The following is a 56,581-nucleotide window of genomic DNA, read 5'->3' as shown; positions in this document are numbered from 1 at the left end:
CACTTATTGCTGTCCATAAGCGCTGTTACACAGCACTCACCTTAACCTGACAAGGCGGCCGTCACCGGAGGGAGACGTCTTAATGCTAAGCAGGCTTGCGGTTTCGACGTGATTTGGGTGGAAATCGCCGCGATGAACGGTGTGGGCCTGAAATAGAAGGTCAGCAAATAGAAGCGCGTAAACCCTTCCACCGCGGCACGTTGCCAGGTGGACCGGCGCGCTCTGGTGGCCGCTATTGCCTTCGCCTTCCACAGCATCCCCCGAGACTTTCGCTCGATCATACAGACGATACCGTCGTGCGTAGCTCCGCAAAGCAACACTCTTGCCCGGGATTAAACGAGAATAATCGCCGAGTTGCACCCGGGATGGCGCCCGCATCAGCCTAATAGCCGCCCTCTCATGCAGGACCTCCTCGCAGATCGAGGCACGCGCAACAACATTCCCCGACACGCCTCACTAAGGCAACCAGCCTATGCGTGGTTGCGCCCCATAGGATCGTTTCCTGATACAAATGTGGTTTGGCCGCGCCACATGTATAACGGAGCGACGGATCTAATTTAATTCGTCACCGACCGTGTGCTCGTCGCCCGCTGCGCACATCCCCCTGGACTCTCCAAGATGATCTGCGGGAAACAGCAGAGTACTTTACCGCCGCTCGACTTTACACCGACGCGGCGAGATCCGTTATGACCCGGCACTCACCTGCCCAAACAGAATTGCCGCTTCAGACGGCCCGAGCCCGACGATGCCCACGAAAGCTGCGGAAGGCATCGGAATAACCTGACGTGTCGGCCTCCAGAGATGCAAGCAATAGCGACTATTGTTCACATACTGCGAACGAGGAGGATGCAGCTGCATCACGCATTCCTCCTGATCCCAAAACAGATCTTTGACGAGGCACATTTCGTCCCAATTTGGAGAACGCCGTGGCGTCGACACTGAGACATGCTCCCATCCCGGACGGACGAAGCCGATGATCTTGAGTTGACAGCCACAAGGCCCCTGCACGTAGAAGAGACCGGAAGGACCAGATCCCGGTGCGGTGGCGAATCGGCCATCGCTTACGCGCCCCGCCTCGAGTCTTTCCGCAATTTGTTTCCTCACGCGTTCTCCTTGTTTCGACCGACAGAGTTGACTCCGGCACCACACGTGTCGTCCGACACTTCCATCGTGCGGCTGCTACTCGGCATGGCCCGTCCCAGATACTCCTGATCACCCGCACCAACTTACCTGGATGAAGAACATCGGTTCTGTCCGGAATCGTCCACCGAAGATTTCTGTTGTGGTTGGTCTTTCGACCGTAATTATCATTTGTATTTTCACGTCATGCGTGACTTGCTGCGAACTTGCCTGACTCACACGATCCGCGCAGACAATCTACGCCCGGTTTGGCTACGCAAGCTGCCAGCAGGAGCTTCCGCTCGCCTCTTCGCCTTAGCAAGTAACGTTATGGCGTTGAGCTAACAGTGTTGGTGCAAGATGCCACAATTCGACTGAAACGCTTCATAGCCAAAATGGCGGCGGAAGCCAATTCGCGTGGCATGATCCGGGGATCCGCTAGTTTGTCACCCAAAGACACGTGGCCGGCTTCAGCAGATGATGCAAGGCGAGGCCGATGCTTCGACAGTTCGTCGAGCGAGAGGCTTGCAATTTCGCTCTTGCGACGATCTGACGGTGGGCTTCATCTCATTCCTTCTCATGTCCAGGGTTAGCCGGCTTGTCGCCTGAGACACCGTCAATGCGTCATCTATGTGGCCGACCAACCTTACTCACAATTGATTCACGGCCAGAGGCTCGGACGCGCGGACCGCACTTTTGAACAGCCTCGCTCATCGGCGTTACCGTATGAGGGCGTTTCGCAGTTCAACCCGAGAGCCGTCCCACGGAGAGGCTTCCGCGCCGCGATCGCGACGCATTGACCTTCGATGCAACGATCGCTCCGGCGGCGATCAGAACTGCCCGTCAACCCCATTTCTCTGCTGCCCCTCCGCGAGGCGGGCCAACTTATCATATTCCTCAGCGACCTTGAGGAGCCTGCATCTGGATGTGTCGTCCTCGAGCGACTCCGCTTTTACTCGCGTCGCTTCCGCACGCCCTCGCCAATGTTTGGCGTCGGAGAATGGCTTCTTCTGCTTCATGCAAAAGACGATGCAATATTTAGATCAAGAAAATGCGACACATGACCTACGTAAGATCCCGTAGGCTCGCTTTCGCAAACGCACCTCATTCGCCTTCATCTACCGTCCGCTCTGTCGATGTCTGAGATGCGACCAAGCCACTCGCAATAGGCCCAAGCGAGTCGAGTAATCTTCACTACGGTCTTCTCAGTTGAGAACGCCCACTTGAAAACATCGCGCCAACGCAAAATGATAATGGAGATTGGATTCGCGTCAGGTCCCCGTGCCAAATGGCCGACTCTCAACATAAGGGCTTGAATCGGACGTAGCGTCAGATTGTAAGGTCTTCATGCCGCTGGCGAGCGCGCCTAGCCGTACAACAGCTTCCGGGCGACAAAATTGGGAATGTGTGATTTGGAGCTCAGATTTGAGAACGCCCGCGGCGGCCCCAAACGCCTCAGTTGAGGCGGCCTCGGCGACTCGCTGCAAGATCTCGGGAACCGGCAGAACTGGTTTCTAAGATCGAACAGCATCGCCGCGTGGCGATTGCCCGATTTGAGATATTGCTCACGGCGGAGGTCGCCGTCCGGAGATCAGCGCCTTGCTGCTCAGAGTGGAATGAAAGTTGGAGAACGGCTTTAGCAAGTGGCCGGATGAGCCGGCGCTTCGTGAAGCCGCGGTCAAGATCGCGACTGAGAGCCCTTTGCCGGATGCGCTCGACGATCGTCTCTCAGCGTTCATGTGCCGATGCTCGCCGTGATCCGTCCGACGTCGGTTCCAGAAGCGCACCGAGGCGGCGCGATCGAAGGCATTGTCGCCAGAGATGCGTCAACTGGTCGCTCACGCCGGAACCCCTTCGGGTGCCTGGGCGGCCTCCGGGCTGGTCTCGATCGTGGTTTTCGTTTCGCGGACAGGCGACACGGCCTTCGGAGTATCAATGCTTCTGCAGCAACGGCTACCAAGTAGTCGTTCAAGTGATGACCACGTAGCGCGCGAGCTCTGACCTCAAGGGAACTCTCGATCTATGCTCTGCCCGAAATGTCATACAGAAAGCTGGTGCGAGGTCGCAATGCACGATCCCTGGACTGGCCGACCAGTGATCACCTGCAATGCTTGTGGTGAGCATGCCGAGTACGATTGCCTCCAGCGCAAAACGGCGCACGAGATCATCGCTGCTACGTTGGCCTGTAACGTGAGCGGAGAGGAGCAGCCCGACCCGCGGGCGGCGGCTGATAGGATTTTGGATGCGCTAGAGAATGCCGGCCTAACAATCGCTCGCGCCTCAAGATGAGTGGCGGGAACGCCGATCGGCGCCCCCTACGAAGGCCTTGGCGGCCCATCAGAGAGGATGGCCAACTACGCTGCTCGTTCCATGAGACGTCTGATTGCCTCCAGAACCGTCGTCTTTCGCTTCGGCCGATCTGAAGTTGCAGATCCCAATAGCAACTCTCTGGTACCAACCACGATTGTAGCAAACACGCCAATCTGGACCCAAGCCGCGATACTCAACGGGACCAGGGCTGAGCACCGCTTGGTGGCCTTTCCAAACGTATGACGGCCAGGCAGATCTTCCCACAGGTATCGAACCCTCAATGATCGATGACCTGACGTGCCTTTCGAGGTCGATAGCTCAAACTTGTCGAGAACGGCGAAGTCACTGTTGGTGCCCAGAATTCGGCTCACACGAGAATAGCGCGCTCCCGTTTAATCTTGGTTCCTATTCCGCCCGGCCGCCGCGGCTCCACAAAGTCCCGGGAACAGTGAGAGCGGAAGCTCGGCTGGATAGGCCGAAGCCAATTCGCACACACGCGAGAGAGAGCCTTCTCGCCATGGACGATTGATTCCGGCGGCGAGGCAGCTCCTATCCCATGGACGTTCCAAGAACTTCAGGGACTCGCTGGTCACTCGTCGTCTAGCGATGAGCAGCCTCACAGCTCGGCGTCGCTATGCGCGCACAACTCAGCGGACCTGAGCTGCGCGATTCCGCAGACCACGAATATCGAAAGCCAGCTGATCTGGTAAAGCGCCTGCCTCGCTTCGCGGCTGGCTGCCGGCGAACAAATACGAGTTTGACATATTCACGCGATTAGCCCCAGGGGGATTGAACCGCACGTAGCGTCAGATTGTAGAGTGCGCCGCTAGGTAGCATCAATCTTCGGCCGCTTCAGAATTCCTGTGGGCTAAAGCGGAGCGCGATCGCGTGCGATGAGAGGTCTTCTGCCAAAGCGGCTCGAGGATCGCGCTGAGTGCGAAGGACGCTATTTCTGTTCTGTCAACGAAACTGGCCGAGCCGTATGAAGACACCATCGCTCACATGTAAGAAGGACCAATCCACCATTGGAGGCTTCGAAAGACTTTTGCGGGCACCGAGTGCCCAACGAGCCGCCGGGAGATTGTGCGCTGTCCCGGAGCGGTAATGTGAGAAGACCCGATAAATCCAACAGGGTCTTGCTCGTCGATCACTGTGAGGGCCAATGCCGGGCCATTGTCGGCTTCAAGAATGGCGATCCTGGAACGGCGTATATGTGCGGCGAACCCGTTGTGAGGGGACCGCGCCAAAAGCTGTCATCATGGTGCGCTTATCACCATGCCCGAATGCACGTCATGCCATGGTCGGACGGACGCGGCGTCCTTGAAAGAAAGCAGACTAGATGACCAAGAGGAGCGCGCGCAGCTGCTGGCCTTCGGCAGCGCCTATTGCGGCAGCAAGAGAGCTGCCGGTACTCCGCGAGCTGGATCTGCTCCACATGCAGGCCCGACAATTGCCCCAAGGCCGAGCGCCGCTCTAGGCAATGAGACCTGACGAACGAGTGTTGAGAGCTCATGTGAGCGCCTCGGAAAGGAAATGATGTGCAAGTCTAGACCCGCGAGCGACCGAAGATTTCGGCCTTGATTGAGCGCAACGCGGCGTTCGAACTCAATAAGCGGGCGATCCACTTCGAGGGTGTGCCTCTAAGCTTACGCTGCTTTTGTCGCATTCGAGCAGGCGGCGCGTGGTTAAATGGCCCAGCTCGACGTCCTTCGCGCGCAGCTCATCCCAACTCTTTCTCGGAGGGGCTGCAAATCAAGTGCGATAATTGAGATAGAACGCGATTGATCCGTCACTCCGGGTGGTTTCCCCGAAAGCGGGCTCAAGAACCGGGACCTTGCCGCCGTATCGATAACAGAAGGGGCGCTCGGGATCAGCTAACCGTTTCAATGACACCGGCTGCGCTCAAGCCGGCTTGTTCACGCACATCCGGTCTTCGCCTGTCCATAGTACCGCCGTCGTCCGCGCGCTACACGCACCATTATTGTCCACTCCGAGACGCACTCGCGCGCAATGAACCGCCAGATTGTTTCCGCAACTGTATTCGTCGTAGGGGGGCAGAGCACACGGCTAGTCGCGATAATCTCCCTTGAGGTTTGGTAAAGCAGGTGCACCTGCCTCATTCATGCATTTGCTATGAACTCAAACAGCACAGAGCCAATATGCGCGCCTTCACTTTTGCTTGCCCGATTGCCAACATGATTGTTCAGAAATGGATCGATAATGATAAGGGCTGCGCGACAGAGAGCGAATTTCTAGGCTTTGTTGGCCCGGTTTGCTCGCAGTTGCACTGGATGAACAGCAAGACTGGTAAGCTCTCAGGTAAGGACAAGAAATGAGGGAAACTCCCTGGCTTGACGCGCGAGCTGAGCACCGAGCGACTGTGGGAGCTTCACGGCCAAACGGTCTGCTTACCCCTTAGCTGCGCCGCAATGGTCGCACCTAAACGATAGAGAAGCGCCTGACGAAGGCCAGACGAGATCTGCCGGACTACAAACTTTCGTATAGTCCTTCAAAACCCTTTCGCCGTGGAAGGTTTACCTCAGTACAGTTGAGCAATCGGCGCAATGCCTGTAGAGGGTCCACACTTCGGCAGATCGAGAGCGTGACGCTTCCGCATTGGAAGAGCCAGACGCGATTGACGTCGTCGATCGGGGAACGACATTAACCTGCGCAGAGAGATGACTTGTTAAACCACGAGAGCAAACGGCGGGTCGCTCTGATCACCGGCGTGACCGGCCAGGACGGCGCCTATCTCGCCGAATACCTGCTGTCGCTCGGCTATGTCGTGCACGGCATCAAGCGGCGTTCGTCCTCGTTCAACACCGCGCGGGTCGATCATCTCTACCAGGACCCTCATGTCGGCAACGTGCCGTTCCTGATGCACTACGGCGACATGACGGACTCGAGCAATCTGATCCGCCTGGTGCAGCAGATCCGGCCGACCGAGATCTACAATCTCGCCGCCCAGAGCCACGTCGCCGTCAGCTTCGAGAGCCCGGAATACACGGCCAATGCCGACGGCATCGGCGTACTCCGCCTGCTGGAAGCAATCCGCATCCTCGGCATGGAGAAGGAGACGCGGTTCTACCAGGCTTCGACCTCCGAGCTCTACGGCCTCGTCCAGGAGATCCCGCAGAAGGAGACCACGCCGTTCTATCCGCGCTCGCCCTACGGCGTGGCAAAACTCTACGGCTACTGGATCACGGTGAACTACCGCGAAGCCTATGGCATGTTTGCGAGCAACGGCATCCTGTTCAATCACGAGAGCCCGATCCGCGGTGAGACGTTTGTGACCCGCAAGATCACGCGCGCAGTCGCCCGTATCGAGGTCGGGCTGGAGGAGACGCTCTATCTCGGCAATCTCGAAGCCAAGCGCGACTGGGGCCATGCGCGCGACTATGTCGAGGGCATGCACAAGATCCTGCAGGCCGACAATCCCGACGATTTCGTGCTCGCCACCGGCGAGATGCACTCGGTGCGCGAGATGGTCGAGCTATCGTTCGCCCAGCTCGGCCGCCGCATTGCATGGCGCGGGGCAGGCGTCGAGGAGACCGGCGTGGACGAGACGAGCGGCAAGACGGTGGTGAAGATCGATCCGACCTATTTCCGCCCCACCGAGGTCGATCTCCTCGTCGGCGACGCCAGCAAGGCGCGCGAGGTGCTCGGCTGGACGCCGAAGCGGAGCTTTGCAGAGCTCGTCGCGGAGATGATGGCGAGCGACCTGGCGGACGCCAAACGGGATGGGGCCGGTGGCAAACGCACGGTTTGAGCTGAAGGGCAAAAGCGTCTACGTCGCGGGTCATCGCGGCATGGTCGGCAGTGCGGTTGTGCGCCGGCTCGCACGGGAGGACGTGAATCTCGTGACGGTGGACCGGCGCGAGGTCGATCTCTGCAATCAAGCGGCCGTGTTCGACTGGTTTGCGCGCGTGCGGCCACAGGTGATTTTCCTAGCCGCTGCCAAGGTCGGCGGCATCGTCGCCAACGCCACGCTGCGCGCCGAATTCATCTATGACAACATCGCGATTGCGGCGAACGTGATCCATGCCGCGCATCTGAGTGGCGCCGAGAAGCTGATGTTTCTCGGCTCCTCCTGCATCTATCCGAAGCTGGCTCCGCAGCCCTTGCGCGAGGACTCGGTGATGTCCGGTCCGCTGGAGCCCACCAACGAGCCCTATGCGATCGCCAAGATTGCCGGCATCAAGATGATCGAGGCCTATCGCGCGCAGTATGGATCCGACTTCATCAGCGTGATGCCGACCAATCTCTACGGCCCTGGCGACAATTATCATCCCGAGTATAGCCACGTGGTCGCCGCCCTGATCCGCCGCTTCCACGAGGCCAAGGTTTCTGGCGCGAAGAATGTCGTGGTCTGGGGCACCGGCACGCCGCGGCGCGAGTTCCTTTATGTCGACGACATGGCGGATGCCTGCGTGCACCTGATGAAGACCTATTCGAGTGCCGAGCTGATCAACATCGGCACCGGTGAGGACATCACTATCACCGAATTCGCGCGTGTCGTTGCCGAAATCGTCGGCTACCAGGGCGAAATCAGTTTCGATACCTCGCGTCCCGACGGCACACCGCGCAAGCTGCTCGATGTCGGCCGTCTCGACAAACTCGGCTGGCGCGCGAGAACATGGCTTGCAGATGGAATGCGGCAGACCTACGAGACCTTCTTGTCGCTATCGGCTACATCGGGACAAACGGAGTAATCATGCGCTGCTAGCCGCTGACGGGGCTCATTGTCCGTCCAGAAAGTTGCTTTAGGATACTCCCGGAGAATTCGACAGGGCTCCACGCTTTGCTTGGAGCTCGCGCGCCTGCTGGTGACGCAGGCCCGATGGAGGGCAGGCACGGCTAGCTTGGCCGATACTAGCGAGTGAATTGGTCAGGCGCGCCTTCCGGCCCGCTCTGTGTTGAACTTGAGGTAAACTGATTAGCATGTGCGGAATTGTTGGCATCTTGGGGCGCGGTCCGGTCGCGGATCGACTCATCGATTCACTAAAACGGCTGGAGTATCGCGGCTACGACTCAGCAGGCATCGGAACGCTCAAAGGAAATCATATCGAACTTCGACGCGCCGAGGGGAAGCTGCGGAACCTTGAGACGCGCGTTCGCTGCCATCCACCCTCAGGCCATGTCGGGATCGGGCACACGCGCTGGGCTACTCACGGCAAGCCGACCGAGCACAATGCTCATCCGCATGCAACGGACAATGTTGCGGTCGTCCATAACGGCATAATCGAGAATTTCCGCGAGCTGCGCGCGGAGCTGAAACAGCATGGCGCTTGTTTCGCCTCTGAAACAGACACGGAGGTGGTGGCACATCTCATCGACTCTTATCTGAAGAATGGCTGCTCGCCGCAGGAGGCAGTAAAAGCGTCGCTGCCACGGCTAGTGGGCCCGTTTGCGCTTGCAATCCTGTTCAAGGGTCGACACGACCTCATGATCGGTGCGCGCAAGGGCTCACCACTCGCGATCGGGCATGGCGAAGGCGAAATGTATCTCGGATCGGATGCTATCGCGCTCGCGCCCCTTACCGACTCGATCACCTACCTTGAGGATGGCGATTGGGCTGTGCTCAACCGCAACTTCAGCGTGGTCTACGACGCACAAGGCACAGTCGTCCGCCGGGATGTGGTGAACTCTGGCGCGTCGTCGGCTCTCGTCGATAAAGCGAACTACCGGCACTTCATGGCGAAGGAAATCCACGAACAGCCAGAGGTGATCGGGCATACGCTTGCCCATTACGTCGATAGTGCCACCGAGAGCGTGGTACTGCCGCAGGAGCTTCCGTTCGATTTCAATGAGATCGGACATATCTCGGTCACGGCTTGCGGTACGGCCGGCTACGCCGGCCACATCGCCAAATACTGGTTCGAGCGGCTGGCTCGTATTCCGGTCGAGCTCGATGTCGCCTCCGAATTTCGCTATCGTGAGGCGCCGATGCGCAAGGGAGATCTTGCTATCTTCATCTCGCAGTCCGGCGAGACGGCCGATACGCTGGCTGCGCTCCGCTATGCCAAATCGCAAGGTCTGCATACCCTCTCGATCGTGAACGTACTGAGTTCGACCATTGCGCGCGAAAGCGGGACAGTATTGCAGATACTCGCGGGGCCCGAAATTGGCGTTGCCTCGACCAAGGCGTTCACATGCCAGCTGGTCGTCCTGGCGGCGCTTGCGGTCGCTGCGGGTGAGGCGCGCGGTGAATTGTCGGAGAGCGCCAGCATCGATCTTGTACGCGAGCTGATCGAACTTCCTCGGCTAATTAGCGCGGCGCTTGCCAGCGAGCCACAGATCGAGAAGCTCGCACGCGACATCAGCAAATCGCGTGACGTGCTATATCTTGGTCGCGGCACGTCGTTTCCACTGGCCCTGGAAGGGGCACTCAAGCTTAAGGAGATTTCCTATATTCACGCCGAGGGCTATGCGGCCGGAGAGCTCAAGCACGGCCCGATCGCCTTGGTCGACGAGAGTGTTCCCGTAATCGTCATCGCTCCTTCCGACCGGGTGTTCGAAAAGACCCTCTCGAACATGCAGGAGGTCGCCGCACGCGGTGGCAAGATTATCTTGATAACGGACGTCAGGGGAGCCGCAGAGGTGTCCATGGATTCGCTCGCGACCATTGTGCTGCCGGAGATGGGTGCGACATTTACCTCGATAGTCTATGCGATTCCGGTGCAGCTCCTGGCCTACCACACGGCCATCCTCATGGGCACGGACGTCGACCAACCCCGAAACCTCGCGAAATCGGTAACCGTCGAATAAGGCAAGGTGATGCGACCTGGTCCCATCTCGTCCTTCCCCCCTTTTACTGCATATCGGTGCGCTCGATGAGAACTTCGGCTAGGCCACAGACAACAAGCCTGTCACCGAAACCGCTCCGAGGCTTCAGTAGCTTGAGAGTCACTCCTGCTGCACGAGCGGAATAACGAGCGAAATTGTGAGAGTTTGGCGGCAATTGCCGAAAATATGCCGGAAACGTCAGGCGCTTACGGCTTGGTCGATAGTGCCCTGATGGCCGATTCGCGGCCATGAAACTGCACGCGGCTGCCGTGAGATTTTCTCCGGAAGCGGCCATTTCAAAATCGAGAGGAAACTCGCATGTCACCAGCGCCCATTGCGCACGCCTCAAATGCCAAATCGCGCATTGGCGCCATATTACGTGCCACGAGCGGCAACTTCCTCGAGCAGTTCGACTTCTTCTTGTTCGGGTTCTACGCCAGTGCGATCGGAAACGCGTTCTTTCCATCAGGAAGCGAAACCGCTTCACTGCTTAACACCTTCGGTGTGTTCTGGTTGGGTGCCTTGATGCGACCTGTTGGTGCGATCGTGCTTGGAGCCTATATTGATCAGATTGGCCGTCGGCAAGGCCTGATCATCACGCTTTCGATCATGGCCATTGGCACCATCATCATCGCCTTTTGTCCGGGCTATGCGACGATCGGCATTGCCGCACCTGCGATCGTGCTGTTCGGACGGCTGTTGCAGGGCTTTTCTGCCGGCGTTGAGGTTGGTGGTGTTTCCGTTTACCTCTCCGAGATTGCCACTCCGGGCAACCGCGGCTTTTACACATCTTTCCAGTCCTCGAGCCAGCAGGTTGCGATCTTTGTCGCGGCTCTTATCGGATATTTTTTGAGCGAAGCACTTCCGGCCGAAATGGTTGCCGCTTGGGGCTGGCGGATCCCCTTCTTCCTTGGCTGCTTGATCGTACCGCTTATCTTCTTCCTGCGCCGGACGCTTGAGGAAACTCCGGAGTTTCTGGTCATGAAGAACCACCCAACGGCCCGCGAGGTCTTTGCCTCCACAGTTGCGAACTGGCGCATCGTCATTCTCGGCATGATGATCGCGATGCTGACGACCACGACATTCTATTTCGTGACGGTGTACACGCCTACGTTCGGCAGGCACGTATTGCAGTTGTCCTCGCAGAACACGCTCTTGGTGACGCTTTTGGTCGCGGTGACGAACTTCATCTGGAACCCAATTGGCGGCGCGATTTCCGACAGAATCGGCCGGAAACCGGTCCTGCTGACCATTGCCGGCGTTGCCTTGGTGACTGCATATCCAGCGTTGTCTTGGCTTGTAACGGACCCAAGCTTTGGCAAGATGCTGATCGTTGAGATGATGTTCTCGTTCTACTTTGGCACCTATAGCGGCGCCATGTTGGGCGCTCTGGTCGAAATCGTGCCGAAGCACATTCGCACAACTTGCTTTTCTTTGGCGTTCGCACTCGCCGCGGCTCTGTTTGGCACGTTTACGCCGCTTGCATCGACCTGGCTGATCGACCGGACAGATGACAAGGCGTCGCCCGGTTTCTGGTTGATGTTTGCGGCTTTGCTCGGCATTATCGCCGCGCTCACGATTTATCCAGGAAACACCAAGAGAGTTGCGAAAGCCGTTGCGACCCGAGCGGCCTAACCCGGCGGCAAGCGCGCAATTTACCACGCGTTAGCACGCGCGCCCGCGGGACGTTGGGGGCCCAAGGCTGAACTGAAGTTGGTGCGCGACTATCCCTGCGGTGATTTTCACGATGGTGCGCGGCCGTTCTGCCGATCACCGTTCTTCCTATGTGATCTGGGGCAGTATAGGGACGAGCTGGCGGTGATGTTGACCGGGAAAGGCTGAGCTTATCAGCCAACCTCGGTTCCGTCCTGTGGTCGGACGGTGCGCTGCCCGCACTTGCAGTCGCGTGAAACACGGCGGATTTCGCGCGAGGACTGGGATCCCTCGCGCGAGCTCCACGCTCTGATATTCTGTGCGGCCGCCACAAAACTCGAACGCGCACATCGTCGGGCTGCGTGAATTCCCCAGCGGACTGGTCGTCTCGCAGGTACGCGACAAACGTTAGCGTAGCGGGCCGTCTTGTGTCCTGGTCCGATACCGACCTCTCGGCGCTCGGATACGCAGGTTGAAGGCTCACCTTCTTGTCGCATCTGGCGGGGAGTGGTCGAGAAGTTTGGTCGTGCCTGTACAACGAGCGATGGGCCAATGCGTAACCAGACCCAGGCTGTTGCTCGCTGCGCTCGATCAGCCGTGACTTCACGCACCGCGTGCTTGCGCAGATGAGGCGAGCTGTGCGAGCTCCGTTTCGAGCATAGGGTTGCGCTTGAACATAGCGTCGATCAATGCTTGCGCCGGCTGCTCGGCCGCCTCCACCCACGTCGCTTTCTCCGCTCGCGCGGAGGGCGCGAAAACACGTTTGACGACGGTCGGCGAACCCCTCAGACCGCAATTGGTCATGTCATCCACGCCGGCGCTTTGGGCGCTCCATTTCACGATTGCGGTACGGGCGGCACGCAAAGCATCTGTCATTGCGCCGCGACGAATTTGATTTGTTGCCTCTAACATGCTGACGAGACACGGCAGCTTCGAACGCAACACCTGGACGCCTCCTTCGCAGCGTCGTTCGGCCTCGATGGTGCGTAGCTTGAAGTCTAACGCTTTGATTGTGGAAACATAAGTAAGCTGCTGGACTCCGAGCCGCCTTGCAATGCCAGGTCCCACCTGCGCCGTATCGCCGTCGATCGTCTGCTTGCCAGTGAATATGACGTCCGGTGGGCCATATTCTCTCTCGATGTTGCGAATCGCGCAGGCCAACGCGTAACTCGTCGCCAGCGTATCGGAGCCCGCGAAGCTACGGTCGGTGAGCAAGACAGCGCGATCGGCACCAAATGTTAGTGCCTTTCGGAGAGATTCTTCGGCCGACGGTGGCCCCATTGTCAGGACGGTGATTTCGCCGCCGAATTTATCTCTTAGCTCGAGCGCAGCTTCCAGTGCAAAGAGATCATATGGGTTGATGATTGTAGGCACACCCTGGCGCATAATCGTATTCGTAACAGGGTGCACGCGGATTTGCGCGGAGTCGGGGACCTGTTTGATGCAGACGATGCTGTGCATGTACTTCTCCTAAATGCCGAGCCGACTGCCGATGCAGCAAATGTCATACCACCCCGGGCATTCCGGCAACTAGAACGCAATGCGATGAATGACGCCTGACGTCGAGCTGGTTGTCGCAACTGCGACAGTTTGCGCACGGGCGTCATCTCAAGCTGATCTGAGTCACGGGCAGCAACGGAACCGCAGTGATCACGCGCCGGTTCGACGCCAATCCATTTTCAGGACGAGCACGCCGCGAACAGAAGATGACGAGGCTGGCCGATGCGAAGACGCCCTACGCTTCGCCGGCGAGGGAATCCCAACCGAAGGCATGAGGCTAGTATCCTCGTCATGCATCCGAGCTGGCGACCGCCCTTTCCACGCTTTCCTATCTCAGTCGGCCGAGCGAGAGAGAGGAGCGAGCCCGACGCTTTGTTCAGAAGCGTTTGATCTCGATGCCGTGTCTTCGCAAGGCATAGCCAATCTGGCGCGGGGTCAGTCCAAGCAGGCGCGCCGCCTTCGCCTGTACCCACCCGGATCTTTCCATGGCTGCGATCACGCGCTCGCGATCGGTGACTTTCGCGGCCCCCACGACGGGGCGCCCAGGCGGCCCTAGCGGTGTCAGCTCGCTGCTCACCGGCTGAACGGGTGTCGCGGCTTCCGTTGCCGGCGTGCTCAGCCTCGCGCGCGGTGCGATTGTCGGGCGCGGCTGTCGCGCCATTTCCGCCGGTCCACACTTCCATAGCAAGGCCGACAGGCATTGCCCGTGGCAGCACGCAAAGTCATCTCTTACGATCGACGATCCTAGCGCTAGCGTCGCGGTCCGCTGCACGCAGTTTTCGAGCTCACGGACGTTGCCGGGAAATCCGCAATTCATGAGGACCTCAATCGCACTTGAATCGAATACCAGGGCACGGCCGTTCTCATTGTTGAAGTTCTTCAAAAAACGAGCGGCGAGAAGCGGAATATCAGTGCGTCTTTCGCGCAGCGGCGGCAATAGCAGAGGAACCACGCTGATGCGGTAATAGAGATCGGCACGAAACTCGTTCCTGGCCACCGCCTCTTCAAGATTCTTGTTCGTGGCCGCAATCACGCGGACGTCGACTTTGATCGTCTGATTGCCGCCCACCCGCTCGAATTCCTGCTCCTGAAGCACGCGCAGGAGCTTCGCCTGGAACGAGCCCGAGATCTCTCCAATCTCATCCAGAAACAACGTTCCCTTGTCGGCGATCTCGAAGCGCCCCTTGCGCGCGTTGAATGCGCCCGTAAACGCCCCCTTCTCGTGTCCGAACAATTCGGATTCCAGCACCGTCTCTGTGAGGGCTGCGCAATTCAGCTTGATAAAGGGGCGTTTGGCGCGCGCTGAACACTCGTGAATAGCCTTCGCGACCAGCTCTTTGCCGGTACCCGATTCGCCACGCAACAAAACCGTGCTATTCGATTTTGAGATCACCTCGATCTTGTCAAGTAGCGCGCGCAGCGCCGGGCTGTCGCCGATAATTCCCTCGACTTGGACCTTCTTACGGTCCCGCCCTTGAGGCTTGAGCTCGGAGAGTTGCTTCTGCAGCCGGAACTCCTCGTCCATAAGGCGCCCGCGATCGCGCACAAACGAGCAATGCAGCTTGGTCGTCTGGCCCAGCAGGCTGGCGACCATCGTCAGAAGGCCGAGGTCGTCCTCGAGCTGCGCACGCGTCCCATTGTCCGCGATGCGGTCGATGCTCAGCGTACCCACAACTTTGCCGTCAACGTCTATGGGAACGCCGATGAACGCAACACGCGTCTGACCGCCGGCATTTAGTATATCGACCTCCAAAGAACTGAAGGCCGAATGCAGCGCTACATTCTCCACGATGAGCGGCTGCCCCGACGCGACGATTTGATCGATTGCTCCTTGCGGCAAGCGCACCCGGCAGCGCGCATCGCGGTCTTCGCTCCTGCCGTCCTCTACGATGATCTCCGGCCCGCCGTCATGCTCGAACAGACATACGATGCCGCGCCGCATCCGCACGAGCGATCCTAGGCGCTCGATGACGGTCGCCAGCTTAGCCTCGAGCCGACATAGGCCAGTGAGCGTGTGCGCTATTTCAACAATCGTGCTTAGCGATTTCTCTTGCGACCGCACAATACAAGCGGAAGCGTCCGCGTCGGAGGTTGAGTTTGGCTTGTCGCGCAGGGAAATGCTGTCTAGCATGACGACTTCTCCGTTCCTTTCTCTATCCTCCCCATCGGACTTGTTGGATTCGTGTTGCATGCCGATCTGACATCTAGTTCTCAGGGCGGGACGAGAGATTACCCCTCTTCATGGCACGTCGGCAGCACTTAGAGTGACTAGGTTTGCCGCTTTTTTCTTTCCAACTCGCTGCGCGGATTCACCCCAACCAACATGACTTCCAGCGATGAAGCTCAGAACAGCCGGGGCTCCTTAGGGGCGGATTGTACTATAAGTGTTGCCCGCCATTGATCGGCACTTCGGCGCCGGTGACATAACTTGCCGCATCGGAACATAGGAAGAAAATGACCTTGGCGACCTCTTCGGGTGTACCCACTCGGCGGAGTGGGATCTTTGGCACAAGATGCGCTTCCGTGTCAGGCGACAAAATGTCCGTCTTGATTTCGCCGGGCGCGATCGCATTGACGCGAATGCCATGTGCGGCGTAATCGTGCGCCATTTCGCGCGTGAGACAAGCGAGCGCAGCTTTCGAAGTCGCATATGCCGAGCCTGCAAATGGATGCACCCGCGAGCCGGCGATCGAGGTCACGTTGACGATCGAGCCTGACGCCCTTTTTAATTCGTCGAACAGGCCTTGAGCGAGTAGGATCGGTGCCACCAGATTGAGGTGGAACACGCTCATCCAGGTGTCGACTGAGGTCGCCAGCGATGTCAGCCTGGTACCGTTTGCAGCTTTTGGTGAGTTTCCGGCATTGTTTACCAGTCCGTGCAACGGTGCGCCAGCTAGGCGCTCCTTGATCTCGGCAATCACGCGCGGCAGCATCCGATGATCGCCCAGGTCGACTTCGATAAAGCTGTCGCCCTCTGAGTCTGATGGACGACGCGCCGCGTCCAATGGTTGGCGCGCGCAAGAAATGATGCGCCAACCGGCTTTCGAAAACAATTTTCCGGTGGCGCGACCGATACCGCGCGATGCCCCGGTCAATACCAGCGTCTTTCGCTCACGCAGCGGGCGGCCCGCTCGATCGGCGTGAATTGGACCGCTAGGGTCCGTTTCCGACGATTGAGGTACGACCGCTTTGTCATCTGGTAGATCTAGATTCACACGCGGCTCCCTTCCGCTCCCATCGGCTGTGCACCTGGTGCAGGATCCGGGCCAAAGCGACGCAGGTCATAAGGGGCGCACTTTTGCGACAAATGGCAGGTTCTGAACATCTGGCCTGTTTGCTTTTCGACAACAGCAACGCCGCGTCAAGCGCCCGGGCGCGTTGACCGCGTCGCACTCCAGGCGTGGTCTGTGGCTCATTCGAGCTGGCGGAGATAGTTTAGCTGCCTTGTGCGGAGATCAGGATCGATGGCCAGTTCGTTCAAATTCCTCGGTTGGACGCGCCGCCGCAGATGCGGCTCTGGTTCGATATCTATGGGCTGGGGCTCGTGCCGTTGATCAGCTGCGGTCGAAAGTATTTCGCAACCAGCGCATGAACAAGGCCGTCGTCCAGAAGACGAGCTGACCGCGAAAGGATTAACGCAGAAACGGCGATACGTCTACGCTGACGCGCGTCCTTGCTGCTGGGACATTCTGACGTGACCGTCTGCTACGTCAGATTTCCTCAGCGGCCCGGACCACCATCGCCATCCGATTCACCGCCTGGCCAGCGATGGCGGTTAGGGCCCGGTGATGACAGGACGATCATCTTTTCCGCGCCAGTCGACTTACACGTGGCTGGCCGACGCACTGCGGGACAAGGCCCCGAGGCTCGCCGGCATTGGCCGACGCTTCGCCAGACGTTCGCCGTACCAGCCGCATTGCATCCCGGATAGTGCGCGGGTCAGCGCGCTCGCCTGCGGACAGAACTCGCCATCAACCGCTTCTGCGACACGTTGCGAAACCCGATGCTGTGGAAGCCAGCAGTATCAGGCCGACGATCTAGGCGACGATTGCTCAGGTTCAGATTCGCGGCACCTCATGAAGCCGCGAAATGCTCGTATGGATTATCGACCAGGGTCAACTGCTCCGGATTGCTCAGATCGAATTCAATAATGCGTGGCACGAGCAGACGGGCATAGCGCGTAAAGGCGCTGGTGGGGGGAAAGCGGATCACGGTGGCGCATCGCGCAAGAAGATACATGTCGATGAGCGCGGAAGCTCCACCTTCAATTCCCATTTCCGCACTATGCAACGGCCCTGCCAGATCGGCCTGGAACCGTTTTGGTACGGCGAAGATATCGGGAAACAGACCCGATATGTGATCGAGCACCTGTGCGCTATCCGTGCACAGGAAGATCTTAACAGGCTTTGGATATGGCAAAGCCATGGCTTTACGGATTGCCATGCAGACCTGACGAAGAGCGAGCTCCGAATCGGCCCAGTACGGAGCATGCCCCATGATATCTTCGCCATTGCCGTGCCGAACATGAACGCCGATGATACTATGGCCGCTAAAGTGTTGCTCATACAAGTCCTCGATCCGCGCTCGAATCTCAGACCTGAGTTTGATGTTTCGGAAGATCAGTCGTTCGGCTTCCTCACCACAACGCCACATCAGGCAAGCGTCACAGACAATGGTGTTGGCCTCGTTATCGTCTCCTGCTTGGAACAGCTCAGTCAGTTCGTCACGTTCTCGGAAGATCTGCTCGTCCGGACGATTGATACAGTCGATCGATGGCCTATTCCACCACGGCGGGAAGAACGGGCCGGGAAACGAGAGCTGGTTGAGCCTGTCATCGCAAATCACCGGCACGCCAGCGATCTCCTCAACCGGCTCGAAGAACACCGGAAAGGCGTTGCTGAACGGTTGGCCGACATAACAGGAACCGCGCCAGTCAATAACGAGCGTTCGCCCGGTCCGCTGCGCATACGACCAGGCTGATGCCAACGACCAGAGGCAATCACCAAAGCCGGTGCGCCTCCGAGAAACAACAAAGCGTTCCTTCGTCACGTTATCAAACCCTTCTCGTTGCGCGAGTGTGGCGCACCAACTCATCTGCGATGCCGATCCACGCCGGGCGCTGGTCACCTGGACGCAAGTCACCCAACCCGCAAACTCATTCTGCACGGCACTGCGATTGGCAGGTCATGCTAGAGGTGTCACATTACGCACCTTTTACGACGGCCCAGTCTGTGACGGATGCAGCCGAATACGACGCTGATCCCACAGCCCGCGCAGTTCGTTCAGGAGAGCTTCGCGCCTGGTCCTGTCAGAGGTGACCCTGGCGAGAAGATCGGCCAGAACAGCTTCCTTCTCGATTTGCATCAGCATGTCGAATAGGTCATGCGAGACGCGTACGCTGTCATGGCTGGAGTGACCCATGCGGATCTCGCAGATTGTCTCCTGGCGGTCTCGGCCCGCATGAGCGCGAACCCGGTAAAGAGATACATGGGGCGGCAGTGATACAGCGAGCGCGGTCCAATTTTCGAGCGTTGTTGCCCGCTTTTTGATGAGGAATGACCCGACCACAAGGCCATCCAGCTCGGTCGACAAAAACGCCGTAATCGCATCGGCAACGGAATCTACGATCGGTTCGGCATTATTGTTGAACGACGTATTAAGCAGAATCGGGACACCCGTTCGAGCTTTGAACGCATTGATAAGTTCCCAATAGTCGGCATTGCTCGTGCGGGACACCGTTTGCAGCCGAGCCGTACCATCGATATGCGTGATCGCGCCCAGCAATGCACGCATGGATTCGCGCACGCGCACGACGAAATTCATGAAGGGATATTCTGCGCGACCATCTGGCAACTCAAAGAACGCGTCCGCATCCTCCTCGAGAACCGATGGCGCAAACGGTCGATAACTCTCGCGCTTCTTGACCATCGCATTGATCCGGTCCTTGTTTGCCGCGGGCCTCGGGTCCGCAAGAATGCTGCGGTTGCCGAGCGCACGAGGTCCGAACTCGGACCGGCCCTGTACCCACCCGATCACGGCGCCATCAGCGATCCACTCGGCTGCTCTGGCTGCGACATCAGCGGTCCGTTCAATCTCGAGGTGTCCGGCCCATCCCTTCAGTTCCTGTTCAATGCTGTCGTCGCTGCCGACATCGGGCCCCCAATAAACCGCCTGTAGTCGCTCGCGGGGCGGAGCCTGCCCGGCCTCGTTCGATACCATCAGCGCCGCACCCAATGCGCATCCGGCATCATGCGAGGCCGGCTGGACAAAAATGTCTTCGAACAGGCCTGAGTACAGCAGTTTTCCGTTTAGCGTGCAGTTGTGGGCCACCCCGCCAGCCAGGCACAACCGTTTCATTCCGGTCTGCTCACGATAATGCCGAAGAATGTGAAAGACGATCCGCTCCAGCGCCTCCTGCAACGAAGCGCTCACATCTCGGTGCTGTTGCGTGAACGGCATTCCCTTTCGCCGGACCTCGATATTGCGCAGCAATGCCGGGCCGATACGGTCAAGGTGAACGCGGTAGGCACCGTTGGGGGAGAGCTCATAAAATTGGGAGAAAAGCTCGCGATAGCGAGCGGGATCTCCATAAGGAGCCAATCCCATGACCTTATATTCGTCGAACAGGCCGTAGCCGAGGTATCGGATCGTTTCCAGATAGAACAGTCCGAGAGAGTTGGTCTCTGGAAACGTCATGAGCTCGGTCATTTCGGTGCCCGACCCCACCGCCAACAGACCCGAGAGGAAGTCGCCACAGCCGTCGATCGCGAGAACCAGACTCTCTTCAAAGCCGGACATTGCCAAAGCGCTTACGGCATGGGCCTGATGATGGCCTACGAATGACACCCGCGAAGGGTCAACTTGGGTACCGAACTCTGCCGCGAGAAGGTGCCGCAACAGGAGATTCGCATCCAGCGGAATTGAGATCTCAGGCTGTGAGATAAACAACCGTTCGAGCATCGAATTGCAGTAGGCTTCAGTCGCGTAGAACGCAATACGATCGACGTCGCGAAGCTCCACGCCTGCGGCTGCTAGACAGTATTCTATCGCACTACTCGGAAGCTTGTTTGAATGTTTGATTCGGTTGAGACGCTCCTCTTCGACGGCAGCGATCACGCGACCATCCTTGACGAGCACCGCGGCGCCGTCGTGCAGAAACGTGTTCGGTAGTTGCAGGGGGTTTTCATAGACCCTGTCAAGCCCGCCACTCAATCCTAGACACAGCATGTTGTTCTCCGTTCATTCTGAGAGGTCTGTTGACCTATTTCGTATCGCTCGCTTGGCGAGTAGGCCGCACGTCGCCGCGGGGCCGCAGTCATCGCCAACGAAACGAGGCTCATATAAGCGTCGGCCGCGACTCGAACATTCGTTACGTCCGGTATCTGATCTCGCACGCGCGACGCTTCGCTTTAGGTCTTATTCCTCTTACCGCATCAGGCGTTGCCGAAGCAGCGCGGCCGAGACGATGAAGGGCAACGCTGCGCAGATGCAAAGTGCGCCCACATGCAAACCGACGCTGTCGACCGGCCGACCGAGCATTGCTGGACGAATGAGATCGACCGAATGTGTCAGGGGCAACAAGGCCGCTATGCGTTGAAATGAACCCGGTAACTGGCTGATTGGGAAGATCGCGCCACTCAGATACATCATGGGGGTGAGGATAAGTGATTGGTAGAAGATGAAATAGTCGTGGCTCGGTGCAAGAGCTGAAACGACCATTGCGAGGCTCGCGAAAGCAACGCCAGTGAGGGCGATGGCTGGTAACGCATAGGGAATGGACGACCACTCTGCATACCCCAGCGCGACGGCAACAATCGTGATCGCCGTCCCGGCGAGCAAGGCCTTGCTCGCTGCCCACGCCACTTCACCTAGAACAATGTCGCCGAGCGTAAGAGGCGTACAGAGCACCGCCTCCCACGTGCAACCTGTCTGCATGCGAGCGTAAGCCCCATAGATGGTTTCAAAGGTTGAGGAGACCATTGCGCTTGTGGCGACCATCCCAGCTGCCAGAAACGAGATGTATGAAGTCCCCTCAACGCCACCTACGATCATTCCAAGGCCAAAACCAAGACCGAACAGAGAGCTCATCGGCTCGGCCAGATTCCCAAGAATCGATGCCAGAGCGACTTTCCGCCAGACCAGAAAGTTGCGGCGCCATACCGCAATCCAGTTCCATGGATTAGCAGGAAGCGCGGGCGCAAAACGTTGCCACATCGTTCAGTCCTTCATCTCTCGCCCGGTTAGCCGCAAGAAGACATCCTCCAGATTTGGAGGACGCTGCAGAAGGCGGAGATCCGTACGGCTGGCAAGTCGGCGACGCACCTGCTCGGGATCCGTGACATAGCAGAACAGTGTCTCCCCGCTCACCTCGGCGTGCTGCACTGTGGTTCTGACCAGCGGCAGCAGCTCATGGGGATTACCACCGTAGATCTCGATCACCTGGCAGCCGATCTGCTGCTCGATCAGGACATGAGGCTGCCCTTCCGCGATTTTGCGGCCGTGCTCAAGCACGCACAGGCGATCGCACAATCGCTCCGCCTCTTCCATGAAATGGGTGGTCAGAAGGATCGTTTTGCCGCGCGCTAATAGCCAGCGCAAGCGTTCCCAGATGAGATGCCGGCCGTGCGGATCGAGGCCAGTCGTCGGCTCGTCAAGCACCAAGAGCTGCGGGTCGTTAATGAGGGCACGTGCCAGCGTCAGTCGCCGCTTCATGCCGCCGGACAGTTCCGCGACGCGCGCGTCCGCCTTGTTCTCCAGGCGGGCGAATTCGAGCAGTGACGGAGTCACCGTTTTGACCTCTGTCGCGCTCATGCCGAAGTAGCGACCGAAAACGAGCAAGTTTTCGCGCACGGTGAGCTGAAGATCGAGGTTATCGAACTGTGGGACAACCCCGATGCCCCGACGCGCCAAGGGCGCACGTGCCGGCACCGGCTCGCCAAGCACGTGGATCTTACCTGCGTCGGGCGATGCAACACCCAGGATCAATCGCGCAAGCGTGCTTTTACCCGCGCCGTTTGGTCCCAGCAGACCGAAGCACTCTCCGGGCGAGACCGTAAACGAAAGAGCGTCCACGACGGTCCGGTCCTTGTAGGACTTGCTCACCTCAAAAAGGTCGATTGCCGGGGTTGACATTTGCTTACGCGATCGCGACGGACGTTGTTCGCACCGCGTCCTTTGTTGCGTGCTTTTTCGTCCAAAGCAGGCCGTCACACCACACGTGATCGACGCGTCCCCACTGGCAGGCGGCGGCAGCATCCGGGAAAAAGCCGCGTCCATGCAAATTGGCGCTGGTATTGCAAAGCAGCGGAATGGCTGTGAGCTTCTCGTACGCGATGAGAAGCTCGACCACTTTATGCTGAGATGTTCTGGAAACGGTCTGTAGGCGAGCAGATCCATCGAGATGCACGACGGCGGGAATTTTGTCCCGCCATTCCGGTCGCGTCTGGTGATCGAACAGCATGTACGGATCGGGTACTCCAGGGCTAAAAATCTCTGCCGCACGATCCTCCAGGCATATCGGCGCTACCGGCCTGAAATGCTCTCGAAGCTTGACGTCGTTGAGATGGTCTTTCATTCCCTCCCAGCTCGCAGCCGCGAGAATGCTTCTGCCACCCAACGCACGTGGTCCGAGCTCGGCACGCCCGGCAAGGAAGATCACGGGCTGGTCACTCGCGAGGATTGCCGCAAGTTCGCCCATAGTGCAGGGCGCGCCGTCCCATCCGGGCGGGACTTCGCTGGGACGAACGGCCGGTCCACTGTAGACCGTCCATTCCAGAGCTCTAAAGCCTTGCTGTGCCGCCAGTGCAGAGCAAGCAGCACCGATCGCTGAGCCGCTGTCGTTCGGAAAGGGCGGCACCCACACGTCGTCGAACAGACCGGTCGCACGAAATGCACTATTCCACTTGATATTCAGGCCACAGCCGCCGGTTATGCAGAGGTTACGCACCCCCGCAAGATCCGAATGTCGCTGCACAACATCAGCAATTGTGCGAACCAGCAGACGCTCTAGAAAGACGTGAAATGACGCCAGGACGTCTTCGGCCTGCTTGGCCTTCAACCGCAGTGCGCACGCATCGAAGAAGTCGTGCAGAGCTTCAAGTGGCGATTTTGGGCTGTTGATCTGTGCAAGCTTATGGCAGGTGCCATCAGCATCCGTGGCAAAGTGCGCCTGATAAAGCTCCTGAAACGTCGCAATAATCTCCTCGTCGGGAGCTCCGAGAGCGATATAGGCCATCAGCTTGCCGGCGATGCCGAGATCCCAGCTGGTCCGGTCTGCCCGCCTGTAAGGTCCAAAGTGATGTCCTGCCGTCGCATAGGCGTGGCCTATCATCGGAAACAGGCACTCGATGAACCGGATGCCGTGCGGCTCGACATAGTAGAGGCGCGGAAACATGCAGCCGTCCCACACCAAGCAGAAAGCAGATTGTGCGGATTTGGCAAACGAGCTGGTGCAGTATGCGGATGCTACGTGCCCGGTGACATGCGGATAGCTTTGATAGGGATATAGTTTCCCATCAAGCATAAGGCCGATGCGATCGCGGGACGCGAGGGGGCTATCGCCTTGGCGTTCGACATACGGCGCGCCTTTGAGCTTAACGGTCGTCGTCCCACTAAGGACTTCAAACTGGGATTCGAACTCTCCATCCCAGCCATCAATGACGAACTGATCGACATCGCTCGGATCTAGCCCGTGCTCCGCCAAGGCGCTAACAACGGAATCCAGGTTGTCGATGGTTTGATAACGCGGATTATTGTTCAGCTTCTCCTGCTCGACGCAGAACACCACTTGCCCGTCCTCAATCAGAGCGACGGCCCCGTCATGCGTCAACTTGATACCGCAGATACGCATAGTGGCTCCTCTCAGCCTCGGCCGTTGGGTGGGATCGAAGATGGCTCCGGATTCCGAAAGCGGACCAAAAGGCAGTCTTCGTCAGCCGACTGCCCCTGGCACTGCACGCGTTCGACCTCAATGAGCGCTTCAGTCAAAATCGTGATGACCGTCTCGGCGCCAGCGACATGCCCCCATCGCTTGCAGGTCGCATCACGTGCAGATCCGAAGACCAGATGACCACCCGGAGCAAGCATCTTGACCATGTTGTCGACTGCAGTACGCATTTGTGTCATGTCTTCGAGATAATAGAGAACTTCGGCGACCACGATCAGATCGAACCGCTCTGCGGCCGAGAACTGCAGAATGTCAGTCGCCGCCCAGCTGATATGCGACCACCTCTTGGTCCGCTGGACCGCTCGACCGATCGCTCGCGGCATAACATCGATGACCGTGAGCCGTTTGCAGTGAGGAGCAAGCTTCTCTGTAAACGCACCGGCCGCGCACCCGATTTCGAGGCCATTTGAGACGGCGCTGTTCGACAGCGACAGCCGCAGCAATTGGGTGTGACGCTCACGTTCGAACGGATTGTCGTCGAGCCGCCACGGATCCTCATTAGACAGCTCCCGTTCCAACGATTGATATGTCTGATGCACGTTCACGACCTAATCTCCTACAAAGCTGCTCACTCAGTCTCGGCCGCAATGCCATCCGGCGCGATCAGCTGCGATGGAGCGCGCGAAAGACCTGCCCTGCGAATTGCGCCAGGCATTTCCGATCCGGGGTTAAGGCTTGGTCCAGTTGTCGCGTCTTCGGTCGAGCCCTTCGATTCATCAACGTCTGGTGATTTCGCTACTTTGCGAGAGAGCCAATCGCTGTTGCTCAAGGTACAGAGCGCATAGGCTTTCATCGGGAGCAGTAGGAAGATGTTGATGGGGGTGTGCAGCGAGAAGCCGAGAAATCGAAGCTCACCGGCACGAACGGCTGCCACGCTGCATCTTATCATCGTCATCGCAATGATGGTCAGACCGGTCCACCAGGGCACGGTGCCAGTGAGCGCAAGCTGAGCGAGCGCGGCAATCGATGAGATTGCGAGCAGCAGCGGCCCTAGGTTCTGTCCAACCACGTCCAGCGTGAGGTACCGGTCGAGGCCGGGCAGCAGGTGCAAACCGAGCAGGGTGTCGCGGTAGGTGCTGCGTGCCCAACGGAGCTGCTGGCGCAGATACGGCAAGAGCGTGTCCGGGACCACCGTGGCGGCGATGGCGTCCGGAACGTACTCGGTTCGGAACCCTGCCTTGAGCATGAGGATGGTCAAATGACGGTCCTCACCGAAGTCGCTAGGTTTTCCCCGGAAGAACTGCGTCTCGTATTGCTCGAGCAGCAGCAGCAGCGCGGAGCGGCGGTACATGGCGCACGGCCCGCAGCAGCACATGACGGCGCCAAAGCGCGTCTGTGCCGCACGCTCCTCGTTGCAAGCCAACCAGTACTCCATGTCGATCAATCGGGTCAGCCAGCTGTCGTTTCGGTTGCTGGCCTTCAATTGGCCCATGGCCGCGCCGACGGCAGGATTCTGCATCTTGCGCACGAGCTTGCTGACCACGTCGCTGTCGATTTCCGTGTCGGAGTCGACGTTGAGCACGAGATCGCCGAATGAGCGGCGAATCGCTGCGATCTGCGCCTTGCGTTTTCCAACATTGCTTGGCAGCAGAATGATGGTGAATCTCGGGTCATACGCGTAGCTCGCGTGGACCGCGGCCACTGCGCCGACATTTGCAGAGCCGTCGTCGACCACGTAGACCTGCAATCGCCCTGGGTAATCCTGACTTGCGATAGACTTCAGGCAGGCCGCCAGCGTGCGCGGGTCCTCGTTGAAGCAGGGCACGATGACATCGACGCTGGGCAGAGCATCGGCGTCGACCGGGTCGCACGGTGGCAGTGGAGCGTCGCTTCGCAGCGCATAAAGCGCCTGCGCGCTCTTGTGGACGCTGGAGAGCAACGCGTAGGAGGCAACAGCAGCGGTGCTGATGGTGGCAAGCAGGCTCATGGGAATCGATCTATTCAGTGAGGTTGAGGAAGCGACCGGATTGCAAATCCACGGTCATGCAGTGCTGGAATGAGTTGGGCGAGCGCCGTCACAGTCTGGTCGCGCTGACCAGAATGAGGGCAGCGTCCCAACTCGTCGGGAGGGCAGCCGTCGTGCAGGAGCACGATTGCGCCTGGCCTGACCGAGGCCAACACTGCGGCAACAATCGCCTCGACGCCGGGACGAGCCCAATCTTGCGGATCGACTGACCAGTGCAGGGCTGCCAGTTCGGCCTTCACCGACGCGGCGAAGGCTTCCTTGCTCCAGATCCCGTACGGCGCACGCATGTGCCGCACAGAGGCTCCGGGGCAGGCCATTCCGATGACCTTATTCGTCGTGAGGATCTCGTATTCCACCTCATCCGCTATGCAATTGGCCAAGTCCGGGTGCGTCATTGTGTGGTTTGCGACCTCGTGCCCTTCTGCAATGATGCGCTGGATCAGCTGCGGCTGGGCCGCCGCGTATGCACCGATCACGCAGAAGGTGGCGGGCGTCCGATGCTGCGCCAGCACATCCAGGATAGCCGGCGTGCAAAGCGGGTTGGGACCATCATCAAAGCTCAGATAGACGCAGGGCTCTCCGCCGGCCTCGGTGTAGTCGCTCCGCGCTTCAGTCAAGTCGTTTGAGGAGCTCACAGTTCTGGCCCGTTCCGTTCGATCGTGTCACCCGCCGGCCATTCGCTCATGGGCCTCGCAATCGGCAGAACGAGGCCGACCACGTCCTCCACGCGCGTCGGAGGCACAGTGAGGTAGATGTCCGGACGAGCGGACCGGACGCGGAGCCCTGGCAGAACAGTCGCCAATCCCTGTCGCCCGAGCAGCCTGGTAATATGTTTCTGCAGGGCAGCACGGACCGTGCCAAAGCCGAACGGCACGCCAAGATCTCGCAATACGGGATACATCACTCGGATGGAGTGGGTTATTCCAAGCCCCTCCAGATCCGGGCGAACCCCGTACAATCCGAGTTCAGCCACGAGCAGATCGCTCTGACCAACTTTTATGAAGCGGCGTAGTGCCGCGATGTGAATCGCAACGCCACGATCATCGTAGCCGATAGCCCGAATCTCAGGCCGTGCGCCGGCCCAGCTTCGATGACCTTCAAAGGGCTTTGCATTGAATTCCCCGGTCGGACCATAGGTCTTCCGGAAGAAGTCGGATAATTCGATATGGTCAGCAAGTTCAAGGTCATTCTCCCAGCACAACCTCCAACGGACTGGAGGGCGCGCCGAAACACCTCGTGTGGATTCGGGCGCGATAATGTTCATAGGGCGTCATTCCTGTTCGTTATCTGGCTCCTGACGCAGGCCAGCAGTTCGCTACCTTCGAAAGGCTTGCTCGAGAACTCGAGTCCAGGGCCTCGCCTCACATCATGTTCGGAGTGGCCTGTGAGCAGAACGGTGGGGATCGCGCCTCCGGATGCAACCAGATGATCGAAGAGCGCGAGGCCACTCATCGGGCTCAACTGCATGTCCGCGATCAAGCGCGGCGTGATCGAACGGCGGCCTGATTTCAAGAACCCCTCTGCGCTCTCGAATGGTTCAGGCACGTAACCTGCGGAAAACACCATATCCGTCAGAGCTTCACGCACTGACTGATCTGCATTCACAATCGCGACCACGTCGAGCGTGCGCGCAACTTTCATCAGATTCGCCAAGGACGCCTTCGCTTGCATGTTCCGCACGATTTCACCGTCGCAAGGACGCAATCCAATTGGATGCGACCAAGGCACATTTGGCACCCGCAACCGGAGGGGTGCGACCGGACGGCAATCTACGGCCAGGTTGAGGGTTCGCTCAATTCTACGGCGGTACACGGTGGATATAGAATGGGTTGGCGAAGCCATACGATGGTTTGCTCGTCGTATACGCCCACTCAACTTTGCGGATTCCGATCGTGCTAGCTCACGGCGATATGGCTTGCGCAACACGCGCGAAACTGCGACCCCACGATCGAGACGTCTTGATTGATACCTAGCGCGGGGCTGAGACGCGCAACGATTTCTAACCATTCTGATGGATCTGACATCTCGCTAAACTATCGTTTGCTATCCTCATTCGGTACAAATGGTAAAATCGATTATATCGATAGAACACATTCACAGCGTGGATCGCTCAGGATTATGCGTTTCAAGGGCCTTGATCTGAATCTCCTCGTCGCGTTCGACGCCCTGGTGACGCAAGGCAATCTCACTACGGCGGCAAGAAGCATCAACCTCAGTCAACCTGCCATGAGTGCCGCCGTCGCGCGGCTTCGCACTTACTTTCGCGATGAGCTATTCACCATGAAAGGACGGAAGCTTGTCCCAACGCCGCGGGCTGAAGCGCTCGCAGCCCCGGTTCGCGAGGCTCTCGCTCACATTCAGCTCTCCATTATTTCTCCAGACGGCTTCGATCCGTCTCAATCGAATAGGCGATTCAGGATCATCCTGTCCGACTTCATGACTGTCGTGTTTCTTCGAGGGGTCGTGGACCGCGTCGCGCGGGAAGCACCAACAATCAGCTTCGAGTTGCTGCCGCCCGCAGAGGAACCTGATGAGCTTCTCCGGCGCGGTGAAGTCGATTTTCTCATGTATCCGCAGATGTTCATGTCGAGCGCGCATCCGAAGGCGGCTCTGTTCGAGGACACTTTCGTCTGCGTGGGCTGCCCCATGAACAAGCAGCTCACTTCGCGTCTCACGTTCGAGAAATACATCTCGATCGGGCACGTGGAAGCCCAGTTCGGGCGCTCCCTGAGGCCCTCCTTCCACGAATGGCTCTTGCTCGAGCATGGCTTCAAGATACGCACCGAGGTCGCGGTGCAGGGTTTTGGCATGATTCCGCCTATGTTATTGGGCACCAACCGTATAGCGAGCATGCCCTCAAGATTGGTCAGCCATTTCGCACAGACGATGCCGCTGCGGGTTGTCGAACCTCCCCTGCGACTTCTCACATTCACAGAGGCCGTCCAATGGCCCGCCATTCATAATACTGATCCTGCAAGCATGTGGTTGCGCAACATATTCTTGCAGCAGGCATCCACGATGGTCTCTCCGTCCGAGATCAGCCAATGTCACGGCCCGTCCTAGGACTGTTCGGGCCGGTTGCGGCCAGCTCTCGCTAACCGGACCTACGCCAGGCTCGAAGCCCCGGTCCTCTGAGGGACGTTTGGCATAGTGCACAAAAGCGCGCTTAAGCGTAGTTTGGTCGGGTCGCAGCCGATTGACTCGCGGTGCCGTGACGATCCTGCGCATCACACAGCTCGCTTGGCGGCTAAGGACTTTCCGCTGATTCGGACGGGACCGCATCACAGGTGCATGCGCCAGCTTCAGAGTACGCAACAATTATGTGGCCTGTACGGCGAACAATGTTCGGCCTCAGCACCAAACTCGCTTGAATCGCACGCCGCGTCAGGTTCAAGGCCAGCACCTGCGATCGAAGTTGCAGGCTTCACCTGGTAGCGAACCCGCATCGCTGTTTGCCTGAATTGGTGGATCTCATTGCCTTCAACAGCGATGGAGTTAGTCCCGAAGCGCGCCACTAGATACAAATGGCTGATGACCGGCAGAGGCGCTTCCTGCTCGTGTGGGTCGAATCAACATAAAAGCTGAACGCAAACGCCGCCCACGATCGCGCACCCCAAAGCCAGCCGCCAGCTCGCGCAAACCCGGATGGGCGGGGAAGACTGCGTGTCTTTGCACAATGTCACAATTGAAATTCGGAACACTTCCTCTCTCGACGGCGCTTATCTTCCTCTCGACGCGCGCGATGCGGCGTGATCGAGTGCAACTGCAAGCTTGCAGACCGCAGGATCAACCCGGATCAAGTGGCATCAGCTGGCGGCACTTTTTCCAGCTGCGCGCGTGTTGCGGTGAGGAGTGTTCATGATGAGAGGACCGCAACTGAGCCAAGGTGCGGCCGCGTAAGCGCTCGCCGCTCCCACTCGCCAAGCCTGCTCCTCCTCCAGCTTTCGATCATTTCGGCCGACATCCCCAGCCAAATCGGATGCTCGGTGCCGGGTCCTTCTTTCCGATGTCGCGACAATCGCGTTTTTCGAAAGATCGCGGCGTGACTCACACCGCGCCACCGCCGTCCATCTCGAGCTGCTGCCTCGCACCGCTGACCCCGAAGGGCTCCTTTGCTGCGGCAAGATAATTTGCCTATCTTACCCGAAGCATCTATGTCCAGCGCGCATGCCAAAGCGATACTGTTAGAGGCTGGAATTGAGGTGTGAGCGGTCGCACGAGCAAGCCAATACCGTGACAGATCGCGCTCGAGCCTTGTGTTCGATGGGATATTTGCTGCGACTCCGCCAGACAGTGGCCCCCCAGATTTTGGAGTAGCTTCGACTTGAGCATGGCCTTAAGACGTGCATCAAACTCTCAACCACACTGTAGCATCGTCTCTTGCTATTGCGGACCCGTATAGCGAGGCGGCCAGCGGTTCGCCAAGTGATTGTACAGAGGCAAAGCCGCTACGGATCTTTGCACTTCGAGTGCATTGCATCTCCCGACGCTGTCCGATGTACGCGCTCAGCGACACTGATCCGGCGCACGCCTAAATATGCAAGTTATTGCTGCACGAGTTATGTCAGGTGTTTGCGCGAGCGCGTGGCGCCTGGGGCGCCCTAGACGCGTTTGAGTGCCGCCACATGCAACGGATATGGCAGGATCGTTCGAGACCCGGTCCTTAATTGCGAGCAACGTTTTGCCAGACGCTTGAGGTGCACCTGCGTTGAGATGATGCCTTCAGGAATGGCTTGACCTCGCCTTCCGTCATACTCCCGACGTTCACGGCGGCGGACCTGCGCCGTTGAAGAGCAGCCGTCATTCTTCCGGCACTCAAAACCTGGGCAGCGATCACGCGAGCAACGCCTTTGAGCCCACAGTGCCACAACAGGACTAGCGGACGATCGAAAAAGCTGTTAGGCGCCAAGCCCGCCACCGCGCCACGACTGGTGGTGCGACTGATCCGCGATGATCAACCCAATCAACCGCACCGCGCGCCGAGGTGATAGACGTCACGGCAAGGATTGCGACTGAAAGAGAGCCATCCGATGAGATCAGTGCTGTGTCTGGGTTCGCCGTTTCGGGAGGCAGTGTCTCAGCGGGCTGTCACGCACATGCTTTCGCTTTCCTGATGATCAGGCCGCAGAATAGCCACCGCTGCTGCAGGATCAGGAGACATTGCACACTTTGGGTTAGCGCACTGTCGGGCAGAGGAAGCAAACGCCATGTTGCACAACGGCATCACGTGGACGCACCTGTCACATTCTTTCACGCACGTCGCCGCTCCGTCTCCTTTTTGCCCCACCACAGCCAAACGGCTTCGTCACGTGCGGCGCGAGTGCAATCACCAAAGGAGGTTTCTGTTGGAAACGCCGAGCGGAGTCTACGATCCGGATGATCTCGCGAGCTTGGGAAGGCTGTTCGATCAAGCGATCGCGTCTTTACCGTCATGCATGCGAACCAGCGAGAATCGCGTGGCGATCGCCAGACTGGTGATGCAACGCGCGGCGAGGGACGAATTGGCGTCGCTCGCGCACTTGATGCTTGCACTTGTCTCGGCCGCTTGAGCACCGGCATGCACTCTAACCTTCTGGGGCCTGCAGCAAGAGACGCGTCATCTAGATCATTGAAATAACTTGATTCTCACGTGACGTCAGGTTGTAGGCTTGCAAATTGAGGATCATGACAAACGCCATACCACGACGGCGCCGATGGCGCATTGGAGAACTTGCAGAGGCGACCGGTGTAACCGTACGCACTCTGCATCATTACGAACATACCGGGTTATTGACGGTGTCGGAACGTACCTGTGGCGGTCACCGCATGTACGATCGGGAAAGCCTACAACGCGTCTCCCAGATTCGCGCTCTACGTGAGCTCGGCTTCTCGCTTCCTGAGATCCGCAAGGCGATCGAGGGGCGGACATCTCTCACGGACCTGTTGCGAAACCATCTGGAGCGGATTGAGCTTCAAGTCGCGCGCGCGACATTATTGCGGGATCGATTGCGCACTATGACGACGCAAGGTGAGACAGAAGTCAGTGTCGACGAGCTGCCGGCGACGCTAGATGCCATGTCGCGGATTGAGGAGCGTACCCCCTCTGCCATCTGCACGTGCGCCTCTAACGCTAGCCGCGAAGATCGGTGGCGAAAGATCCGGGACGAGCTGCGAAGCTGCATGGACCAGCGTGAGCCTCCGTGCTGCGAGCGGGCAAATGCAATCGCGCGTCAGGCCCGTTCGCTGCTGACTGAGATCGCAGGAGTTGATTCGACTGTCTCGATGATACTTAAGGTGCTAACGCGATTGACCGAACCACACAATCTCGCCGGCTGGGATGCGAGCCTCATGCGATACCTCGATCTCGCCCTCGCCGCGCTGGAGGACCAGCTGGGAAAGAGTTGAGCGCACCCGTTGCGACGCCCTATTACTGAAATGTCTCTAAACCGGATGAGGTGATGGTGATCCTGTCTGACCGCGGATGGTTTGTCCCTAGCAGTCGCCTCGGACTCTGCGTTGTCGGTTGGGTCTTTCACTCTGTCGATCTTGGCAATCAACCCCAACGAGCACGCTTCGAAGTACTTGATTCGTACGTAGCGTCACATTGTACCTTCTAAAGCATCGACGCAGCGACGGGGCGACAGACAGAGCGCCGGTTAAACGAGGGAGACTCCAATGATCGGCATTAGTTTCGGAAGTTCTCGGTGAGAGTTCTCGACGAGAACAAGTCGATGGATGGTCGTACGCGCCTTCCAAGCGCCTCCTCGGCACACGCCTGTCGAGCACGGGAGACTGGCGAATCTACCGGGTATCAGCAGAATGTTCGATATTGGTCCTGTCAGCCCCTAGACGACCGCTTCTCCTGACCAGTGTCGGAACGTCTGCTCGTCCGTGCCCGCCCGAAGCTTATGGCCTAACCTGACAACAACCTGAGCCTATTCGTACGCAACCTGAGTTCGATCCAAACATCATTGCGCCAGATTGTTGGCCGCCGCGTCATACCAGAATGGCGAAGCAGACCAAGTCGTCTCGCGAGACAACGGGAGTCATATATGACGATCCTTCGCATTCACAGGCTTGCAGCTGCCGCGCTCCTTTCCGTGGCCCTGAGCTCGAGCGCCAGGGCAAAAGATGTTTACATTGCCATAGCGGGTCCGATGACGGGAAGCACTGCGGCGCTCGGCGCGCAGATACGCGATGGAGCGGCCGCAGCTGTGGATTCGATAAATGCTTCGGGTCTGCTGCCTGACACAAGGCTCATATTGAGAATCGCCGACGACGCATGCGATCCCAAGCAGGCTGTCGCTGTTGCCAATCGCCTGACAACTGACGGAATCAAGCTCGTCGTTGGTCACTTCTGTTCATCTTCGTCGATTCCGGCTTCAGACATATACGCCGAAGCCGAGGTAATTCAGATTTCACCTGGGTCCACCAATCCCCGTCTGACAGAGCGTGGCCTAACGACCCTGTTTCGGATTTGCGGCCGCGATGACCAGCAAGGCAGAGTTGCCGCCGAATACATCGCGCGGCATCACCAAGGTGCAAAGCTCGCAGTCCTCGACGACAAGAGCACAGCAGGCAGGGGTATCGCCGATATCGTTGAATCGCGCCTTCGTGCAGCCGGCGAGCATCCTGTTCGACAAAGCTACGTTGCAGGCGAGAAGGATTATACCGCTCTCGTTTCGCGACTGAAGCGAGAGGGAATCCAGCTCGTCTATATCGGCGGCTATTACAACGAGATCGGCCTGATCGTGCGTCAAGCCGCGGAGGCGGGCGCACGTCTGACCGTGATCGCCAACGATCCGCTGATGACAACCGACTTTTGGGCCATTGCCGGCGAGGCCGCGAACGGCACGCTCTTTACCTTTATGCCGGACCCGACGAAGAATGCTGCAGGCGCAGCTGCTGTCGCCAAGCTCAAGGGTTCGAGCCTAACCGCCGCAGGTTACACGCTCTACGCTTATGCCGCGGTTCAAGCATGGGCCGACTCCGTCAAACGGGCCGGCACCTTCGATGCTATGCGGGTCGCTGCGGCCCTCCGCTCCGAGTCAATCGACACGGCTATTGGCACTGTTAGATTCGACTCCAAGGGAGACAATGCCGCTCCTGGCTTCATCGTTTACCGCTGGCGCGACAATACCGTCGAAGCGGTCGAGCAGAACTGACCGCCCGTGCCAACACCGTACGAAGCGTTCGAATGATGAACCATCCTCGATATATCGATTACGCGCTCCTCACGTGCCTCGCAATCGCCGCAGTCGCAGCATTTCTCACCCTCGCAGCAATGCTATCACAGCTATCGTGCGCGCTCGCAGGGCCGCCCGAAGAGTACGTTCCCATTCGTCTAGTGCCACTGCAGTGAGCATCACATCCACATTCGTAAGGCCGACGAAGACCGGTGTCTTCTTCCAGCCAGTGAAATTGATGCCCGCCTCGCTCTCGGGAGTGAGCTGTCAGGACCTCTTTAGAACGAACGTACGTCGTGAAACGATGTCAGTCACGCGCAGTCCGTCTGCGGATTGCGCGAGTTCGAGCCAATCGTTAGCTGCGCTGTTCGGTCGAGGGACGTGGCCTTCCATCCCTTTCCTGGAAGCAGGTATTGGCTCGGAAAACGCCGTGCGACGCCTGATCCGTGCTGATCGCTTTCGGACCTTGAGACGGAGTCTGATCCGGTACGGCCCTTAGAGCCAAGTCCGCCTCCCAACACTCACATTCACGCGAGCCTCGCGCTTCTCGGGTCCGAACAAAGCGCCCGCACCCACGTAGGCTCGCCGAACGCCCTCAACTACTCTCGTGGACAAAAAGGGGAGACACCACTTTGGATGCAAAGTTGCAGACTATGCTTTCCGCGCTCTCACCGGTGGCTCGGGAATTGAATGCTCTACCGTCCGGGCGGCCCACCACCGACAACAATTGCGTGAAACTAAACACGAACGAGAACCCCTTTCCTTTGCCAGGCGTCGTGATGCGAAGCGCAATTGCAGCTCTCGAGCTGCAATACCGCTATCCAGAAGACGACAATGTCAGCTTGAGGCAAGCGGCCGCAGCTGCCTATGGCATTGCAACTGATCGCGTGATGGCTGGCAATGGATCGTCTGAACTGCTCAGCCTCATTTACAGAGCCTTTCTTGCTCCGGGCGACGAGGTCGCAATGATGTCGCCGGGTTTTTCCTTCAATCGCAAGCTTGCCATGTTGCAAGGGGCCCGTTTCATTGAAATTCCCTGGTCTGAACCGGACTGCTTGCCGATGGACGAGCTGCTTTTCGGTTCGGCTAAACATGCCAAGTTCATTCTGCTGGCCAATCCGAACAATCCGACCGGGACCTTTGTTCCGCTCGCCGAGATCGAACGCCTCGTTACACGATCTGACCGATTGATCGTACTGGACGAAGCTTACGTCGATTTCGCACCTGAGGACGGCCTACGCCTCGTTGAGCAACATTCGAATCTTGTGGTCCTGCGCACATTTTCCAAGAGTTATTCCGCCGCTGGCATCCGCGTCGGATTCGGTTTCGGCCATCCCGAGCTGATCGGGAGGCTTCGCAACATCCAGAATGTCTTCAATATGAATGTGGTCGCTCACGCCGTGGGGATGAGCGTCCTTGCGCATCGCGACGCATATGAGGAGAACCATCGCCACGTCAGGCTCGAGCGCCAGCGCGTAACCGCCGCCCTCACTGAATTTGGGTTCTCTGTAACGCCTTCGCACGCGAACTTCCTCCTCGCCCGTGTGCCGGTAGGCCAGGGTGGCAGATGGTGGCAGGCGGCGTTGCAAGACCAGAGAGTCCTTGTTGCCTTCTTTCCGGATGCCGGCCTGGAAGAGTGCATTCGGGTTAGCATCGGTACAAAGCGTCAGATGGATGCGTTTCTTGCGGCCGTCGGCAGCATTCTTAGGAAAGTGGGATGTCGTGGCTAGTGGTCCCTTCCACTCATCTCACAGATCTCCGTCGTAATCGATCCGGACCCACACATGATGCAGCTTCGCGACGCAGCCCTGAGTCAGTTTTTCTCCAGTCGCCGCATTACGCCCTTTGTGAACGGCTTCGCAATAATACAGCGCATTGCCAGCGAGCGCCTCTTGCACTCCCGACCCGGCGGACTCCGGTCGTGTCTAAATAGGAGATAACTGAGTGAGAAACGTTGTTCCCTCAAACCTGACCTGCGGCATCTTTGATCATCTTGACGAAGACGGCCGCGATATCACCCGGCAGTACGCTGACCGCCTTACCCTAGCGGAGGCCTACGACCGGCTCGGTTTCTATGCCTATCATCTGGCGGAGCATCATTGCACTCCGCATGGACTGGGTCCGTCGCCGAATTTATTTCTGTCAAGCGTAATACAACGCACACGGCGACTTCGCGTCGGTCCTTTGGTCATGCTGCTCAACCTCTATCACCCGCTGCGTGCATTCGAGGAGATCTGCATGTTGGATCACCTGAGCGGCGGCAGGGTTGAGGTCGGCCTTGGTCGCGGCTCTCTGCCGATCGAACTGAGCTATTTTGGCATTGGAGCCGATGTCGCCTCGAGCCGTTACGAGGAAGCTTCTCAAATCTTCGTTGGCGCGATGAATGGCGGCCCGCTCACATACGAAGGGCAGCATTTTGCGCTGAGCGACGTCCCTTTGACGCTATCACCACACCAGCATCCTTGCCCCCCGACGTGGATTGCGACAAATCGGCCAGATTCAGCCCGCTGGGCTGCGACAATTGGCGCCAATCTCGCGTGCATGGGCCCCTCTTCTGCCGTTCGCAAGATAACCGATGTCTATCGCGCTAATCGAGAGGCGAAGGGTGTTGCCAGCGGCGCAGCATCATTTCTCGCATTGCTCCGCATGGTCGTAGTTTCCGGCTCTGAAGCAGTCGCCCGCTCCCTCGCGGCGCCAGCCTACGAAACATGGCTCAAGAGCTTTAAGTTCCTGTACGACCTCAATGACATCCCGCCTCCGTCCAACCTGCCCCTGACATTGGATGCCGCAATTGAGAGTGAACTGTGCGTTGTCGGCACGCGCGCTTCGGTGCGCCAAACTCTTCTCGATCATGTGGAAGAAGCAGGCGCCAACTATCTCCTTTGTCAGGTCGCCTTCGGATCTCTGTCACTGGATGCCTGCCTCAACACAGCAACTGCAATTCACTCCGAGCTCATAGCGGCCGAGCACTGATGGTGACCCCAACTACGATTCCATAGGTTCGCTCTTGACCTAGCAACAAATGGCAACACCAAGGCCGATGAGTCCCGCAGCTGGATGCATCGTTCAGGCCACTCTTACGGTTCAAGTGTCTTTGACGCGCATGAGATCCTTTCAACTACATCACCAGACAGGGACGCTTAACGGCAGTAAACGGCCTGACTCTCATGTTCGTACGTTGGCATTGCCCCAACAGCGGCTCGCTTGGACAGGTGAGTTAGCTCACGCCGATCCCGCTTTAGCGCGCCAGTTCGCTGATCGCGTTCGACACGAATCCAAGGTGTGGCTTATCGCCAGAGCGAGCCGCTCGTGACGCGGTCCCGGCAGCGCTCCGACCAGACGGAGGAGATCGCGCGTAAACTTGAGCTCGTGCTCGCGGAGTTGGCTTCGCTGCGCATTCTGCTGGCTGCGCACGGCATTAGCACCCCTCCACTTCTGCATACGGACTACCTCTCTGTTCAACGGTTCGCAGCGATGAACCACATAAGCCCCGAAGCTGTGCTCTCTCGGATTCGCCGCGGCAAGTTGCGCGCGGAGAAGCGCGGTGGCCGCTGGTGGGTGAAATGCACGATTTGCACAGCATAGCCGTGCAGTGATGAGAAGAGTAAGAGAGACGGAATCCGAGATACGGATCCGGCACAAGGAAACGGCATGTGCGTTTAAGCAGCCGATGGAGAGGCAACAATCGATCGAGCTCAAGGTAGCGCGCGACCGACACACCATCGCGCCAGATCGGGAGGCTCGATCTCGATGCACTCATGCAATCACAAGCGCGCGGGCGCGCCGAGCGGCGGGAGATCGAATGACCACCTTTGCGTGACCGGGTTCAGTCACTCAATTTCGCCTGGTTAACAGAGCGATCCCAGTGAACAAGCGGAGCAGCATAGAGCCTGGCGGGAGACGTCCAACTCCGATGCGCGCTGGCCGCATTGTGGTAATCAGAACCAGCCTCGATGTCGGTCTTGGAGGTGAGCCCGCGCATGCGCCCCAATGCGGCCCGGGGAGCAGGGGAAAATAAATGCCCTTGCTCGCAAATCGCACGGTTTGCGGGCACCCCTGAGCAGGCGGCGTCACACGCCCGCGAGGCGTAGCAGGACAATTGTATCCCAGTCATCGCGTTTCAGCGGGCGGCTGGCGCGACGGTGCCAAGCGGAGGCACATCTCATTTCGCTGGGATGGTCGCGAGAATATGGGCGGAGAAGGAGATGGTCCATGATGTCGCCAAGACTGATGACAGTCCTCGGGTCGTTGGTAGCAGCCGAGCGCATGTTTTGGAAACTGCGAGAATTGATCGATGGCGACAGCTTGATCTTACCTGATGTTCGAGAGACGCTTCATGTAATGCTAGACGCGAAGCTTGTTTTTGCAAAGCATAAGATTATGAGCGACGCGCGCGCCGCGATCGACGCGACTCCTGATTTGTCGCAGGCGGTCCGCGACCGAGCATACAGGTCGCTCGATTTTGCAACGAAAATGTTCATGACCAGCGAACCGCGCCGCACTCAGGATCCTCTTGGCGGAGATCTCAGAGGATGAATGCGGTATCCCTTGCACTGCGATGCGCGACCGCCTGCGGCTGCCCGACGCAAATAGTCCAGGCGTCGTAACAGCACGCCGACTGCGCAGTGAGATCTCTAGTCTCGTCCACGTTTACAGTTCCGACGGAAGGTCTTCTCCGTTGCGGCCCGGGGCGATGGGGCAATGCCGCCGGCAGAATCGAAGATCTCTGACAACCACAGTATCAGCACTAACGAACGGCGCTTCCTGCAACGATTACGGCGTGGGCTGTTCCGCGCATCGACAGGATGTGCCGGGCTCGCCCACACTGCTGCTGCAGGCCACCTCGAGTGAGAATGCATTTTGGTTGGAGTGGGACTTGAATCGGACGTTGCGTCACGTTGTAGGAACGAGGGAGAAGCCGCCTAGCGGCGGCCAACTAGTCGACCACCGATGGCGGCGGTGTGACGTACCACAGTAAAGCATCCTCTGGTTTACACATCGATATGACAACAGCACTCCTTTTCTCACTATCATCTTCTTCGGCGGCTTTGGATTGGGCTACGCTGCGCGCAGCTGGCGTTCTCGCAAACGGCGTGAACGCGCCCGGTTCTATGGTGCTCACTTTCATTCCGGAACTTCTGCTCCGCCGCCGCTCCGAGTTCCCGCACGCCGCGGTTTCCAACGCTGCATTCGGCCCTGCTCAAACAAGGAAACTGCCGATCCGCCAGGCGAGTGCGAACGCCCCTCCATCGCCAGTTTTTCAGTGCAGACTCGCACGGCAGAGCAAAGGCACGCGCGCTCACGTGGAAACAGTCTCAAGAGCACGTGGAACGTGAGATTGATAGCCGATTTGACTCGCGACTTCTGCGCAGAAGATCGCGCGTCGGCCATTCCCCGATCATCGGGATCGGCGGCGGAGAATTCGCAACCGGTCCCGGCGTGACAACGCACATCTGTGTGTTCTTCGCATATGCGGAAGCTACTGCCCAACCGGATCCAATCAGCGCCGGCGCGAACCGCGGAGAAGATATGTTTGGCGCTCGCTTAAACTGAATGCCGCGACGAGCACGATTGCGGCAGCGCCGACAAGGAGTCCCGTTCACTCTCCTTCGGCATCTACAGCGCCTCGATGCTTGCCCTCCGCACTGGACGAGAAGAGGGCCCCCAGAACCCTTGCAATGACTTCGACTTTCATCTCGCGTGCAACGCTGCGATGGCCGTGACGGATGCCTTTTGGCCGGGCTCGCTTCACTGAACTCGCCTACCTAACCTGAGAGGTTTCGAAGGTGAGGCTTCCTTTGTAAAACTCGATCCGCGATAGACAGTACAGCGGATGCATCATGAAGCGTGACGAACGCCTCGTCGAAGTCCTTGAGAATAGAGCGTGTTTTGATGATGAGGCATGGGAGGTTTGGGCACAGTGCCTTTCACCCACTGAGCGGCTGTCGTATATTCGCAAGCATCGCTCTTACTTTCGGTTTGCAGATTACGAAGAAGTAATAGCTGTTGTACGCGGTCGGCGCTTCACCGGTTGCTCATCGCAACTCCTTCGATGGCGTCACAAGATACGAGCGACGATGTTGCAAAGCGCTTTGCTCTTCTGCATTGCAGTCTGGCTGGGCATCATCTGGCTTGCGCTGTCCTTTATCCGCTGACATCAGCAGCCCACTTTTCGTCCGCATGAAGGCTAGCTGTGCCCGCATGCGACCAAGCATTGGGGCGCAGTGGAGATGACCTGAAACGTCCGACACTTTGCGCAGCGTTCGGTTCGAACATTGCTTTACGCGCAACTGGTTCGAAGCTGGTACAGCAATTCACGCGGACGTTGTTTAGATGCACGAGGGGCGGGGCACTCCAGGCGTGAGGACAGAAATGAACAAATTGTTGCTCGCGTGAGTATTGTAGCGCTTGACGCGGTGGCTCCCGCATTCGGCGCTGATCTGCCTGCGCAGGCCGTCCAGCGTCTATAGACCAAGCCTCCGCAGGCCGTCACGGCTGCGATCTACGAATAGAGCAGCTACTATATCGGAATGGACGCTGGCTTCGACTCAAGCTCGAACTGCCGGGATGACCTTGGCGGGCCGGTTAGAACCTGATCCGCAAAGATCCTCACAGGTCCATAGACCCTGTCGCAAATCAAAGCATCATCGCCGGCCTTGCTGGAAAGCGCGGGCCCGACTGCTGAGCGACATCATTCCCGACAGCGCTTCTGAAGTCAGTCATCGGATTTCACGCATTTTCTGGTGAGCCAGCGCTGGTCCCTGACTGGAGCAAGGGCTGGGCCAGATTCGCAGGCTGCGGATTTAACCCACAATCATCGATTGTGTGAGCAGGCGCAGACTTGTCCGGCAACAGAAGGCCCACTTCCGCAAATCGCGGCGGAGGATTAACTTCCGGCCGATCTTGATGGCAGACTGACAAGCCCCGTTATTAGGAGCTTCGCGGGATGGCTCTTCGTTTCCAGATTCCTATGAACGCTCTCAATCGGCTGCAATCTCAAACTTTTCAGTTGGACGGCGGTCATGGCTTTCCGCAGTTTAGCGGCGATTACGGCAGTGACGCCGGAGTTATGCAGCTTCTCTGGCGCAACGGACATATGCAAGCACGCTAGGCCGTGTGCTCCCTAGTTACAAAACCGAGCACCTGATTTAATCGAGGGCTGGTCTCCTGACAGAGTGTCCCGCGTGATCCCGATCGGTGATCCCCCTCAAGACCCCTTAAACGGACTTGAATCACACCTAGCGTCAGGTTGTACCAACTATCAGTTCGATTCGCCGCAGAGTCATTGCCTGCCTGCACCATGATTCCTACACAGCACATTTGCGCTCTGTGAGCCGCGCCGGAGGTGGATATTTCCCGATGATGGCATTCGTGGTTTTCGCTCTGATCCTTGTCGCCGGCTCTTGCGCCGGCTACGCCGTCCACAGCTGGCGTCGTCGAAGGCGCCGAGAGTGTGCGCGGCTTTACATCGCGTCTGCCAACTCCGTTGCTCTTGCGAGACTGCCATTCAAAGTCCCCGGATTGCCGAGCATTCATATACCCAAACCGATAACTTCAGCCGTGATGCCGATTGGTGACGCTCGCTCGAGCAACCCGCGTGCTGGCAACCAGTATCGGATGTTGCAGACTCAAGGTCTCGAGAATAGCGCGTGAGAGCTGAATGATTAAGGGCCCGCGGTCCCCTCCTACCTGCGGGATTGGTGACCTCATGGCCTCGGGAAGGTGCAGCTGACGCGCGATTGGTAACGGTTACTTTGCGTCGTAGTGGCAGCGTCTCGCGCGTCCAGAATTGCTGGGGGCTCCCCCAAACCCTTTCTTCACCGCGCTGTCACTGGAAGAGGAAAACGGAGTGCCATGTCGACAGCGGGACGCCTTTCCGACACGAACTCCAGATAGATGAAAGAAGCAGGTGAGTCAGATGATGCCGCGAAGCAGGACGTCCGCGATCCAAGACCGTATAGTGGGCAGAGCCAGTCGTATCCGTCCAATTGCCGCTATGCTTACAGAGCTGATGCGGGGCGCGCGGCTTGTTGGCCGATCGTTACGTTGGGGAATCGTCGAGCCGCTTTCGGAAGCTCTAACATTTGGGGTCGTCGGCCTGATACTGTCATTTATCGTGGCGATCCCGGCTTTTCGTGAAACCGCGAGTCGGGATCGGGGCGACGGCTTTGATCGCACAGTCTTTCCGGCAGAATGCCGGACGAGTCCGACCAGCGCTTGCGCGACACATAACACGATTGCACTGAAAGAGCTTCCGGAGGTCTTAATCAAGGCGACGCTTGCAACCCAGGATCATCGCTTCTACAGCCATTTCGGTATCGGTCTTGCCGCTATCGCCCGTTCGCTCCATGCCAGGCCAGAGACAGAGGGCGTACACCCGCCGATTAGCCAGCAGGTTGCGAGAATGCTATTCCCGTCAAATGGACGAACTTTCGAGGACAGGATTCACGAGAGACTTATCGCTATTTGGCTCGAATTTCGACTCACGAAGGATCAAATTCTACAGATCTATTTAAACCGTGTGCGGATTGGAGCCGGCATATTCGGCGTCAGCGATGCGGCACGGCTCTATTTCCAAAAACGGGTTCAGGATATCGACCTTAGCGAAGCGGCCATGCTTGCTGGCCTGGTAAATGTGCCGCCCGATCAAGTTTCGCACATTGCTGTTTGGACTGCGCGTCAGCGTGCAACGCTGGTTCTCGAAAAGCTCGTCGAGACCGGATTCATGACTGATGACCAGGTGTTTGGCGCAAAGCACTATCCGGCACGCCTGATATACAACCCCGAGGAGGCCCCACTGAAGAGTCCAAAGTGAGGTTATTTAGCTGGGCGCGTTCAAAGCGCACGTCGGCCGTTGTGGCTTCAACAAACGTATAAACCTTCGCCGCATCACTAGCCCGGTCAGGAGTTAAAGGACGGTTGGATCGCGTTTGCATCTCTCAACACACCCGAGCTCCCACACGAAAGGTTTGCTGCGCTGTATACCAGGATAATCTGGCGCATTTTTTGATCAGGGATCAGATCCCACCCGGGGCGATGCCGCGGACGATATCCGCCAGTTATGCCCCTGGGCCGATGCGGCTCATCTTTGGCGGTCACGTTCAGCGCTGTACGGCCGCCACACGCTGTTGGCCGCGATCGGAGTCGCAGAGCATCGGGCTTTTCGCCCAACAGCAATTCCTCGCAAGGGCATGTTTGCCACGAACGTCCCCAACGGGTTCGTGCCGAAGGCCCATTCGTTGATGTCTGCGACCATCGCGGGCTGCGTTCGCGGGCAGCTTCACCGCCTTCGAGCCCGCGGCTGAATCTAATCGCAGGCATCCAAGTGGAGGGCCGCGATGAAGTGGAGCAATCTCGTCCCAGGAGCGCCGCTTCGGTCGCGCAAGTCGCTATTTCGTAGCGGGATCGGAATGTAACGGAGTCGTTCTAGGACCTGACGCTGGGCGTCGCTTTGATCGAAGCAGCGCCCGGCCACAGTTCAAATAAGCTCGAGGCGGCGCGCCTTTATAACACACTGGATTCGGCTGGTCACTTCCAGCTTTCTCATCGCATTCTTAAGATGAAAATTGACCGTATTCTCACTAACTTTCAATATCATCCCGATTTCCCAGGATGATTTTCCCTCCTCTACCCACCGCAAGCACTCTTTTTCTCGCGCGGACAGCACCACGTCTTGCACATCGACCATGTGTTCCTCCTGAGCCGAGAACGACTTGGGAAGGAGATCAGCAAATGCCGTACCACGCGACGCGCTCGCACATTTTTCCTACCAACACGGGATTTTAGAAAGTACCGATCAGCCTGGGAAGGTGCCGATTGCGGTAAGCGTTGTGGACGCGACATACGTCGTAAATGCTACAGCAATGGTTACGACATCGGCAAGACTTTGATATTGGCGTCAGCAGGTCCGCGACCCAAGAGTTTTGTCGTCATGGCCCCTTGAAATGGACCCCGATTTTGGGACCAGAGGCTAAGTTGGAAAAGGGCCGCTCCGTTTGATAGACGGACGGCGTGATGACGAAGAAAGACACGGCGGAAGGACGGTGGCAGACTTGGCGCAGCGCTACGAGGTGCATCCGAACCAGATCTATGCGTGGGTGGGCCAGCCGAGGGGTGCCAGACCCAGTTTGAGCTGGTTCGATCATCTCGTAGCGCTTGGCCTATCGGCTGTGAGTGACCTACCTCCCTCAATAGCCGCGTCCGAGATCCACAAGATTCCTCAGCGCCTGTCCCTTCAGGAATCGTTCGATATTATCTGCGATAATCGGGAAAACCCGCTCCGTATAGTTCGTCGGAACTCCCGACACGTGGGGCGTGATAATGACGTTTGGCATATCCCAAAGCGGACTGTCTTGCGGCAGCGGTTCTCGCTCGAACACATCGAGCATCGCACCAGCGATTGCACCAGCGCGGAGAGCCCTAATCAGGTCAGTCTCGACGACGACATTTCCGCGGGCGATATTTATCAAGAAGGCCTCGCGACGCATGCGCGAGATCTCGGCTGCGCCGATGATGCCAACCGTCTCCGGCGTCGCCGGCACGGCCAGGACGACGAAATCGCAGAGCGGCAGCAAGTCCCGAAGCTCATCAGAACCGAACAATTGGTCTACACCTTCGGTCGGGAGGGAAATATTTCTTCGCGAACCGACTACGGTCATTCCCGCGCTCTTTGCGCGCCGGGCAATTGTTGCCCCGATCGAGCCCAGCCCGACAACGCCGAGCGTTTTGTCGGCTAGTGGCGCTACAATCGAGGGTTTCCATTTGCGCTCCGCCTGCTCACGTAGAAGCCTACGTACATCCCAATGCAGCATCGCCACGCCGAACATCACGTAATCCGCAATTATGTCGCCCTGAATACCGCGCGCATTCGTTACGCTGATATGAGCGACCCTGTGGCGGATGGGAAGTATCGAATCGATACCGGTCCAAGTGCATTGGAACCAACGCAGTTTCTTAGCCTGGTCCAGGACCTCAACGGGGAAACGAGAGGCAAGCAGCGCGTCCGCCTCCCCTATGTGTCGCTCTAACAGATCGAGGTCCGGCGCCACGATCGCGCGGACCTGCGGAAAGCGCTCTCCTATAAGTTGGACAAACGAATCGGCGGCAGAGTCGTTGACGACTATGGTAAGCGCTGGGCCTTCGGCCATGTTTTCTCTCCTAGATCAAGAGTTTGAACGAACGTGAAGCCCTTCGCCGCAGGTGCGCGGCGTGTTACTTATCTTCATGGACGCCAGTGTACAAAAACGCATAACTCGGCACCCTACGGGTCGTACGGACGAGTCGGAACGGCAGTGCCGAGTTGATTTCAGTCGAAACATTGAGCAGCTTCGACCTGGTTGAACTTTCTTCATTCTGAGCGGAGCTTAAAAGGCCCTCTGACGAGGATCGACCCTCCGAATTCTTTTGAGGCTGGAGCCGAGGAAGCGATCGCATATGAAACCGGGAGCGTTCAGCAACCGTCATTTAGTACCTTTCCCTCTTGTCGCTGCGAGAGGGGAACTAAACACCTAGCCGGCGCTGCGAGCTCGACTCTCTCAAAGCTCCTCTGCGTGGCCGTCAGCGGATCTTTCCAGCGCTAGGATGGTCGCGGGAGATAGACCATTGAGGCCCAATTACGCACCGGTGCCAAGCGCATCTTCGCCACGCATTAGGCCTTTCATAGTCAAGACGATTTTCCAGCTTGGGACGATGGGCGAGGCTATCATCTTCCATCTCATGTGGCCATTCATGCTCGATTGAAGACCCTGATGTTGAGAAGTAAACAAAAATGAGCCGCGATCCAATGGGCGCAGCAAGTGACTGTTTTTCTCGTCAAGAAAGGCGCGCATCAGATACTGACAGCGTGGCACGCCGATTGCTTCCATGAGACGGCGTCGCCGAGCGGTGGGGATCGTTTCAGAACTCGTCGATGAATCTTGTCAGATTGACTCGTATTGGCAGTTTGCGGTTGGTAGCGCAGAGCGGCGAAGTTAAGTCGTGATTGCTACAAACTTCAGGAGTCCGGAAAAGATGGTTGCGCGGTTCCGGCTCCCCTCACGTCGGCGATCGGCTCGTTGGCGCAACTGCACGATGACCTTGAACCTCATGAACGACTCAAGCCACCGGGCCGTTGCAACGTTGGTGAAAGATGTGGTCCTATGCTGGCGATTGTGATCCGCATCACCTTGCCCATTGAATCCACATTCTATGAACAGCTATTTAGCGCGATAAGGCAGCAGGCATTTTGAGGCGTAGCATTCTTGAGAAGCTACAGTTTGGATCGGGAGGGTGCCGGCTGAGGAACATACGGTTTGAAGATCATCGAAGGACAATGGACATGGAGCTCGTCGAACTTCCTTCATGCAGCCCCGAAGGAACGGTCGTCTTTGTTGGTAGGAACCGCCGTGGCAACTGGGTTGCCCGCGAACAGAGCGGGATTTTTGGTGGTCTGTTTGTGAGTCGCGCTCAAGCGCTCAGATACGCGCTGCTCGAGAATGGTCATTGTTCACAGACCATCTTCGAGGTGTCGCGCGAGATCGAACTCGATATTCCCGCCAATACGCAGCTTGCCTGCCCCAACGCGCGACGTGATCCGTCTGCGCAATTCCTACAGTGGAGTGGTCGTGCTTTTGCACAGTCCCAAGGCTCTGTGATCATCACGGCAGCGAGGCGCTGAGGTCGATCTTCCCCGCTAAGAGAATGTAGATTTGGTCGAGGCTACACGCGCTTCACACGCGAGGCGTGGACTACCAAAACAGAAGAAGTGACCATTCACGAACCGGCCTCTAGACTTCGCGCCTGAGTATCAGAGATCGGATAGGCGTCGACCGCTGGTCACTTGTGGCCCTTGGGAGAAACTCGCGGGTGCGGTTGAGGGTTTGGGTTCAGCTGGACAAGTCTGACGCGCGCTGGCGGCAAGCAATTTGCATTGCGTGCTGCATCGGCCAAAACTGTCTCCGAGAGTGGCCTTAATTGAGGAGGTCTCTACTAGTGCGATCGGCGAGCCAGAGCTTGCCCGGTGGGGATGTTTTTCAGTCATGGCGATCGTCTCATTCATCTGTACGGCGCTACTGCAAGCCGTCGGCGCCTCGCAGGAGGAGGCGCAAGCTGTGATTACCGGCTGTGTGAATGCCAACCTGACCAGCCACGACTGTCATGCCGTCACCGCAATTTCGGCCTATATCGAGTCGCTCAAGATGCCGGGCGTGCATTGGACCACCGCAAAGGAATCCTCGACCACCGCTGTCGCGGCCTACACCGTATTCTGGAAGCCATGTGGGACGGCCCGCCGCGTATCCCTTGATAGCCGCAAGCGCGGGCACGATCGGCCTCGCGGCTGCCGATGCCGCTCACCTTATTATGTTGCGCCGTTCGGCGGACGGGAGGCGCGGCTCGGCACAAACCTGGTCTCGATTGAGTATCCTTTCAAATCTCGAGGCTCCGTTTTTTGCTCGATATGGCGACCTCGGCCTGGCGATGGGGCGCGGAGAGAAATTCCCAAAGCCGGATCATCGATGGCGAGGGAAGGCCCACCACGGACCCGCGCGACTACCGCAACCTGTTGCTGCCGCTCGGCAGAAGTTAAGGGTACAACGCACGGGGCTCGCCGCGATTATCGAAATGCTCTGCAGGTGTTCACCAGCCCTGGCTTCGGACGCGAGCCGCCGAGCAGCCATTACATAGTAGTTGCTTCATGGCCGTCTTAGATGTGGCAGGGTTCCTGCCCACTTGATCAATTTCGAAAATGTCATCGAATTCGCGATGTGACGGCTCCTCTGGTACATTCTAACCTGGTGACAGCATTGAAATGCGACAAGGGGAGACTGCGCGTTTGTGCGCGATTACGGAGTTGCCAGTGAACTCAATTCGGCTCGACACGGCGGTTCGTCCGACGTCACTCGACGCAGATCCCCGAAGCTGCAGGCTCATGGCGGCGTACACATCGGACGATGGATCGATGACGACGAACCAGATTACCCATATGCTTAAGGCGCCTAGATCGTCCGGTGGCACGAGTTGCCGCCCGGGTCGTGGTCGCACATCATGAATACGACATCAGCTGCGCGAAGATGGATGGCCTGTTGTCATTCTGGCCAAAGTGCTCGATGTGGGAATATCTCCTGTGCGTAGGCGCCCCTTCTACTACCTGTTCATGCGCTTGGCTGGCGCTTACCAAGGCATTACGGATGTGTTGAACATCTGTGCGATGAAAGGACAGGCGGCGCGAAAGGCTTGCAGGATGGCGACGTTCGATTACGGAGAGAAATATCGGAACATTCGCAGCGAGCGGCGGTCGCGTATCATCGTACCAAGTTCAACGTCAGCGAGATTGCTCCACTCGAACGCTGGAGGCTGCTGCGGGCGGTTCGCATGGCGCCCTTGGAATCCGACGACCGCATAGATCTCTCTACTTTTAGCTCCGTGAAGGAATCTCACCATGCGTTACGCTTCCCGAATCCACCAGATGATCGGCAAGGCGTCGGCTGCCTGGGACGTGCATTTTATGGCTGCGGAAAAGCGCGCCCGCGGGGAACGGGTCATTCTGTTGACGGTTGGCGACACCGATTTTCCTAGTCCTGAGCCGGCTATTACCGCTGTGCATGATAGCCTCGCATCCGGAAGGACCCATTACGGCCCCTGTGCGGGCGGCCGGGCCGTCCGCGAGGCGATTGCGCGGCATCATGCCAAGAAGACCGGGCAAACGATCGATGCAGATCAGGTGGTTGTCACCATAGGTGCGCAGAACGCCCTGCTCAGTGCCGCCCTGTGTCTTCTGGAGCCGCGCGACCAGGTGTTGGTGCCCGAACCGATGTATCTGACTTACCCCGGCACCATTGCGGCTACTGGCGCCGAGATCGTCAGCATCCGCTCGCCGGCGAGCAACCAGTTCCATCCACTGATCACCGATATGGAAGTGGCTATGGGACCGCGCACTCGCGCGATCTTTCTGGCAACGCCCAATAACCCCACCGGCGCGGTGTATACGAAAGAGGAACTGTCGGCCATAGCGGCTCTGTGCCGCAATCACGATCTCTGGCTGGTTTCGGACGAGGTCTATAGCGACTTCGTCTACGACGGAGAATATGTCTCACCTTCTGTTCTTCCCGGCATGGCGGAGCGCACGATCACAATCCGCAGCCTTTCCAAATCCCATGCGATGGCCGGTTGGCGGCTCGGCTGGTTGATCGGCCCGCAGGAATTAGCAAATCATGCTGGTCAAGTGGCCATCTGCTCGACCTACGGCGTTCCCACGTTTTTGCAGGACGCGGCAATCGTGGTGCTGGAGCAGCTTCCGCACGGCATGCCCGAGGTGCAGGCTGCCTATCGCCGCCGCCGTGATCGGCTTTGCCGCTGGATGGAATCCGTTCCCCTCCTGTGCTGCCACCCGCCGGAAGGCGGCATGTTCGTGATGTTGGATGTACGTCCTACCGGTCTGTCGGCACATGAGTTCGCCAAGGGACTGCTCCTCGAGGAGGGTGTGGCGATCTTACCCGCTGATGGCTTTGGAGAGAGCGCCACTGGCCATTTACGAATCAATCTGGGCGCGACCGACGCGGAAATCGACGAAGCGGCGCTGCGCCTGTCCCGCTACGCCGAGCGTGTCGTCCGGCGTCGGGCCATCACCTGAACGACGGCGTCTACCAAATGCGCGGACTGGAGCATCGGCGCGAGAGTCCGTCGCCGGTCTTTGCAGCACTGCCGACAGTATGGCAGCGTGCAGGTTGTGATCGAAATTCCTCTGGCTATGACCGATCAAGTTCGATTTTCCGTCACGACCCAAGTTCGAGCTGCGTCGCGCGGCTCCGCATGGACCTACTTACCCAACTGATCTCTTCTGCGATGGCCTCATCCCAGCTGGGTTTGAAGGGACGGAGACCGCAGTTGCAATAGCCCTCCGAGAACAGAGCGAATTTCGCACGGCAAAATCCCAGAGAGTGCGTCGAAATCGTTGATGCATCCTCAGCTGAACCCTGCCGCTCCGGCGTCACGAGGAATTGCCCCCTCCCTGGATAGCGGAGGAGAGTGCGAATGAACGATGAACAAATCATGGAAAGCTCGTTGTGGACTAATCCACGGCGGCAGCCGATGAAGACGCCGGATGACGTGCGTGGCGGAGATGTTGCGCCTGCGTGCGGGTTGGGTCTGAAGCGGATTGCGCGACAGTCGAGCCCCAGTCATCACATGGTGAAGGGCTACATGGCGATGGGCAGGGTGAAACCTTCAAGTCACCTGAACGCTCGAAGCGGCTCGATGGCCTTGAAGGCTGACAGCGCGATAGTTCATTGGCACCGCGGCAATGGGGATGTGGTGCGCCACGAGCTGTTGACCGACGGCGTGGCTGTCAGCCGGCGAGCGCTGCAACGCGCCGTGCAGCCCTATCGCCAGGCGCTGAGGGCCAAACCGTGGGCGACGACGCGGTTCGCCATGCCCGGCGGCTACAGATCGACTTCGGGAACGTCTGGTCGAGCTCGGCGGCGTGAACATCAAAGTATTCGTATTCGTTGCGACGCTCCGATATGCGCGGGGCTGCATGTCCGCGCGCTCCGGGCCGAGAAGCGAGAGCACTGGTGCCAAGACTGGAGAGTGCATTCACGACCTTCGGAGGTGTGCCGGAGAAAGTGCTGATGGACAATCCACACGCTCGAGGCGCGCCCCGACGCGGTGAGCCGGTCGGTTCAGTTTAACGAGAACCTCATCGCGTTCGCGAAGCACTGTGGCTTCGTCCTCGCGCCTGCAGACCGTATCAGGTGCGCACGAAGGGCAATACGGAGAATGGCCCCGGCTACGTGAAGATGAACGCGGTCGCCGAGTATTTCTTTTGCGAGCTGGGAGGCATTCGAGCCGCATCTCGCCGAATGTGAGCGAGAGTGGCGAACGAGCGTATCCACGGCACAACCGGCGAGGCGCCATCGTCGCTTTGCGCGTGACGAGGCACATCAGTTGAAGCGGCTCGGCAGGCAGCCGCCGTTCGAATCCTTGCGCGAACTGCCCGCGTTATCGGCAACCATTGCGCCGTCGAGATCGGCACGAACAGCTACTCGGTGCATGACTGCTGATCGGCGAGCGCGTGGCGGTGACGGTTGTGGCCGGCGAGGTGCACCGCCATGGCATGCAGGTTGCGATCCACAAGCTATCTGAAGGTCGCCGGGCTGCGGATCGTCGATTTCCGCCCACCTCGATGCGTTTGCCGGTTGCAGTGGCGTGGTCTGCCGACCGGAAATCGCGACGACAGTGTTGGTGCCTTCTCAACTGTCCGAGTTGTTGCGCCTCTTGTCGAATACGAAACAGTGATCGTAGGGAGCTTGTGAGAGCGCGCGCAAAGAAGGTAACCGAAGCACCGACGGTCGGCGCGAGGCCCTGCAGGCGCGATTGCAGCTGTCGGGCATCCGTCCCTGGTCGACGAGATGGCGCACGCGAACCTATTGACGCGGGAGACGCTGATCCTGCTGTGCCAGCGCGAGATCGCGCCCAAGGATCATCGCTGCATCGAGATGGCGCTGAAGCTCGCACACGTCCCGGCCGTGAAGGAGCTCGCGGGCTTCGACTTCGAGGCGCAGCCCTCGATCGATCCGAAGCAGATCCGCGAGCGGCTGCAATCGTCCGATGACCTCCGCGCTGATTGCGCAATCCAGGCGCAGGCCGCCGAATGAGATGCATGGGTCTTCGCCCTAGTTAATTTGGCTACCCGAGCAATGATAGCGCCGACCGGGGTTGCGTGCCGCTATAAGCAGGTGAAGTTTACGACCGCGGTGCCCGCAACGAAGGAGCCCTGCAAGAGGGGCCTCGCGGACCGTACCACGAATCATGAAGTTCTTTCCATTGGCGTTATCGGTAATCAAGCGCTGATTACTCTCGAACTCCGCCCACGTAATGTAGCCCTCATCTTGCGGCCGGCCTCGATCGTAACCCGACTGCCCGAGCGCCCAAAGACGTAGGCGCCAGCAAAGGTGGGATTGGTCAGGATGTGGTAGATCGTACTGAGACCGGAAACGCGCGAGGTGGCGGCCCTCTTGGCCATGGCTGACCGCGGGCAAAGTGATGTCCTCCTCGTCCATGTCGCGTGTCTCGGCCGCGCTGCGGTGTGCACTTCGGCCAGAAGCTCCTTGAAGAGCTACAGCATCTCCTGGTGGACTTCGATTGGAAGGCTGCTGTGTAGGAGGGCTCTCGAAAAGATCCTCCTGCCGACGTGATGCGTCCGCCATGACAGCCTCCTCGCGAACGGAACGCTTCCCTGGAAGAGGAAGAGCGCACCGGCAAGAACGCGTATCTCCAACCGACAACCCACCGGAAGCCGCGGGTCAGCCATCATTCGAAAGGACGCGGCGGCGCAAGCCGCCATCCATGCCGGCAGAAGCGCTAACGAGGCATCAGGTTGTCTGACAACAAAATGCATCTCGCCCCGAGCCGCTTGCGGGCGACACAACGACTGACGCTCCGCATTGCGGATGGAATGGATAGAGGATCTCACCTTGATCTCAGAGACCCGGGCGTTATGACGCTGGTCCGGCGGGCGTCGGTCACCGCAGCGACGACGCTGGTCGCCGGCCTCGCCAAAGCGACGACCTCGGCTACCCGCCGCCGGAGCCCGAGGCGGCCCATCTGTTCTTCCGGCTGATCAGCCGCCGCTACGAACCCGGCGCCATGCTATGACGTCGAACCGCAGCATTGCCGAATGGAGCACCGCGATCCTCGACCGGCTCTTGCCCGACAGCCACGTGCTAACCATCCACGACGACATCGTCCGGCTCCGCGCCATGCGAAGGAGCGGCCTCATCAAGCCGTCCGTGGAAGTCCTCTTGCACCGTCTTGCGCCGGAACCGAACCAGTATGAGCGCGTATCTCACCGGATGCGTTCCGTCGGGCGGCTTGATGGTTAACAACCTTCCATCTTGCCCGCCAGCAGCCGGCGACACCGTGAAATATTTGGCTGCTCCATGAATTTCCTCCGCTGAACAAAACATCACCTCAGAGGGTAAGGCTTTCCGGTCTTTTCGGTTACCTCTTTCAAGATGCACTCGCACAGCCGCTCTATGTCGCGGAGTTCATGCTGCGCCGTAATGCACACACGAATCCCGGTCTTTCCTTGAGATAGGGTTGGCAGCAACGTCATCGAGGTACAGAATCCGTCATCGAGAAGCCCTCTGGCGATCGCAACCGCACTGGCCGCCGATCCGACCGCAATCACTCTGATCGGAAGTGAATTTCCGTGCTGCGCGGTAGCAAGACGGCGGTCAAACAGATCGACGCGTTGCGCCAAACGCCTCTGCAGTTGGCCGAGTTCTTCCGAACGATGAATTCTGCAGGACCCAAGGGTGGCCCCAATCGCCGCCAGATTGGGAGCCGCCGAAAACGCATGGGGAATCGAGTTCCGTCGAAACAGCGACTCCTGCTCGGCCGTTCCAAGCATCAAAATTCCGCCCGATGCGCCGAATCCCTTGGCCAGCGAGGCTGCTATCACCGTTCGCTCGCTGAGTGCTTGCGGAAACCGAGAGCGAGCAAATCCTTCGCCGTGGACTCCCAAGGTTGATATGCCATGAGAATCGTCAATATAGAGAAAGAGCCCGTAACGTTCTTGGAGCTGACATAGTTCCTTGATCGGCGCACTTCCCCCCGATGGGTAAACACCGTTACACACATAAGCGACTACCGGATGTTCGCGGCATAAACGTTCGAGAGCGTCCATGTCGTTGTGCATGATCGTTTCCACGCGCGTTTCATCAGCTATTACCGGCTTATGATACGCGAGCGACATGTGTGCAGAGCGATCGAATACGACGACGGGCTTCCTGCCGGACGTCAATCCGCCTGAAGCAAGGATCGGCATCGCGCCCAGATTAGCGAGCATGCCGCTGGAAAACGCGAGCACGCGCGCGCAGAAGATCTCCGATAAGGTCTCTTCAAGCTCTCCCAGAAAATTGAATTCGACCCGCGTTCGGTCGCAGGACCAATCCAATGATCGCTGCGCCTGCATCAGCTCAATCGCGCCAGCGACAACCAAGGGGTGATTATGGAGGCCCAAGTAGGAGCATCGCACAAAATCTACTGCCTGCCTACGACCGCCAAGCAGACCGTCGGCCCGAGCACTGGTGGGGGCGGTCATTGAAAATGCATGGGCGAGCATAAGGCCGTCCATGTGCGCGGAATGAAGATGTGGTAGGCTCTCGTGAATCTCGTACGCGGCGTTCCGAAGGTTCTCAGTCGCGCAACCATAATCTGATGTAGAGATCCGCGGTTGCATTTCATTCTCCGCTGCTTGCTAAGGACTTGCGACCGATCGCTCAGCTCTGCGCGCGCGAAAGACAGGCTAAGCGACATCGACCGAACTGGATATCCTGCACACATTTGCAGCAGCTCGATTCGACCCATAGTTTACGTACCAAACTACTGACTAGGTGGTTTGGGTAGCTACCTATTCAAATAGGGGTCTCACAGACTGATTTGCGGTCGACCGTTCGAAAACGGCTTGAACTCGCGTGCGAGGCGGCCGCTGCGCGCGGTAACAGCAGTCTTGCCGTCAATGCGGGCACGGCTGATACGCGCAGTGAGACGCACGACCGCCCGCGCGCGCGTTAGCGATAACGACAGCACTGGACACTCAACAGTTCCGGTTGCGGCGAATACCACGTGTGCAGCAGCGACTATCTCTTAGAAGGCAGTCGGACGTCACACTACATGTGACATAGCGGATGTACACTTGCGGCGCAGCCGGCTTGCCAAATAGGACGCCTGAATTGCGCCGAATGGTCAAGAACAGAGAAGGGTCGGAGAGATGCAATACGCGAACTTGGCTCAGCCAATCAGTCGCGCGGCGGCCCAGGTAGCATGCTGAGCCATTATCGTGAGTGCGGTAAGCCGAATGATTGATAGGGTGATCGGCTGTCTACATCTAGTGTGATCTTCGATGATCAGTTCTCCTCCGAAACGTTCGACTTCGACATGGACATTTTTTAGGGCCTGAGTGCGCATGCCAGATCCGCCGGACGCGTGCTGTAGGAGGTTCTTGCCGCCCCGGCTATACTGCGCACACCAATGGATCACGTTTGACGGTCTCGCCTCCGGAATCATGTGTACAGTCCGCTTGATGGCCGGAGCCGCTCGACGGCCGCTTTACACGGTTCAACAGCTCGTCCAGGGCGTTGGCAACAAAGCGATGGGGCCAAGCGGCGGGCGGTCAGCAGGCCCTTGTCTACCGCCATAGCAATCGCCTGCGCCCTCAGCACATCACTCGCCACCAGTGCGATCCGTACTATCCAAACCACCTTCTACGGCGTGTTTCGGCCCCGGACCAGCCGCTTCCAACCCTCACGCTCGGCCGCACCGACCGCATCTGCTCGACTTCTCATCTTTTCATCGGTGCAGCTCGCACCTTCACGCCGATCTGTGAATCTTCTGTCGGTGGCGAAACACAAGGAACGTTCCATCACCTTGAAGGTTTCAGACTGTTTTGAGCCGACCTCGGCCTCGCAGTGATAAGCAAACAGCCCCGGGCTGACCGTCGTCATGCATCATGGTGTAGTTCAAGGATGCGTTTGAACTTTTCCGCATTGAGCAGCTTGAGAGGCACTTGTGAGTGGCGGCCGAGGTACACTCGCGGGCAAACGGCCTACTGCTAGCGCTCCGTTCGGGACGCCCCCGAGTTCAACTCGATCGCAGGAGGGCAGCCAGAAGCGGCAGAAAACCTGCGGCTTCAAGGCCGCCGATTGCTGCGAGAATCTGTTCCTGCCACCGCGGATGAATGTTCTGCTTAGCGATGTTCCTGAATTTCTCCACGACTTGTTCGACGGATAACGGATTTGCGACATCTCCGAGGGGATGGCGCACGATCGCTTCTTCCGGTCCTTTGCCCTGATCGAGTACAACGCGCGCCGGCGTTCCGGCTGGAAATGCCGAAGCAAAATCAGACGATGGCTCTAGCTCAATGCGCGCGGCCAAGGCAAGCACGCGTGTGTCAGTCAGGCTCTCCAGCCGAACAGGCTGAAGAGCCTCTCGCCCGTACAACGCGGCCAGTGCGCAACCGAAATAGAAGCTGTACTGCGCCCCCTCCAAGCTGCTCGGGGCGCGTTCATTTGCAAGGCGCATCGCTTGGTCGAACGTCTCGATGCGTAGCTTCCGGATCTCGTCCCCTTGCCGACGCATGGAAAGGATCGCGTCGATAGC

At 58.4% G+C, this 56,581-nt stretch carries 37 protein-coding genes and 4 pseudogenes; 20 read left to right on the top strand and 21 right to left on the bottom strand.

Annotation, left to right across the window (positions count from 1 at the left end):
- Positions 1–75 precede the first annotated feature (75 nt).
- Together AC0L3U_RS34955 and AC0L3U_RS34950 are read right to left on the bottom strand one after the other, a co-directional pair.
- Positions 76–257 (bottom strand): annotated as a pseudogene (locus tag AC0L3U_RS34955) (hypothetical protein); the annotation flags it as partial.
- Positions 258–684: 427 nt separating this feature from the next.
- The gene (locus AC0L3U_RS34950; protein ID WP_445432988.1) at positions 685–1,008 is read right to left on the bottom strand and encodes a DUF7694 domain-containing protein; all 324 of its coding nucleotides are present in this window, start codon (positions 1,006–1,008) and stop codon (positions 685–687) included.
- Between the two features lie 4,580 nt (positions 1,009–5,588).
- Here AC0L3U_RS34950 and AC0L3U_RS34945 point away from each other — a divergent pair.
- The 5 genes from AC0L3U_RS34945 (at position 5,589) to tcuC (ending at position 11,850) form a co-directional block, all read left to right on the top strand.
- Positions 5,589–5,765, top strand: a complete 177-nt coding sequence (locus tag AC0L3U_RS34945) for a hypothetical protein (protein WP_259219167.1) — start codon at positions 5,589–5,591, stop codon at positions 5,763–5,765.
- A gap of 347 nt (positions 5,766–6,112) precedes the next feature.
- Positions 6,113–7,198, top strand: coding sequence for a GDP-mannose 4,6-dehydratase (gene gmd / locus AC0L3U_RS34940; protein ID WP_259219166.1), 1,086 nt, complete (start codon positions 6,113–6,115; stop codon positions 7,196–7,198).
- Entirely contained in the window at positions 7,179–8,141 is a 963-nt protein-coding gene (gene fcl / locus AC0L3U_RS34935) for a GDP-L-fucose synthase (protein ID WP_374762391.1), read from the top strand. The genes gmd and fcl overlap by 20 nt, the downstream gene beginning before the upstream one ends.
- Positions 8,142–8,370: 229 nt before the next feature.
- On the top strand, positions 8,371–10,197 hold the full coding sequence (glmS, locus tag AC0L3U_RS34930) for a glutamine--fructose-6-phosphate transaminase (isomerizing) (protein WP_473364724.1): 1,827 nt from the start codon (positions 8,371–8,373) through the stop codon (positions 10,195–10,197).
- A gap of 336 nt (positions 10,198–10,533) precedes the next feature.
- Positions 10,534–11,850, top strand: a complete 1,317-nt coding sequence (gene tcuC, locus AC0L3U_RS34925) for an MFS transporter (RefSeq protein ID WP_259219164.1) — start codon at positions 10,534–10,536, stop codon at positions 11,848–11,850.
- A gap of 621 nt (positions 11,851–12,471) precedes the next feature.
- Here the strand turns inward: tcuC and AC0L3U_RS34920 are convergent.
- The 13 genes from AC0L3U_RS34920 to AC0L3U_RS34860 form a co-directional block, all read right to left on the bottom strand.
- Positions 12,472–13,329: an electron transfer flavoprotein subunit beta/FixA family protein gene (locus tag AC0L3U_RS34920; RefSeq protein WP_204513574.1), complete on the bottom strand. Its 858-nt coding sequence runs from the start codon at positions 13,327–13,329 to the stop codon at positions 12,472–12,474.
- 415 nt (positions 13,330–13,744) lie between these two features.
- The gene (gene nifA / locus AC0L3U_RS34915) at positions 13,745–15,499 is read right to left on the bottom strand and encodes a nif-specific transcriptional activator NifA (protein ID WP_456652754.1); all 1,755 of its coding nucleotides are present in this window, start codon (positions 15,497–15,499) and stop codon (positions 13,745–13,747) included.
- 247 nt (positions 15,500–15,746) lie between these two features.
- Complete coding sequence (locus AC0L3U_RS34910; protein ID WP_374762390.1) at positions 15,747–16,583, bottom strand: SDR family NAD(P)-dependent oxidoreductase; 837 nt, start codon at positions 16,581–16,583, stop codon at positions 15,747–15,749.
- Between the two features lie 859 nt (positions 16,584–17,442).
- Positions 17,443–18,462, bottom strand: coding sequence for a nodulation protein NodZ (locus tag AC0L3U_RS34905; RefSeq protein ID WP_259219360.1), 1,020 nt, complete (start codon positions 18,460–18,462; stop codon positions 17,443–17,445).
- A 120-nt stretch (positions 18,463–18,582) separates the two neighbouring features.
- Positions 18,583–20,595, bottom strand: coding sequence for a carbamoyltransferase family protein (locus AC0L3U_RS34900; protein WP_259219163.1), 2,013 nt, complete (start codon positions 20,593–20,595; stop codon positions 18,583–18,585).
- A gap of 198 nt (positions 20,596–20,793) precedes the next feature.
- Positions 20,794–21,582 carry an ABC transporter permease gene (locus AC0L3U_RS34895; RefSeq protein WP_204513569.1) on the bottom strand — a complete coding sequence of 263 codons (789 nt, stop codon included), beginning with the start codon at positions 21,580–21,582 and terminating at the stop codon, positions 20,794–20,796.
- 3 nt (positions 21,583–21,585) lie between these two features.
- Entirely contained in the window at positions 21,586–22,500 is a 915-nt protein-coding gene (nodI, locus tag AC0L3U_RS34890; RefSeq protein WP_259219162.1) for a nodulation factor ABC transporter ATP-binding protein NodI, read from the bottom strand.
- Between the two features lie 4 nt (positions 22,501–22,504).
- On the bottom strand, positions 22,505–24,217 hold the full coding sequence (gene nodU, locus AC0L3U_RS34885) for a nodulation protein NodU (RefSeq protein WP_259219161.1): 1,713 nt from the start codon (positions 24,215–24,217) through the stop codon (positions 22,505–22,507).
- Between the two features lie 11 nt (positions 24,218–24,228).
- Positions 24,229–24,858: a nodulation methyltransferase NodS gene (gene nodS, locus AC0L3U_RS34880; protein ID WP_204513566.1), complete on the bottom strand. Its 630-nt coding sequence runs from the start codon at positions 24,856–24,858 to the stop codon at positions 24,229–24,231.
- 23 nt (positions 24,859–24,881) lie between these two features.
- Positions 24,882–26,240, bottom strand: a complete 1,359-nt coding sequence (gene nodC / locus AC0L3U_RS34875; RefSeq protein WP_259219160.1) for a chitooligosaccharide synthase NodC — start codon at positions 26,238–26,240, stop codon at positions 24,882–24,884.
- A gap of 14 nt (positions 26,241–26,254) precedes the next feature.
- Positions 26,255–26,914 carry a chitooligosaccharide deacetylase NodB gene (nodB, locus tag AC0L3U_RS34870; RefSeq protein WP_259219159.1) on the bottom strand — a complete coding sequence of 220 codons (660 nt, stop codon included), beginning with the start codon at positions 26,912–26,914 and terminating at the stop codon, positions 26,255–26,257.
- Positions 26,911–27,543, bottom strand: a complete 633-nt coding sequence (locus AC0L3U_RS34865; RefSeq protein WP_259219158.1) for a NodA family N-acyltransferase — start codon at positions 27,541–27,543, stop codon at positions 26,911–26,913. Before AC0L3U_RS34865 ends, nodB begins: the two co-directional genes overlap by 4 nt.
- On the bottom strand, positions 27,540–27,932 hold the full coding sequence (locus tag AC0L3U_RS34860; protein ID WP_259219156.1) for a response regulator transcription factor: 393 nt from the start codon (positions 27,930–27,932) through the stop codon (positions 27,540–27,542). Before AC0L3U_RS34860 ends, AC0L3U_RS34865 begins: the two co-directional genes overlap by 4 nt.
- A gap of 465 nt (positions 27,933–28,397) precedes the next feature.
- On the opposite strand from AC0L3U_RS34860, the gene AC0L3U_RS34855 reads away from it, so the two are divergent.
- The 10 genes from AC0L3U_RS34855 (at position 28,398) to AC0L3U_RS34810 (ending at position 43,259) form a co-directional block, all read left to right on the top strand.
- Positions 28,398–29,342 carry a LysR family transcriptional regulator gene (locus tag AC0L3U_RS34855; protein ID WP_259219155.1) on the top strand — a complete coding sequence of 315 codons (945 nt, stop codon included), beginning with the start codon at positions 28,398–28,400 and terminating at the stop codon, positions 29,340–29,342.
- Positions 29,343–31,624: 2,282 nt separating this feature from the next.
- On the top strand, positions 31,625–31,828 hold the full coding sequence (locus AC0L3U_RS34850; protein WP_204513560.1) for a hypothetical protein: 204 nt from the start codon (positions 31,625–31,627) through the stop codon (positions 31,826–31,828).
- Between the two features lie 115 nt (positions 31,829–31,943).
- Positions 31,944–32,663, top strand: a complete 720-nt coding sequence (locus tag AC0L3U_RS34845; RefSeq protein ID WP_259219154.1) for a MerR family transcriptional regulator — start codon at positions 31,944–31,946, stop codon at positions 32,661–32,663.
- Between the two features lie 647 nt (positions 32,664–33,310).
- The gene (locus AC0L3U_RS34840; RefSeq protein ID WP_204513558.1) at positions 33,311–34,423 is read left to right on the top strand and encodes a branched-chain amino acid ABC transporter substrate-binding protein; all 1,113 of its coding nucleotides are present in this window, start codon (positions 33,311–33,313) and stop codon (positions 34,421–34,423) included.
- A 674-nt stretch (positions 34,424–35,097) separates the two neighbouring features.
- Complete coding sequence (gene hisC, locus AC0L3U_RS34835) at positions 35,098–36,174, top strand: histidinol-phosphate transaminase (protein ID WP_259219359.1); 1,077 nt, start codon at positions 35,098–35,100, stop codon at positions 36,172–36,174.
- Between the two features lie 214 nt (positions 36,175–36,388).
- Positions 36,389–37,417 carry an LLM class flavin-dependent oxidoreductase gene (locus tag AC0L3U_RS34830; RefSeq protein WP_259219153.1) on the top strand — a complete coding sequence of 343 codons (1,029 nt, stop codon included), beginning with the start codon at positions 36,389–36,391 and terminating at the stop codon, positions 37,415–37,417.
- Between the two features lie 1,239 nt (positions 37,418–38,656).
- Complete coding sequence (locus AC0L3U_RS34825; protein WP_259219152.1) at positions 38,657–38,980, top strand: hypothetical protein; 324 nt, start codon at positions 38,657–38,659, stop codon at positions 38,978–38,980.
- Positions 38,981–40,284: 1,304 nt separating this feature from the next.
- The gene (locus AC0L3U_RS34820; RefSeq protein ID WP_259219151.1) at positions 40,285–40,599 is read left to right on the top strand and encodes a hypothetical protein; all 315 of its coding nucleotides are present in this window, start codon (positions 40,285–40,287) and stop codon (positions 40,597–40,599) included.
- 791 nt (positions 40,600–41,390) lie between these two features.
- Positions 41,391–41,555 (top strand): hypothetical protein, encoded by a 165-nt coding sequence (locus tag AC0L3U_RS34815; RefSeq protein WP_259219150.1) that lies wholly within the window; start codon positions 41,391–41,393, stop codon positions 41,553–41,555.
- Between the two features lie 885 nt (positions 41,556–42,440).
- The gene (locus AC0L3U_RS34810) at positions 42,441–43,259 is read left to right on the top strand and encodes a transglycosylase domain-containing protein (RefSeq protein WP_259219149.1); all 819 of its coding nucleotides are present in this window, start codon (positions 42,441–42,443) and stop codon (positions 43,257–43,259) included.
- 663 nt (positions 43,260–43,922) lie between these two features.
- Here the strand turns inward: AC0L3U_RS34810 and AC0L3U_RS34805 are convergent.
- From AC0L3U_RS34805 to AC0L3U_RS34795, 3 genes are all read right to left on the bottom strand, one after another.
- Positions 43,923–44,132 carry a helix-turn-helix domain-containing protein gene (locus AC0L3U_RS34805; RefSeq protein ID WP_374762389.1) on the bottom strand — a complete coding sequence of 70 codons (210 nt, stop codon included), beginning with the start codon at positions 44,130–44,132 and terminating at the stop codon, positions 43,923–43,925.
- Positions 44,133–44,631: 499 nt separating this feature from the next.
- On the bottom strand, positions 44,632–45,591 hold the full coding sequence (locus tag AC0L3U_RS34800) for a D-2-hydroxyacid dehydrogenase (RefSeq protein WP_259219148.1): 960 nt from the start codon (positions 45,589–45,591) through the stop codon (positions 44,632–44,634).
- A 465-nt stretch (positions 45,592–46,056) separates the two neighbouring features.
- The gene (locus AC0L3U_RS34795) at positions 46,057–46,308 is read right to left on the bottom strand and encodes a hypothetical protein (protein ID WP_259219147.1); all 252 of its coding nucleotides are present in this window, start codon (positions 46,306–46,308) and stop codon (positions 46,057–46,059) included.
- Positions 46,309–46,760: 452 nt separating this feature from the next.
- Between AC0L3U_RS34795 and AC0L3U_RS34790 the strand changes: the two genes are divergently transcribed.
- The 5 genes and pseudogenes from AC0L3U_RS34790 to AC0L3U_RS34770 all read left to right on the top strand — a co-directional run.
- The gene (locus AC0L3U_RS34790; protein WP_310473299.1) at positions 46,761–47,099 is read left to right on the top strand and encodes a hypothetical protein; all 339 of its coding nucleotides are present in this window, start codon (positions 46,761–46,763) and stop codon (positions 47,097–47,099) included.
- 1,761 nt (positions 47,100–48,860) lie between these two features.
- Entirely contained in the window at positions 48,861–50,051 is a 1,191-nt protein-coding gene (locus AC0L3U_RS34785) for a pyridoxal phosphate-dependent aminotransferase (RefSeq protein WP_259219146.1), read from the top strand.
- 401 nt (positions 50,052–50,452) lie between these two features.
- Positions 50,453–51,049 (top strand): hypothetical protein, encoded by a 597-nt coding sequence (locus AC0L3U_RS34780; protein ID WP_259219145.1) that lies wholly within the window; start codon positions 50,453–50,455, stop codon positions 51,047–51,049.
- 779 nt (positions 51,050–51,828) lie between these two features.
- The gene (locus AC0L3U_RS34775; protein ID WP_259219144.1) at positions 51,829–52,074 is read left to right on the top strand and encodes an ATP-binding protein; all 246 of its coding nucleotides are present in this window, start codon (positions 51,829–51,831) and stop codon (positions 52,072–52,074) included.
- Between the two features lie 907 nt (positions 52,075–52,981).
- Positions 52,982–53,301, top strand: a pseudogene (locus AC0L3U_RS34770) (ATP-binding protein); the annotation flags it as partial.
- 83 nt (positions 53,302–53,384) lie between these two features.
- Here the strand turns inward: AC0L3U_RS34770 and AC0L3U_RS34765 are convergent.
- From AC0L3U_RS34765 to AC0L3U_RS34755, 3 genes and pseudogenes are all read right to left on the bottom strand, one after another.
- Positions 53,385–54,662 carry an aminotransferase class I/II-fold pyridoxal phosphate-dependent enzyme gene (locus AC0L3U_RS34765; RefSeq protein WP_259219143.1) on the bottom strand — a complete coding sequence of 426 codons (1,278 nt, stop codon included), beginning with the start codon at positions 54,660–54,662 and terminating at the stop codon, positions 53,385–53,387.
- Between the two features lie 1,168 nt (positions 54,663–55,830).
- Positions 55,831–55,911, bottom strand: a pseudogene (locus tag AC0L3U_RS34760) (TIGR00701 family protein); the annotation flags it as partial.
- 151 nt (positions 55,912–56,062) lie between these two features.
- Positions 56,063–56,581, bottom strand: a pseudogene (locus AC0L3U_RS34755) (MmgE/PrpD family protein); the annotation flags it as partial.

It is taken from the genome of Bradyrhizobium sp. Kon69 (assembly GCF_055807515.1).
This window is presented reverse-complemented; position numbering and strand designations above follow the sequence as displayed.

Excerpts from the sequence above, each read along its gene's own strand:
- AC0L3U_RS34945 (WP_259219167.1), top strand. The coding sequence starts at position 5,589 with ATGCGCGCCTTCACTTTTGCTTGCCCGATTGCCAACATGATTGTTCAG.
- glmS (WP_473364724.1), top strand. The coding sequence starts at position 8,371 with ATGTGCGGAATTGTTGGCATCTTGGGGCGCGGTCCGGTCGCGGATCGA.
- tcuC (WP_259219164.1), top strand. The coding sequence starts at position 10,534 with ATGTCACCAGCGCCCATTGCGCACGCCTCAAATGCCAAATCGCGCATT.
- AC0L3U_RS34920 (WP_204513574.1), bottom strand. The coding sequence starts at position 13,329 with ATGCACAGCATCGTCTGCATCAAACAGGTCCCCGACTCCGCGCAAATC.
- nifA (WP_456652754.1), bottom strand. The coding sequence starts at position 15,499 with ATGCTAGACAGCATTTCCCTGCGCGACAAGCCAAACTCAACCTCCGAC.
- AC0L3U_RS34905 (WP_259219360.1), bottom strand. The coding sequence starts at position 18,462 with ATGAGTTGGTGCGCCACACTCGCGCAACGAGAAGGGTTTGATAACGTG.
- AC0L3U_RS34900 (WP_259219163.1), bottom strand. The coding sequence starts at position 20,595 with ATGCTGTGTCTAGGATTGAGTGGCGGGCTTGACAGGGTCTATGAAAAC.
- AC0L3U_RS34895 (WP_204513569.1), bottom strand. The coding sequence starts at position 21,582 with ATGTGGCAACGTTTTGCGCCCGCGCTTCCTGCTAATCCATGGAACTGG.
- nodI (WP_259219162.1), bottom strand. The coding sequence starts at position 22,500 with ATGTCAACCCCGGCAATCGACCTTTTTGAGGTGAGCAAGTCCTACAAG.
- nodU (WP_259219161.1), bottom strand. The coding sequence starts at position 24,217 with ATGCGTATCTGCGGTATCAAGTTGACGCATGACGGGGCCGTCGCTCTG.
- nodC (WP_259219160.1), bottom strand. The coding sequence starts at position 26,240 with ATGAGCCTGCTTGCCACCATCAGCACCGCTGCTGTTGCCTCCTACGCG.
- AC0L3U_RS34865 (WP_259219158.1), bottom strand. The coding sequence starts at position 27,543 with ATGAACATTATCGCGCCCGAATCCACACGAGGTGTTTCGGCGCGCCCT.
- AC0L3U_RS34855 (WP_259219155.1), top strand. The coding sequence starts at position 28,398 with ATGCGTTTCAAGGGCCTTGATCTGAATCTCCTCGTCGCGTTCGACGCC.
- AC0L3U_RS34845 (WP_259219154.1), top strand. The coding sequence starts at position 31,944 with ATGACAAACGCCATACCACGACGGCGCCGATGGCGCATTGGAGAACTT.
- AC0L3U_RS34840 (WP_204513558.1), top strand. The coding sequence starts at position 33,311 with ATGACGATCCTTCGCATTCACAGGCTTGCAGCTGCCGCGCTCCTTTCC.
- hisC (WP_259219359.1), top strand. The coding sequence starts at position 35,098 with ATGCTTTCCGCGCTCTCACCGGTGGCTCGGGAATTGAATGCTCTACCG.
- AC0L3U_RS34825 (WP_259219152.1), top strand. The coding sequence starts at position 38,657 with ATGATGTCGCCAAGACTGATGACAGTCCTCGGGTCGTTGGTAGCAGCC.
- AC0L3U_RS34820 (WP_259219151.1), top strand. The coding sequence starts at position 40,285 with ATGAAGCGTGACGAACGCCTCGTCGAAGTCCTTGAGAATAGAGCGTGT.
- AC0L3U_RS34815 (WP_259219150.1), top strand. The coding sequence starts at position 41,391 with ATGGCTCTTCGTTTCCAGATTCCTATGAACGCTCTCAATCGGCTGCAA.
- AC0L3U_RS34810 (WP_259219149.1), top strand. The coding sequence starts at position 42,441 with ATGCTTACAGAGCTGATGCGGGGCGCGCGGCTTGTTGGCCGATCGTTA.
- AC0L3U_RS34805 (WP_374762389.1), bottom strand. The coding sequence starts at position 44,132 with ATGGTCGATGTGCAAGACGTGGTGCTGTCCGCGCGAGAAAAAGAGTGC.
- AC0L3U_RS34800 (WP_259219148.1), bottom strand. The coding sequence starts at position 45,591 with ATGGCCGAAGGCCCAGCGCTTACCATAGTCGTCAACGACTCTGCCGCC.
- AC0L3U_RS34795 (WP_259219147.1), bottom strand. The coding sequence starts at position 46,308 with ATGGAAGCAATCGGCGTGCCACGCTGTCAGTATCTGATGCGCGCCTTT.
- AC0L3U_RS34790 (WP_310473299.1), top strand. The coding sequence starts at position 46,761 with ATGGAGCTCGTCGAACTTCCTTCATGCAGCCCCGAAGGAACGGTCGTC.
- AC0L3U_RS34785 (WP_259219146.1), top strand. The coding sequence starts at position 48,861 with ATGCGTTACGCTTCCCGAATCCACCAGATGATCGGCAAGGCGTCGGCT.
- AC0L3U_RS34780 (WP_259219145.1), top strand. The coding sequence starts at position 50,453 with ATGAACGATGAACAAATCATGGAAAGCTCGTTGTGGACTAATCCACGG.
- AC0L3U_RS34775 (WP_259219144.1), top strand. The coding sequence starts at position 51,829 with ATGGCGCACGCGAACCTATTGACGCGGGAGACGCTGATCCTGCTGTGC.
- AC0L3U_RS34765 (WP_259219143.1), bottom strand. The coding sequence starts at position 54,662 with ATGCAACCGCGGATCTCTACATCAGATTATGGTTGCGCGACTGAGAAC.